Annotated in this window: 59 protein-coding genes (2 of these 59 only partly in view); 27 read left to right on the top strand and 32 right to left on the bottom strand. The window is 71.4% G+C overall.

Going from position 1 to position 55,178, the window contains the following annotated elements; genetic code table 11:
• The 3 genes in view from HC031_RS01600 to cutA (HC031_RS01590) are tightly spaced (at most 40 nt apart) and all read left to right on the top strand, a layout consistent with a single transcriptional unit that may run on beyond the window.
• Nucleotides 1–1,165: the 3' portion of a cytochrome P450 gene (locus tag HC031_RS01600; protein WP_167923302.1), read on the top strand. 164 nt of this gene lie to the left of the window's left edge; 1,165 of the gene's 1,329 nt are visible here — the last part of the coding sequence; its start codon lies off the left edge, out of view; the stop codon is at nt 1,163–1,165.
• A 40-nt stretch (nt 1,166–1,205) separates the two neighbouring features.
• Complete coding sequence (locus HC031_RS01595; protein ID WP_167923301.1) at nt 1,206–1,739, top strand: GNAT family N-acetyltransferase; 534 nt, start codon at nt 1,206–1,208, stop codon at nt 1,737–1,739.
• A gap of 2 nt (nt 1,740–1,741) precedes the next feature.
• Nucleotides 1,742–2,065, top strand: a complete 324-nt coding sequence (gene cutA / locus HC031_RS01590; RefSeq protein WP_167923300.1) for a divalent-cation tolerance protein CutA — start codon at nt 1,742–1,744, stop codon at nt 2,063–2,065.
• 18 nt (nt 2,066–2,083) lie between these two features.
• On the opposite strand, the gene HC031_RS01585 is transcribed toward cutA (HC031_RS01590), so the two are convergent.
• A complete protein-coding gene (locus HC031_RS01585) occupies nt 2,084–2,338 on the bottom strand; it encodes a colicin immunity domain-containing protein (protein WP_167923299.1) in 255 nt (84 codons plus the stop codon).
• 395 nt (nt 2,339–2,733) lie between these two features.
• Between HC031_RS01585 and HC031_RS01580 the strand changes: the two genes are divergently transcribed.
• Nucleotides 2,734–3,330: a hypothetical protein gene (locus tag HC031_RS01580; RefSeq protein WP_167923298.1), complete on the top strand. Its 597-nt coding sequence runs from the start codon at nt 2,734–2,736 to the stop codon at nt 3,328–3,330.
• A gap of 13 nt (nt 3,331–3,343) precedes the next feature.
• Nucleotides 3,344–3,526, top strand: coding sequence for a divalent cation tolerance protein CutA (gene cutA, locus HC031_RS01575; protein ID WP_205862093.1), 183 nt, complete (start codon nt 3,344–3,346; stop codon nt 3,524–3,526).
• Between the two features lie 41 nt (nt 3,527–3,567).
• Here the strand turns inward: cutA (HC031_RS01575) and HC031_RS01570 are convergent, their stop codons facing one another.
• From HC031_RS01570 to HC031_RS01540, 7 genes are all read right to left on the bottom strand, one after another.
• A complete protein-coding gene (locus tag HC031_RS01570) occupies nt 3,568–3,987 on the bottom strand; it encodes a hypothetical protein (protein WP_167923296.1) in 420 nt (139 codons plus the stop codon).
• A gap of 106 nt (nt 3,988–4,093) precedes the next feature.
• Entirely contained in the window at nt 4,094–4,525 is a 432-nt protein-coding gene (locus tag HC031_RS01565) for a hypothetical protein (RefSeq protein WP_167923295.1), read from the bottom strand.
• 116 nt (nt 4,526–4,641) lie between these two features.
• Nucleotides 4,642–4,944, bottom strand: coding sequence for a contact-dependent growth inhibition system immunity protein (locus HC031_RS01560; RefSeq protein WP_167923294.1), 303 nt, complete (start codon nt 4,942–4,944; stop codon nt 4,642–4,644).
• 132 nt (nt 4,945–5,076) lie between these two features.
• Nucleotides 5,077–5,793, bottom strand: a complete 717-nt coding sequence (locus HC031_RS01555) for an ABC transporter permease (protein WP_167923293.1) — start codon at nt 5,791–5,793, stop codon at nt 5,077–5,079.
• Nucleotides 5,790–6,737, bottom strand: coding sequence for an ABC transporter ATP-binding protein (locus tag HC031_RS01550; protein WP_167923292.1), 948 nt, complete (start codon nt 6,735–6,737; stop codon nt 5,790–5,792). Before HC031_RS01550 ends, HC031_RS01555 begins: the two co-directional genes overlap by 4 nt.
• Nucleotides 6,734–7,582: an ABC transporter permease subunit gene (locus tag HC031_RS01545; RefSeq protein WP_167923291.1), complete on the bottom strand. Its 849-nt coding sequence runs from the start codon at nt 7,580–7,582 to the stop codon at nt 6,734–6,736. Before HC031_RS01545 ends, HC031_RS01550 begins: the two co-directional genes overlap by 4 nt.
• Nucleotides 7,575–8,486, bottom strand: coding sequence for an ATP-binding cassette domain-containing protein (locus tag HC031_RS01540; protein WP_167923290.1), 912 nt, complete (start codon nt 8,484–8,486; stop codon nt 7,575–7,577). Before HC031_RS01540 ends, HC031_RS01545 begins: the two co-directional genes overlap by 8 nt.
• A gap of 92 nt (nt 8,487–8,578) precedes the next feature.
• Between HC031_RS01540 and HC031_RS01535 the strand changes: the two genes are divergently transcribed.
• Both HC031_RS01535 and HC031_RS01530 read left to right on the top strand, forming a co-directional pair.
• Nucleotides 8,579–9,670, top strand: a complete 1,092-nt coding sequence (locus tag HC031_RS01535; protein ID WP_167923289.1) for an ATP-dependent DNA ligase — start codon at nt 8,579–8,581, stop codon at nt 9,668–9,670.
• A gap of 137 nt (nt 9,671–9,807) precedes the next feature.
• Nucleotides 9,808–11,310, top strand: coding sequence for an alpha/beta hydrolase (locus HC031_RS01530; RefSeq protein WP_167923539.1), 1,503 nt, complete (start codon nt 9,808–9,810; stop codon nt 11,308–11,310).
• A gap of 66 nt (nt 11,311–11,376) precedes the next feature.
• Here the strand turns inward: HC031_RS01530 and HC031_RS01525 are convergent, their stop codons facing one another.
• Complete coding sequence (locus HC031_RS01525) at nt 11,377–11,544, bottom strand: DUF4236 domain-containing protein (protein ID WP_167923288.1); 168 nt, start codon at nt 11,542–11,544, stop codon at nt 11,377–11,379.
• Between the two features lie 71 nt (nt 11,545–11,615).
• Nucleotides 11,616–12,563 carry a DMT family transporter gene (locus tag HC031_RS01520; protein ID WP_167923287.1) on the bottom strand — a complete coding sequence of 316 codons (948 nt, stop codon included), beginning with the start codon at nt 12,561–12,563 and terminating at the stop codon, nt 11,616–11,618.
• A gap of 90 nt (nt 12,564–12,653) precedes the next feature.
• Here HC031_RS01520 and HC031_RS01515 point away from each other — a divergent pair, with 90 nt between their 5' ends.
• Nucleotides 12,654–12,986 carry an ArsR/SmtB family transcription factor gene (locus tag HC031_RS01515; RefSeq protein ID WP_167923286.1) on the top strand — a complete coding sequence of 111 codons (333 nt, stop codon included), beginning with the start codon at nt 12,654–12,656 and terminating at the stop codon, nt 12,984–12,986.
• A 67-nt stretch (nt 12,987–13,053) separates the two neighbouring features.
• Here the strand turns inward: HC031_RS01515 and ligD are convergent, their stop codons facing one another.
• Entirely contained in the window at nt 13,054–14,058 is a 1,005-nt protein-coding gene (ligD, locus tag HC031_RS01510; protein WP_167923285.1) for a non-homologous end-joining DNA ligase, read from the bottom strand.
• Between the two features lie 49 nt (nt 14,059–14,107).
• On the opposite strand from ligD, the gene msrB reads away from it, so the two are divergent.
• Nucleotides 14,108–14,527 carry a peptide-methionine (R)-S-oxide reductase MsrB gene (msrB, locus tag HC031_RS01505; RefSeq protein ID WP_167923284.1) on the top strand — a complete coding sequence of 140 codons (420 nt, stop codon included), beginning with the start codon at nt 14,108–14,110 and terminating at the stop codon, nt 14,525–14,527.
• Entirely contained in the window at nt 14,524–14,970 is a 447-nt protein-coding gene (locus HC031_RS01500) for a GNAT family N-acetyltransferase (RefSeq protein WP_167923283.1), read from the top strand. The genes msrB and HC031_RS01500 overlap by 4 nt, the downstream gene beginning before the upstream one ends.
• Nucleotides 14,971–14,982: 12 nt before the next feature.
• On the opposite strand, the gene hemQ is transcribed toward HC031_RS01500, so the two are convergent.
• On the bottom strand, nt 14,983–15,693 hold the full coding sequence (hemQ, locus tag HC031_RS01495) for a hydrogen peroxide-dependent heme synthase (RefSeq protein WP_167923282.1): 711 nt from the start codon (nt 15,691–15,693) through the stop codon (nt 14,983–14,985).
• Nucleotides 15,690–17,057, bottom strand: a complete 1,368-nt coding sequence (hemG, locus tag HC031_RS01490; RefSeq protein WP_167923281.1) for a protoporphyrinogen oxidase — start codon at nt 17,055–17,057, stop codon at nt 15,690–15,692. Before hemG ends, hemQ begins: the two co-directional genes overlap by 4 nt.
• 62 nt (nt 17,058–17,119) lie before the next feature.
• On the opposite strand from hemG, the gene HC031_RS01485 reads away from it, so the two are divergent.
• Both HC031_RS01485 and HC031_RS01480 read left to right on the top strand, forming a co-directional pair.
• Nucleotides 17,120–17,884, top strand: coding sequence for an SDR family NAD(P)-dependent oxidoreductase (locus HC031_RS01485; RefSeq protein WP_167923280.1), 765 nt, complete (start codon nt 17,120–17,122; stop codon nt 17,882–17,884).
• A 44-nt stretch (nt 17,885–17,928) separates the two neighbouring features.
• Complete coding sequence (locus HC031_RS01480) at nt 17,929–18,816, top strand: EamA family transporter (RefSeq protein ID WP_205862092.1); 888 nt, start codon at nt 17,929–17,931, stop codon at nt 18,814–18,816.
• A gap of 6 nt (nt 18,817–18,822) precedes the next feature.
• On the opposite strand, the gene hemE is transcribed toward HC031_RS01480, so the two are convergent.
• Nucleotides 18,823–19,869: a uroporphyrinogen decarboxylase gene (gene hemE / locus HC031_RS01475; RefSeq protein ID WP_167923279.1), complete on the bottom strand. Its 1,047-nt coding sequence runs from the start codon at nt 19,867–19,869 to the stop codon at nt 18,823–18,825.
• A gap of 241 nt (nt 19,870–20,110) precedes the next feature.
• Here hemE and HC031_RS01470 point away from each other — a divergent pair, with 241 nt between their 5' ends.
• The 6 genes from HC031_RS01470 to HC031_RS01445 all read left to right on the top strand — a co-directional run bounded on the left by HC031_RS01470 (nt 20,111) and on the right by HC031_RS01445 (nt 28,149).
• Nucleotides 20,111–20,692 carry a DUF3000 domain-containing protein gene (locus tag HC031_RS01470; protein ID WP_167923278.1) on the top strand — a complete coding sequence of 194 codons (582 nt, stop codon included), beginning with the start codon at nt 20,111–20,113 and terminating at the stop codon, nt 20,690–20,692.
• A complete protein-coding gene (locus HC031_RS01465) occupies nt 20,689–22,041 on the top strand; it encodes an HRDC domain-containing protein (protein WP_167923537.1) in 1,353 nt (450 codons plus the stop codon). The genes HC031_RS01470 and HC031_RS01465 overlap by 4 nt, the downstream gene beginning before the upstream one ends.
• Before the next feature lie 113 nt (nt 22,042–22,154).
• Nucleotides 22,155–23,348 (top strand): acetyl-CoA C-acyltransferase, encoded by a 1,194-nt coding sequence (locus HC031_RS01460; RefSeq protein WP_167923277.1) that lies wholly within the window; start codon nt 22,155–22,157, stop codon nt 23,346–23,348.
• Nucleotides 23,345–25,417 carry a 3-hydroxyacyl-CoA dehydrogenase NAD-binding domain-containing protein gene (locus HC031_RS01455; protein WP_167923276.1) on the top strand — a complete coding sequence of 691 codons (2,073 nt, stop codon included), beginning with the start codon at nt 23,345–23,347 and terminating at the stop codon, nt 25,415–25,417. The genes HC031_RS01460 and HC031_RS01455 overlap by 4 nt, the downstream gene beginning before the upstream one ends.
• A 202-nt stretch (nt 25,418–25,619) precedes the next feature.
• A complete protein-coding gene (locus HC031_RS01450; RefSeq protein ID WP_167923275.1) occupies nt 25,620–26,453 on the top strand; it encodes a DUF2637 domain-containing protein in 834 nt (277 codons plus the stop codon).
• 97 nt (nt 26,454–26,550) lie between these two features.
• The gene (locus tag HC031_RS01445) at nt 26,551–28,149 is read left to right on the top strand and encodes a tetratricopeptide repeat-containing diguanylate cyclase (protein WP_167923274.1); all 1,599 of its coding nucleotides are present in this window, start codon (nt 26,551–26,553) and stop codon (nt 28,147–28,149) included.
• 4 nt (nt 28,150–28,153) lie between these two features.
• On the opposite strand, the gene HC031_RS01440 is transcribed toward HC031_RS01445, so the two are convergent.
• The 7 genes from HC031_RS01440 to HC031_RS01410 form a co-directional block, all read right to left on the bottom strand.
• A complete protein-coding gene (locus HC031_RS01440) occupies nt 28,154–29,362 on the bottom strand; it encodes a sensor histidine kinase (RefSeq protein WP_167923273.1) in 1,209 nt (402 codons plus the stop codon).
• Nucleotides 29,359–30,039, bottom strand: a complete 681-nt coding sequence (locus HC031_RS01435; protein WP_167923272.1) for a response regulator — start codon at nt 30,037–30,039, stop codon at nt 29,359–29,361. Before HC031_RS01435 ends, HC031_RS01440 begins: the two co-directional genes overlap by 4 nt.
• Nucleotides 30,040–30,124: 85 nt before the next feature.
• The gene (locus HC031_RS01430; protein WP_167923271.1) at nt 30,125–31,591 is read right to left on the bottom strand and encodes an outer membrane protein assembly factor BamB family protein; all 1,467 of its coding nucleotides are present in this window, start codon (nt 31,589–31,591) and stop codon (nt 30,125–30,127) included.
• A 52-nt stretch (nt 31,592–31,643) separates the two neighbouring features.
• Nucleotides 31,644–33,584 (bottom strand): 1-deoxy-D-xylulose-5-phosphate synthase, encoded by a 1,941-nt coding sequence (gene dxs, locus HC031_RS01425; RefSeq protein WP_167923270.1) that lies wholly within the window; start codon nt 33,582–33,584, stop codon nt 31,644–31,646.
• An 87-nt stretch (nt 33,585–33,671) separates the two neighbouring features.
• Complete coding sequence (locus HC031_RS01420; protein WP_167923269.1) at nt 33,672–34,568, bottom strand: carbohydrate ABC transporter permease; 897 nt, start codon at nt 34,566–34,568, stop codon at nt 33,672–33,674.
• A complete protein-coding gene (locus HC031_RS01415; protein WP_240942031.1) occupies nt 34,565–35,362 on the bottom strand; it encodes a carbohydrate ABC transporter permease in 798 nt (265 codons plus the stop codon). The genes HC031_RS01420 and HC031_RS01415 overlap by 4 nt, the downstream gene beginning before the upstream one ends.
• 262 nt (nt 35,363–35,624) lie before the next feature.
• Nucleotides 35,625–36,890: an ABC transporter substrate-binding protein gene (locus HC031_RS01410; RefSeq protein ID WP_167923268.1), complete on the bottom strand. Its 1,266-nt coding sequence runs from the start codon at nt 36,888–36,890 to the stop codon at nt 35,625–35,627.
• Nucleotides 36,891–37,249: 359 nt separating this feature from the next.
• On the opposite strand from HC031_RS01410, the gene HC031_RS01405 reads away from it, so the two are divergent.
• Complete coding sequence (locus HC031_RS01405; protein ID WP_167923267.1) at nt 37,250–38,464, top strand: ROK family transcriptional regulator; 1,215 nt, start codon at nt 37,250–37,252, stop codon at nt 38,462–38,464.
• Here the strand turns inward: HC031_RS01405 and HC031_RS01400 are convergent, their stop codons facing one another.
• Nucleotides 38,465–39,667 (bottom strand): class I SAM-dependent RNA methyltransferase, encoded by a 1,203-nt coding sequence (locus HC031_RS01400; RefSeq protein ID WP_167923266.1) that lies wholly within the window; start codon nt 39,665–39,667, stop codon nt 38,465–38,467.
• A 2-nt stretch (nt 39,668–39,669) separates the two neighbouring features.
• Nucleotides 39,670–41,736 (bottom strand): amino acid permease, encoded by a 2,067-nt coding sequence (locus tag HC031_RS01395; protein ID WP_167923265.1) that lies wholly within the window; start codon nt 41,734–41,736, stop codon nt 39,670–39,672.
• Nucleotides 41,737–41,886: 150 nt separating this feature from the next.
• On the opposite strand from HC031_RS01395, the gene HC031_RS01390 reads away from it, so the two are divergent.
• Together HC031_RS01390 and HC031_RS01385 are read left to right on the top strand one after the other, a co-directional pair.
• Nucleotides 41,887–42,552, top strand: coding sequence for an NAD-binding protein (locus HC031_RS01390; protein WP_167923264.1), 666 nt, complete (start codon nt 41,887–41,889; stop codon nt 42,550–42,552).
• The gene (locus HC031_RS01385; protein ID WP_167923263.1) at nt 42,552–43,244 is read left to right on the top strand and encodes a potassium channel family protein; all 693 of its coding nucleotides are present in this window, start codon (nt 42,552–42,554) and stop codon (nt 43,242–43,244) included. Before HC031_RS01390 ends, HC031_RS01385 begins: the two co-directional genes overlap by 1 nt.
• A gap of 8 nt (nt 43,245–43,252) precedes the next feature.
• On the opposite strand, the gene HC031_RS01380 is transcribed toward HC031_RS01385, so the two are convergent.
• The 4 genes from HC031_RS01380 to dut form a co-directional block, all read right to left on the bottom strand.
• The gene (locus HC031_RS01380; RefSeq protein ID WP_167923262.1) at nt 43,253–43,927 is read right to left on the bottom strand and encodes a DUF3159 domain-containing protein; all 675 of its coding nucleotides are present in this window, start codon (nt 43,925–43,927) and stop codon (nt 43,253–43,255) included.
• Entirely contained in the window at nt 43,924–44,307 is a 384-nt protein-coding gene (locus HC031_RS01375; RefSeq protein WP_167923261.1) for an OB-fold nucleic acid binding domain-containing protein, read from the bottom strand. The genes HC031_RS01380 and HC031_RS01375 overlap by 4 nt, the downstream gene beginning before the upstream one ends.
• A 62-nt stretch (nt 44,308–44,369) precedes the next feature.
• Nucleotides 44,370–45,119 carry a DUF3710 domain-containing protein gene (locus tag HC031_RS01370; RefSeq protein ID WP_167923260.1) on the bottom strand — a complete coding sequence of 250 codons (750 nt, stop codon included), beginning with the start codon at nt 45,117–45,119 and terminating at the stop codon, nt 44,370–44,372.
• Nucleotides 45,116–45,673: a dUTP diphosphatase gene (gene dut / locus HC031_RS01365; RefSeq protein ID WP_167923259.1), complete on the bottom strand. Its 558-nt coding sequence runs from the start codon at nt 45,671–45,673 to the stop codon at nt 45,116–45,118. The genes HC031_RS01370 and dut overlap by 4 nt, the downstream gene beginning before the upstream one ends.
• A gap of 51 nt (nt 45,674–45,724) precedes the next feature.
• Here dut and HC031_RS01360 point away from each other — a divergent pair, with 51 nt between their 5' ends.
• Complete coding sequence (locus tag HC031_RS01360; RefSeq protein ID WP_167923258.1) at nt 45,725–46,243, top strand: DUF3093 family protein; 519 nt, start codon at nt 45,725–45,727, stop codon at nt 46,241–46,243.
• A gap of 14 nt (nt 46,244–46,257) precedes the next feature.
• Here the strand turns inward: HC031_RS01360 and HC031_RS01355 are convergent, their stop codons facing one another.
• Both HC031_RS01355 and HC031_RS01350 read right to left on the bottom strand, forming a co-directional pair.
• Nucleotides 46,258–47,205: a hypothetical protein gene (locus HC031_RS01355; protein ID WP_240941976.1), complete on the bottom strand. Its 948-nt coding sequence runs from the start codon at nt 47,203–47,205 to the stop codon at nt 46,258–46,260.
• A gap of 124 nt (nt 47,206–47,329) precedes the next feature.
• Complete coding sequence (locus HC031_RS01350) at nt 47,330–47,626, bottom strand: DUF4193 domain-containing protein (RefSeq protein ID WP_167923257.1); 297 nt, start codon at nt 47,624–47,626, stop codon at nt 47,330–47,332.
• Between the two features lie 403 nt (nt 47,627–48,029).
• On the opposite strand from HC031_RS01350, the gene HC031_RS01345 reads away from it, so the two are divergent.
• On the top strand, nt 48,030–48,566 hold the full coding sequence (locus HC031_RS01345) for a LytR C-terminal domain-containing protein (protein ID WP_167923256.1): 537 nt from the start codon (nt 48,030–48,032) through the stop codon (nt 48,564–48,566).
• Nucleotide 48,567: 1 nt separating this feature from the next.
• On the opposite strand, the gene HC031_RS01340 is transcribed toward HC031_RS01345, so the two are convergent.
• Nucleotides 48,568–49,386, bottom strand: a complete 819-nt coding sequence (locus HC031_RS01340; protein ID WP_167923255.1) for an inositol monophosphatase family protein — start codon at nt 49,384–49,386, stop codon at nt 48,568–48,570.
• Between the two features lie 266 nt (nt 49,387–49,652).
• Between HC031_RS01340 and HC031_RS01335 the strand changes: the two genes are divergently transcribed.
• Nucleotides 49,653–51,275 carry an RNA polymerase sigma factor gene (locus HC031_RS01335; RefSeq protein WP_167923254.1) on the top strand — a complete coding sequence of 541 codons (1,623 nt, stop codon included), beginning with the start codon at nt 49,653–49,655 and terminating at the stop codon, nt 51,273–51,275.
• A 274-nt stretch (nt 51,276–51,549) separates the two neighbouring features.
• Nucleotides 51,550–51,780 (top strand): DUF7455 domain-containing protein, encoded by a 231-nt coding sequence (locus tag HC031_RS01330; RefSeq protein ID WP_167923253.1) that lies wholly within the window; start codon nt 51,550–51,552, stop codon nt 51,778–51,780.
• A gap of 128 nt (nt 51,781–51,908) precedes the next feature.
• Here the strand turns inward: HC031_RS01330 and HC031_RS01325 are convergent, their stop codons facing one another.
• Nucleotides 51,909–53,633 (bottom strand): DEAD/DEAH box helicase, encoded by a 1,725-nt coding sequence (locus HC031_RS01325; protein WP_167923252.1) that lies wholly within the window; start codon nt 53,631–53,633, stop codon nt 51,909–51,911.
• Between the two features lie 222 nt (nt 53,634–53,855).
• Nucleotides 53,856–54,098, bottom strand: a complete 243-nt coding sequence (locus tag HC031_RS33750) for a DUF3039 domain-containing protein (protein WP_167923251.1) — start codon at nt 54,096–54,098, stop codon at nt 53,856–53,858.
• 126 nt (nt 54,099–54,224) lie between these two features.
• Between HC031_RS33750 and HC031_RS01315 the strand changes: the two genes are divergently transcribed.
• Complete coding sequence (locus HC031_RS01315; protein WP_167923250.1) at nt 54,225–55,142, top strand: pseudouridine-5'-phosphate glycosidase; 918 nt, start codon at nt 54,225–54,227, stop codon at nt 55,140–55,142.
• Nucleotides 55,136–55,178, top strand: partial view of a carbohydrate kinase family protein gene (locus HC031_RS01310; RefSeq protein ID WP_167923534.1) — the start only. Its footprint extends 866 nt past the window's final position; the window shows 43 of its 909 coding nt (coding positions 1–43); it begins with the start codon at nt 55,136–55,138; its stop codon lies beyond the right edge, outside the window. The genes HC031_RS01315 and HC031_RS01310 overlap by 7 nt, the downstream gene beginning before the upstream one ends.

Here is a 55,178-nt window from a genome sequence, read left to right as displayed (position 1 = left end):
TTGGAAATGGCTCGGGCCTCCCGCGGTCGCGGTGTACCACCCCGACGGCGTGCGTCAGGTGCTGACCAACCCGCAGGTGTTCAACCGGCGCACGGCCGGCTTCGAAACCCTCACCGAGATGTTCGGCGAAGGCCTGCTCACCAGCGACGGCGACCTGTGGAAACGTCAGCGCCGGACGTTGCAGCCGCTGTTCACCCCGCAGCGGGTGGCCGGATACACCGACCTGATGACCGCCGAGGCGCAGCGGCTGGCCCGGTCCACCGAAGCGGACACCGTCGTGGACCTGCACGAGCTGATGCAGGTGTACGCGCTGCGCGTCGTCGGGCGGGCGCTGTTCAGCGACGAGGTCGACGACGTCGCGACCGAACTGCAGCGCCTCGTGCCGCTGGCGAGCGACCTCAGCATCGCGCGCAGCATGCAGATCGTACGGCTGCCGCTGGCCGCCCCGACCGTGCGCAACCTCCGGTTCACGCGGGCCAGCGCCGCGCTGTACGCGATCATGGACCGAATCCTCGCCCGCCTCGCCGACCGCGTCGACACCGACAACGACGACCTGCTCAGCCGGCTCCGTACCGCCCGCGATCCCGAGACCGGTCAGCCGCTGTCCCCGCAGGAGATCCGCGACCAGGCGCTGGTCTTCCTGCTCGCCGGCCACGAAACCACGGCGGGCGCGCTGACGTTCACGCTCCACCTGCTCGGCCACCACCCGGACATCCAGGACCGGGTCGCGGCCGGCGGGCCGGACCTCGTCCGGGCGGCGCTGCTGGAGGGCATGCGGCTCTACCCGCCCGCACACAGCACCGAACGGCGGGCGGCGGTCGACACCGAGATCCTCGGCCGGCCCATCCCGGCCGGCAGCCCGGTGCTCGTCTCGCCGTGGGTCACGCACCGGCGCCCCGACTTCTGGCCCGATCCGGAGCGCTTCGATCCGGACCGGTTCCTCGGTGAACGCGACCGCCAGCGGCCTCGGTACACGTACTTCCCGTTCGGCGGCGGGCCCCGCAGCTGCATCGGCGAGCACTTCGCGCTGCTGGAGGCCACCGTCCTGCTGAGTACGGTGCTGGCCCGCTACCGCGTCGAGTCGCTCGACCCGCAGCCACGGGTGACGCCGCTCATCACGCTGCGGCCGGCCGCGCCGGTACGGGCGGTGCTGCACGCCCGGTAAATCCGTATAGCCGGGTGAGCGGCGTCGTTAGGCTCCGGGCATGCCGCAACTGACCGCACCCACCGCTGCCGTCCGCCGGTCCTACCTGGCCGGGCTCGCCGAGTTCCGGGCGGAGGGCCGGCTCGGCCCCGACGACCACTCGATGCTCGGCTGGGCCGCCCGCGACGTGCCCGAGGATCCGGCGGGCTTCGAGCGGTACACGGCGATGATCCGGGCGCTCGCCCTGCCCGACGGACCGCGCCCGGAGGGCTGGGTGCCGTGCAGCGAGCTGTGGTACGTCGACGACGACGAGTGGCTCGGCCACCTCAACCTCCGGCACCGGCTCACACCGGGCCTCCTGGAGGTCGGCGGGCACATCGGGTACGACGTGCGGCCGTCCGCGCGCCGACGCGGCCACGCGACCGCGATGCTGCGCGAAGGCCTGGCCGTCGCGCGTAGCCTCGGCATCGAGTCCGCGCTGCTCACCTGCGACCACGACAACGCCGCCTCGCGTCGCGTCATTGAAAAGGCCGGTGGGGTGCTCGAGGATCAGCGCGGCGACAAGCTCCGGTTCTGGGTACCGACGGAGGGCTGACGATGACCGGATACTGCCAGGTGTCGACGACGACCGACTCCCCCGACGCGGCTGCCGAACTCGCGCGGACGGCGGTCGAGGCGCGGGTGGCGGCGTGCGGCCAGGTCGTCGGGCCGATCACCAGCGTGTACCGGTGGGAGGGGCGGGTCGACAACGCCGAGGAGTGGCTGGTGCTGTTCAAGACCACAGCCGAGCGGGCGGACGCGCTGATCGAGCACATCCAGGCGCTTCACTCGTACCACGTACCGGAGATCATCAGTACGCCGATCACGGCCGGGAATCCGGCGTACCTGGATTGGATCAGCGAGGAGACACGGCCAAGGTAGGCACGCTGCTTGCGGCCGCTACCGTTCGTCAAGGGCGTTCAACTCGGCCAGGACGGCACGTACCTCCGCGACCAGGTCTTCGTCAGTCAGGTCTTCTGGTCCACGCAGTGTTGGATCGATCACGTAGTCATCGAGCAGGTAGAAGACGCGGGTGAGGATCCGGTCGAACTGCTCTCGAACACGCTCTTCCGCATCCAACGCACGTCGGCGTCCGGCGAGCCAAGATCTGGCGAACTCGGGTGCTGAGACGTTCCCCGACACGAGATCACGCATCGCCTGAAGTTGCGACGCAGTGCCGGTGTCCGACTGGACCTGAGACGGGCAGGCCCACGCCCGACGGCTGCGCCGCGGGCCTTCTATAGCGCGATCGTGCGTCACCGTAAGAAGCCCTTGTCCACGATATCGGCGAGAACTACGGCCGGCGCCTCTCCCACGCGCCCCGCGGCGACGGTTGGTACCGACCGCTCGGCGCATTGCCCAGTTACTCGTACCCACCCGGACGCGGTCACGGACCTCACCACACCAGCACGCCGCACCATGTATACCCCAGCGGCACTGACGTTGTATATCGACCGTGAGCAATTAATTGATACCCATCGATCTTCGTGTTGATGATGCGCGAAGAAGCTCGGTGTTTCTTACTAGGCCCCTGACGAAAGTCGAGAGTCTTGACGGACGAGATCGAGGTTGGCAGTGCGCCGTTGCGGCCATACATAAAGGCCGGAGTGCTGGTTGCTACGTCCGCCGGCATCGTCGCCGCACTTCTACTGTTCTCCCATCACGCGTCACATCGCGATCAGGCTCCGGCACGGCCCACCGCGTCGGACAAGTCGTCATCGGTGGACTTGAACACCGACCGGATCGACTATGTCACCGACGCCGACCGCGCTGAGATAACTGTCGCATTTCGCCTGCGCAATGTCGCAGCAAACACGATAGAAATCAGCCAGCCGTCGTTGACCGGCCCGGGACTCGCACCCGACTCCTACGTCGCGCTGCCATCGATGAGTAACGCAGGCGACCTGAATGCGCTACCCACCGCAGCGCCGTCGTTTACGCCGACTCGACTGCCACCGGGTGGCTCGTTGGTCCTAGTCGTGCGCTACCGGGTCGCCGATTGCCACCAGGCACTCACGAGCCCGACTGAAGTCCACGTGACGGCGCGAACCGGGACTCACACCGCGCAAGTTGCGGTGACTCCCAGTCCCATCTCGGGCCAGGCGTGGAACACCGCACTCGCCCGGATGACCTGCACCCACACGTAACTGGAGGTTAATGGTGCACCTACGCAGGTCCGTGCTCGCCCTGCTGGCGCGGGCGACGGCCGAGCGGGTGGACGCGCTGATCGAGCACATCCAGGCGCTTCACTCGTACCACGTACCGGAAATCATCAGTACGCCGATCACGGCCGGGAGCCCCGCGTACCTGGACTGGATCAGCGAGGAGACCCGACCGCGGTAGCCAAGCGGAGGCCAAACCTCGCACGCGAGGCCGGGTCCGCCCTACTCCAGCGTCCCCATGGAAATCACCGCGTCGTCCTGGCCGGCATACGACCAGAACGCCGGCTCGTCGTCGTACTCCAGATCCGCCTCGGCCCACATCGGTCTGGCGGAGACAATGAACCAGTCGTGACTGCGGGACAGCAGGTAGAGATCCCACCGGGGATCGGCCTCCAGCCCGTGCAGTTCACTGAGGCTAGCCCGCTCGTCCTGGGAGGCCTTCCGTAGCGAGAGGCCGCGCAGCACGAACGGCATGCAGAAGTACTGCACGGATTGGAACCACACCTCCAGGCGATGCTCGAAACCCGCGCTCTTGGCAGCGTTCGACTGGAGAAACAGCTGGGTGTGCGTCCTGCTCACATGGGTCACCTGGAAGAGCCTGTCCGGCGCCTCGAGGGACGCGGCGGTGTATCTGCGAATCACGTCGTCCCTCACATCCCCCGGCACCGCTGGACATCAACCTTCCTCGCTGGTAGGACTCGCAGCCAACGCGCTAGGTTGACTGGTCGACTCCGCATGAGGCACGACTTCAGGGCAGCCGTGGGTAAACCCGTTCCCAAGTATCGAGTTCAAGCTCCGCCCGGTCTACGAGGTGTTCTTTGACCCGGAGTACGGGTGTGAGCAGGTTCTTGGCATCCCGAAGCCGGCGAATCTCGGTTACGTCGAGGCCCGCCCATTGGTCGACAATCGCGTCTGCGGCGGCGGCCGACATCGGCACCGCATCGCGGAAGGTGTCCGCAAAGCGGGCCCAGCTGCGCAGCCCGATAATGTCGTCCGGCGGCACGAGGCGCAGCACGACGGTCGTGAGGTTCAACCGCCGTTCGGCGCTCCGGATACGGTCGCTGGTGCCCGCCCGCTCGGCATGAGCGAGCGCACATTCGTACGCGTCATCGACCAGCCGCCACTCGTCGGGGCTCAGCTGCGCGGCGTGGTCGCTGATCTGACTGGTCAGCTGTTCCACGACAGCCAACCAGTCCGGTCCGGTGAGCACCACCCCATCGGACAACACCCAGCGAGCCGTCGTCGGCAGATCAATGATCGGGTCTGCCGGTGAAGCAGCCCCGGACGGTCTCAGGGTCAATCTCGGGACGCCGTGTACTCGTCGACGACCTGCACCATCCGGTGAGCCCACTCCAGATAGCCGACACCGTGTAGCGGCGGGACGTACGACGAATGCCCGTCAGTTGACCACACTTGCTTGAACGTCTCTTCCGGATCGGGGCCGCGCAGCAGGTCGACCAGCTCCTGCCGCAGGTCGGCCACCGTCCTCGGCGATTCCTGCGCGCAGAAGCTCCGAAGCACACCTTCAGGTGAGTGGGCCATCAAGCTGAAGTCCTGGTGATAGTAGCTGCGCGCCAAATTTACGATGGTATCGTACATGCTCTTTAAAATGGGTAAGACGTTTCAATGTGCTAGTTGAACGCCGCGCTGGAGAACGAGACGCTGCTCGAGCTAAGGGCGATGATCCAGCCATCTGGCCCTGTACCGCGCGGACATGTACGAACAAACCGCTCAGCTTGTCTCGCCGGCCACGCTGAACGACCGCAGCCGGTCGATGGCCAGCAGCGTGCCGCCGACGGTGAACACGATGGCCATGACCACCGACACGGATACGGAGACCTGCCCCGCGAACAGGTCGGTGTCGCCCACCCGCGCGGCCAGCGCCGTCACGTACTGCTGGATGGACAGTACCCGGGTCCCGCCCAGCAACTTGCCCAGCAGCCCCTCCCACAGCAGCACGTACAGCAGGCCGAGCAGGACCGGTCGCCGGGTGAGGAGACTGAGCGCGAGGAAGAGACCGGAGTACGCGAACGCGCCGACCACACATCCGACCGCGAGCCCGATGCCGAGCCGCGCCGAGCCGGCGACCAGCCCACCTACGAACATCGGCACTCCGACGGTCACCGCCGTGGCGACGACCGCGACCGCCAGCTTGCTCACGATGATCTCGCGGCGCGGCAGCGGCTTGGCCAGTACATGTACGAGCGTCCCGTCGTCGATCTCGGAGCCGAGCACCCCGGTGCCGACGATGAGCGAGATCACCGGCAGGACGGCCGCGAACCCGAGATTGACGATGACGAACTTGGCCACGGCGGCCGGCGGGGCGCCGAGGGCGCGGGCCAGCACCGCGAGCCCGACCAGCAGCAGCGGCAACGGCAGCAGGAGCAGGAACCGGCGCCGCCCGAAGAGGCCCCGTGCGGTGATCCGCGCGATCGTAGCGTTGATCATGACTCCACCAGGTAGGAGAAGACGCTTTCCAGGGACTCGTCGGCGGGCAGCACCCGCCGCAGCCGGATGCCCGCCCCGCGGGCGATCTTGGGCAGGGCCCGGGTGAACGTGCCGTAGTCGCCGGCGCGCACCGTCAACCCGCCCGCGTCCAGCTCCACGCCGGTCACCGACGGCTGGCCCATCAACGCGACGGCGAGCGCCCGGTCGTCGCTGGACGACACCGTGAACACGTGCGGCCGGTTGGTCATCAACCGCCGGATGTGCCGATAGTCGCCGGAGGCGGCGAGCCGGCCGGCCACGATGACCTGCACGGTCCCGGAGACCTGCTCGACCTCCTCCAGGATGTGCGAGCTGAACAGCACGGTGCGGCCCGCCTCACCCATCCCGTGCAGCAGCTCCATCATGTGCATCCGCTGGCGCGGGTCCATGCCGTTGAACGGCTCGTCGAGCAGCAGCACCTGCGGATCGTGTACCAGCGCCGCGGCGACCCTGGTCCGCTGGCGCATCCCCTTGGAGTACGTGGAGATCCGGCGATCCTGCGCGTCGGCCAGCTCGACCAGGTCGATCGCCCGCCGCGCCGCCGCCTCCGGCTGTGGCAGCCGGTGCAGCTTGGCGCTCGCGAGGACGAACTCCCACCCGGTGAGGAAGCCGTGCACCGCCTCCCGCTCGCTGACCAGGCCGAGCTGCCGGTAGACCGAAGGGTTGCGCCAGGTCGGAGCGCCGCCGACGAGTACTTCGCCACGCGACGGCGCCAGAAAGCCGGCCATCATGTGCAGCAGGGTCGTCTTGCCCGCCCCATTCGGGCCGAGCAGGCCGGTCACGCCGGCTGTCAGGGCCATGGTGACGTCGTTGACCGCCACCACGTTGCCGTACCAGCGGGAGACGCCGCGCAGGTCGACCGCGGGGGCGACGGCCGTCGCGCTGTCGGCGGTCACGGTACTCATCGGGCCACCCTCCGGTAACGGGCCAGCAGGAGCAGGAGGCAGGCAGCGAGCAGGACGACCATCGCCAGGCCGTACACCGGCCCGTACGGGCGCACCTCGGGGCCCGCGACCCCGAACAGCCAGGTGCCGACGCCCTGGACCACCGTCGTGGGGCTGGCGAGGAACGCGAGCTTCTGCGCGGTCGGGCCACCGATCACGGCGATCACGCCGACGATGGGGGTGGTCACGATGAAGACGGCGACCACCACCGCGGCGGCGACCGCGCGCCGCCCCGCCAGTGACGCGACCAGCAGTGACAACGACCCGTACACGGCCGCGTAGAAGGCCGCCTGTGCCAGGCCGGGCAGGAAGTGGACGATCTCCTTGCCGACAGCCCCCGCGCCGTGCACGGAGAACACGCCGCCGACGAGCATGAGCACCAGCGGGCCCGCCAGCATCAGCCATACCGCGGTCACCAGCGCCCCGAGCTTCGCGAGCGCGTAGTCGCTACGGCGCAGCGGCCGGGAGAAGTACAGCGGCAGCACGCCGCCGCGCAGGTCGCGCGAGACCAGTTCGGGCGCGGCGGCCGCGCAGAACAGGGTGGTCAGCAGCGCGATCATCGAGGGAAAGTCCGCGTAGCTGACCAGCGGCCGCCCGGCCTGGGCGCGGATCGCGGTGAGGACGGTGGCGACGACCACGGCGAGGCCGGCCGTCGCCCAGGGGAAGATCTTCGCCTTCGCGCTGCGGCCCAGGCCGAACGCGGTGCGCAGGCCGTGCAGGTACAGCGACCGGGAGGCGTACCCGCGCCCGAGCCGGGGGCCGGTGTAGCGCTGGTACCCGATGTCGTGGATGACCCCGCTAGGCATGGACGTCCTCCGTCCGGAACAGTTCGGCGACGCGGTGGCGGCGCTGGTCGAGCCGGTGCAGCGGCAGGTCCAGGTCGGCGATCGCGTCGAGCACCAGGTCATACACCGCGTCCTCACCCAGCGGGATGAGCAGGCACCGCCCCTCCGGATCGGCTCGGACGCCGAGCGCGGCCAGCCGGGCCGCAAGCCTGTTCGTACCCTCGGCGACCTCGACGGTGAGCACATCGGTCGCCGTGGTCATCGCGGCGATCCGGTCGGAGCGCAGGAGACGCCCGCCGTCGATCGCGACCAGGGAGTCGCAGATGCGCTCGACCTCGCCGAGCAGGTGGGAGCAGACCACGACCGAGATGCCGAACTCGGTCCCGATGCGCTGGACCAGCGCGAGCATCGCGTCCCGGCCGGCCGGGTCGAGGCCGTTGGTCGGCTCGTCGAGCAGCAGCAGGTCGGGATCGTGTACGAGCGCCTGCGCCAGCTTGACCCGCTGCTTCATGCCGGTCGAGTAGCCGCCGATCTGCCGGTACCGCTCCTCGTAGAGGCCGACGTGGCGCAGCGCCTCCGAGGCCCGTTCCCTGGCGGTCGCCCGGGGCAGCCCGCTCATGCGGCCCATGTGCGTGACGAACTCGGCCGCGACCAGGTCGGGCGGCAGGCAGTCGTGCTCGGGCATGTAGCCCACCCGCGCGCGGACCTGTTCGCCGTCGGTCGTCGGGTCCAGGCCCAGGACGCGTACCCCGCCGGCGGTGGGCGGCAGCAGCCCCAGGAGGATCTTGATGAGGGTGGACTTGCCGGCGCCGTTCGCGCCGACCAGGCCGACGATGCCCGGCTCCACGCTCACCGTCAGGTCGGACAGGGCCACGACGCCGTTCGGGTACCGCTTCGTGAGTCGCTCGGTGGTGATCAGGGTCACGCGCCCACGGTACGGAGCCGGCGCCAGTCCAGATATCCGGAGACACCCTGAGACATCCCCGAATTGTCGGTGCCAGGTGCGAGACTTCGTCTATGAAGCTGCCGGTACTGCCGCCGATCGAACCGATGCTGGCCACGAGCGTGCCCGAGATCCCGACCGGCGAGGCGATGACATACGAGCCGAAGTGGGACGGGTTCCGCCTGATCGTGTTCCGCGACGGCGACGAGATCGAGCTGGCCAGCCGGGGCGGCAAGACCATGACCCGGTACTTTCCGGAGGTCATCGAGCAGGTGCGGGCCCAGTTCCCGCCGCGCTGCGTCGTCGACGGCGAGCTGGTCGTGATCCGCCACGATCCCGATTCGATCCCCAAGCTCGACTTCGAGCTGCTCGCGCAGCGCATCCACCCGGCTGCGTCGCGGGTCAAGCTGCTCGCGGAGACCACGCCGGCGTCGTTCATCGCGTTCGACCTGCTGGCGGTGGATGACGTGTCGTTGATGGACACCGGGTACGCGGCCCGCCGGGCCCGGTTGGAGGAACTGCTGGCGGACGTGAAGCCGCCGGTGCACGTCACGGCGGTGACGCACGACCTCGCCACCGCCCGGGAGTGGTTCGACGTGCTCGAGGGCGCCGGGCTGGACGGGCTGGTGGCCAAGCCGGCCGACATCCCGTACGCGCCGGGCAAGCGGCTCATGTACAAGATCAAGCACGCCCGTACCGCCGACGTCGTGGTCGCCGGGTTCCGGTGGCACAAGGATGGTCCGATCGTCGGGTCGCTGCTGCTGGGCCTGTACGACACCAACGGGGTGCTGCACCACGTCGGGGTGAGCGCCTCGTTCAGCAAGGCCCGCCGCGCCGAGCTGGTCGAGGAGCTGGCGCCGTACCGGATGCCCGCCGCCGAGCACCCGTGGGCCGCCTGGACCTCGGCGGAGGCGCACGCCAACGGCACGCAGCGGATGCCGGGCGCGCCGAGCCGCTGGACCGGCAAGAAGGACCTGGGCTGGGAGCCGCTGCGCCCCGAGCTGGTGATCGAGGTCGGCTACGACGCGATGGAGGGCGACCGGTTCCGCCACACCGCCCAGTTCAAGCGGTGGCGGCCGGACCGCGAGCCCCGCTCGTGCACGTACGAGCAGCTGGAGCGGCCGGTCCGCGTCGACGTCACCGAGGTGCTCGCCGGCCGCGTGTGAGGCCGGGGCGAGAGCGCGGCGAGCGCGTGCGAGCGCGCGGACGGCGCGGGCGACGTACGCTCGAACACCCGACACCCGTCGCCGAAAGAGGGGTCCCCGCGGTGGTCCGACGCTCCGCCCTGGCCGTGCTCGTCGCCATGGTGCTCGTGCTCGCCGGCTGTATCGGCCCGAACACCCGCTGGAGCTCCCCGACGTCGGGCGCCGGCGCCTCGTCCACGCCCAAGGCAGCCGCCGCCACCACCGTCAGCTGGCGGTCCTGCCCTGAGGTCGCGAAGGCCGCGCTGGGCCGGACCCCGCCCAACGTCACGTACGACTGCGGCACGGTGAAGGTGCCGCAGGACTGGAAGAACCCGACCAACGGCAAGCAGTACGGCATCGCGCTGCTGCGGGCCCGCGCCACCCACCAGACCGGCCGGATCGGCTCCCTGCTCGTCGACCCGGGCGGCCCCGGCGGCTCGGGCGTGGACCTCGCGGCGTACCTGTCCGTGGGCCTGCCCACGGCGGTCACGGACCGTTTCGACATCGTCGGCTTCGACCCGCGTGGCGTCGGCCGGTCCGAGCCGGTGAAGTGCTTCTCCGACGGCGAGCTCGACGCGTCGTTCGGTGCCGAGCCGGATCCGGTGTCGCAGGCCGACTTCGACAAGGCCGTCGCGCTGGCCCGCACGATGGCGCAGAGTTGCGGCACCAAGTACGGCGACAGCCTGCGGCTGTTCTCGACCGAGCAGGCGGCGCACGACATGGACGCCATCCGCTCGGGTCTCGGCGAGCAGAAGCTGACCTACCTCGGGTACTCGTACGGCACCCTGCTCGGGGCCACGTACGCGCAGCTGTACCCGGCCCACGTCCGCGCGCTCGTGCTCGACGGCGCGGTCGACCCGACGCTCAACTCGGTGGCGGCGGCCGAATCGCAGGCGAAGGGCTTCGAGCGGGCTTTCGACAACTTCGCCGCCTGGTGCGCCAACAACGCCGGTAAGTGCCCGATCGCGCCGGACGCGCGGGCCGCCGTGACGTCGGCGATGGACGCGGCGCGCCACAGCCCCGTACGCGGGCCGGACGGCCGGTCCGCCACGGCCGGCTGGATCCAGACCGCGGTCATCTCCTCGCTCTACAGCCAGGAGCAGTGGAGCCAGCTCGCGACCGCGATCGACAACCTGCGCAAGGGCAACGCGTCCGGGGTGTTCCGGCTGGCCGACTCGTACGCCGAGCGGGACTCGCACGGCCACTACTCCAACCTGTTCGACGCGAACATGGTGGTCAACTGCACCGACGACCCCAACACGCCGTCGGTCGACAAGCTGCGGGCGCTGCAGGCCGACTGGCGCAAGAAGTACCCGATGTTCGGCGCGTCCACGGCGCTCAACCTGGTCTGCGCGCAGTGGCCGGGCAAGCGCGACGCGTACCCGGCCGGGGCCGCCAAGGGGGCGCCTCCGGTGGTGGTGGTCGGCACGACCGGCGACCCGGCGACCCCGTACGAGCAGACCGCCAAGCTCGCCGACATGCTGGGCGTGGGTACGGTGCTCACCTGGCAGGGCGAGGGCCACACGGCCTACCCGCAGACCCGCTGCATCACCGACGCGGTCAACAAGTACCTGATCGATCTGACCGTCCCGACGAAGGGCACGACCTGCCCCGCCCAGTAACTCGGCGATCTTGGACACTTGGCGGGCCTATGGCACCGCCAAGTGTCCAAGATCGCGGGGTAGCGGCTAGCTGGAGCGCCACGAGAACGGGCCGGGCAGGTCGAAACGCCGCTTGCGGGTACGCGAGTTCCACGACCACCGGCCGAGGTGGACGCTCCAGGACGACAGGCCCTTACGTCCGAGGTTGAACCGCAGCGGGCCGAGCTTGACGGTCTTGCGGTACAGCAACGGCATGGGAAGCTCCTCTCGCATCCGGTACGCCCCTCATGTACCCGGTACGGCGGCTCTCCATTCACGGTGCCGAATCAAGCGGCCTCGGCGTGGACACCGGACATCTGCTCCTCCCGCGCGAGGACGGTCACGGCCGCCGTCGACCGGCGGGTCAGCGCGCCGCGCGCGTACAGGTTCGCCGTTACCAGCGCCCCGATCGTGATCAGCGCACCGGCCACCTCCGCCACGCCCGGCCGGTAGCCGTGCAGCATGGCCACGACGAACGCGGTCACCGGCACCAGGTTCATGAACAGCGCCGCGTTGCCGGCGCCGAGCCGCCGGACCGCCGTGTTCCAGGCGAGGGCGCCGATGACCGTACCGGCCACGGCGATGTAGGCGAGCTCCCAGCCGGCCGACCGCACCGCGGACGGCGTGGGCAGGTGCTGCCAGCCGAAGGCGTCGGCGACGGCGGTGACGACCACGACGACGACCGTGCCGGCGAGCGCGCTCAACGTACTGAAGCGCAGCGGCGACCACGTCCCGAACCGGCCGGCGCCGTGGGTGTAGACCGCCCAGCCGGTCACCGCGGCGAGCATGAGCAGGTCGCCGACGTTGACGGCGGCCAAGGTGTCGAACCGCCCTCGGGTGATCACCAGGGCGACACCCACGAGCGCGACCGCGACCAGCGCGAGGGTGACCGGCCGCGGCCGCTCGCCGTCGCGGGCCCACCGCACGAGCACGGTCAGCAGCGGGGTCAGCGCCATCATCAGCGCGGCGTGCTGGGGCTGGGTGTAGGTCAGCCCGACGCTCAACAGCAGGTTGAAGGCGGCGAACCCGACGGCACCAAGGACGGCCACCTCGACGGTCCGGCCGCCGAAGCGCAGCCCGGCCCGCCCCTCCCGCCAGGCCAGGATCGCGATCAGCAACAGCGTCGCCAGGACGTACCGGATCGCGGTCAGGTTGAACGGGTCCACGAGGTGGACCGCCTCACCCATGACCGAGAACATCACACCCCAGAGGACGACGGCGAGCAGTGCGGGCATGCCCGGACCTCCTTAGTTCGGTATCATTGGAACGAAGAGTACGGGGCTTGTTCCAAAAAAGTCGAACCAAGAGCAGGTGTGGCTGATCACATGGGCGAAGTGACGGAGCCGGCGCTGGCCGACGTGCCGGTGACGGCGGTACTGCAGGCGCTCGCGGATCCGACCCGGCTGCGGATGGTGCGGACGATCGCCGACGGAGGCGAACGGCTCTGCGGCATGCTGGAGGAGCAGTTGCCGAAGGCGACGCGGTCGCACCACCTGAAGGTGCTGCGGGAGGCCGGCGTCACGCACACCCGCGTGGTCGGCACCGGGCGCTATGTGTCGCTGCGCCGCGAGGAGCTGGACCGGCACTTCCCGGGCCTGCTGCCCGCCGTACTGACGGCCGCCGAGCCGGCCGCCGCCGAAAAACGGGCCGCCGTATGACAGGGGCCGGCCGCCGCCGAAAAACGCGCCATCGTATGACAGGAGCCGGCCCAGGTGGGACGGGCGCTCAGCCCTTCAGATCCCGGTCCTTGCTCGGCTGTACCCGCTTCGGCTCCCCCGGCATCTTCGGGTAGTCGGGCGGGTACGGCAGGTCGGTCCCGCCCTGCCGCTCGTACCACTCCAGCAGCGGGGTGATGTCGTACGCGACGTCGTCGATGCCCGCGAACGGGTCGACGCCGGCCGCCAACCGCGCCGGCACGGTCGAGAGGTCGAAGTCGTCGGGCTCGACATCGATCAGCTCGTCCCAGGTCACCGGGGTGGACACGGTCGCGCGGGGGTTGGCCCGCAGGGAGTACGCGCAGGCGATGGTCCGGTCACGCGCCGCCTGGTTGTAGTCGACGAACACCTTGGCGCCGCGCTCCTCCTTCCACCAGGCCGTGGTCACCAGGTCGGGCCGGCGGCGCTCGATCTCGCGGGCGAGCGCGATCGCGGCGTGCCGTACGTCGACGAAGCTCCACTCGGGCCTGATCCGCACGTACACGTGCACGCCCCGGCCGCCGGAGGTCTTGGGGTACCCGGTCCAGCCCAGCTCGTCGAGGATCTCGCGGACGGTACCCGCCACCTTCACCGCGTCGGCGAAGTCCGTGCCGGGCTGCGGGTCGAGGTCGATGCGCAGCTCGTCGGGGCGGTCCACGTCGGCGCGGCGCACCGGCCACGGGTGGAACACGACGGTGTTCATCTGCGCGGCCCAGACGACGTGGGCCAGGTCGGTCGGGCAGAGCTCGTCGGCGCTGCGGCCGCTCGGGAAGGTGATCTTCACGGTCTCCAGCCACGGCGGCACGCCCCGGGTCGGCACTCGCTTCTGGAAGAACGACTCGCCGCCGACGCCGTCGGGGAAGCGCTGCAGCGTCGTCGGCCGGTCGCGCAGCGACCGCAGGATCGCGTCGCCCGCCGCGAGGTAGTACTCCACGACGTCCCGCTTGGTGAACCCGCGCTCCGGGAAGCACACCCGGTCGGGGCTGCTGACCCGGACCGTCCGGCCGGCCACCTCCACGTGCAGCTCATCCGCCATGAGCGCACACCATACGCGCATCGCGGGTCCGTGGTGTTTGATCGGAGGCATGGAGCACGGAACCGAGCAGTCAGAAGCACACAAGACCGACGAGGAGTGGCGGGCGATCCTGTCGCCGGCCGAGTACCAGGTCCTGCGCGAGGCCGGGACGGAAGCGCCGTGGACCGGCGAGTACGTCTCGACCAAGACCAAGGGTGTGTACCGCTGCCGCGCGTGCGGCGCCGAGCTGTTCTCCAGCGACACCAAGTTTGAAAGCCACTGTGGCTGGCCCAGCTACTGGAGCCCGCTCGCTGAGGACCGGGTGCGCCTGCTCGAGGACAACTCGCTGGGCATGCGGCGGGTCGAGGTGCGCTGCGCCCGCTGCGACTCGCACCTGGGCCACGTCTTCGAGGGCGAGGGCTACCCGACCCCCACCGACCTGCGGTACTGCATCAACTCGATCAGCCTGACGTTGGAGCCGGCCGAGTGATCCTGCGCACGGCCCGGTTCGCCGATCTCGACGCCGCCACGCTGTACGCCCTGCTGAGGCTGCGGGTGGACGTGTTCGTGGTGGAGCAGAAGTGCCCGTACCCGGAGCTGGACGGCCGGGATCTCGAGCCCGGCACCGTGCACCTGTGGCTGGAAGGCGAGGGAGCCCCGAGCGCGTACCTGCGGGTCATGGACGACCCGGACGCGGCGCGGATCGGACGGGTCTGCACGGCCGTGGCCCATCGGGGCGCCGGCCTGTCCGGCCGGCTGCTGGCGGCGGCGCTCAACCTGATCGGCGGCCGGCCGTCGGTCCTGGACGCCCAGTCGTACCTGGTCGACTTCTACACCCGGTTCGGCTTCGAGATCGACGGGGCGGAGTTCGTCGAGGACGGGATCCCGCACGTGCCGATGCGCCGGCCCGGCGGGCCGGCGCATCGGGCGTAGCAGAGCCGGTGGCTACGGCATCGCCGCGACGATGTCGCCGATCGGCCGCCGCCGCCCGGTGTAGAACGGAATCTCGACGCGTACGTGCCGGCGGGCGCCGGCGGCGCGCAGCTCACGCATGAGGTCGACGATGCGGTGCAGCTCGTCGGCCTCGAACGCGAGCATCCACTCGTAGTCGCCGAGGGCGAACGCCGCCACGGTGTTGGCCCGCACGTCCGGGTAGTCGCGCGCCATCCGGCCGTGCTCGGCCAGCAGCGCGCGGCGCTCCTCGTCGGGTAGCAGGTACCACTCGTAGGAGCGCACGAACGGGTAGACGCTGACGTAGTCGCGGACCCGCTCGTCGGCGAGGAACGCCGGCAGGTGGCTCTTGTTGAACTCGGCCGGGCGGTGCAGCGCCATCTGCGACCACACCGGCTCCAGGTGCCGGCCCAGCGCGGTACGCCGCAGCAGCCCGTACGCCTCCTGGAGGGCCTCGGGGGTCGACGAGTGCCACCACACCATGAGGTCGGCGTCGGCGCGCAGCCCGGACACGTCGTAGGTGCCGCGGACCACCACGTCCTTGTCGGCCAGCTGGCCGAACAGCGCGTCGACCTCGGCGGCGAGCTCGTCGCGCGCGGCGGGGCCGAGCGGGTCGGCGACCCGGAACACCGACCACATCGTGTACCGGATCGTGGCGTTGAGCTGCCGAATGCGGGCGGCGTTGGTCTGGGACTCGTCGGTCATGGCTTCAATCCTTCCAGGATCCGGTCGGCGGCCGTCCAGCCGGACTGGACACAGGCCGGGATGCCGACCCCGTCGTAGGCGGCGCCCGCGAGCGCGACCGTCGCCGGCAGTCCGGACCGGGCGGCGGCGACCCGGTCGAGGTGGCCGGGGGCGTACTGCGGCAGTGCGCCGCCCCACCGCTGCACCAGCGTATCCACCGGCTCCGGCAGCTCCCGACCCAGCAGCTTGCCCAGCTCGGCGTGGGCGAGCGTGGCCAGCTCCGCGTCGTCGCGCTGCAGGACGCGCTCGTCGCCGTAGCGGCCCAGGGAGGTCCGCACCACCGTGACGCCGGGGCGGCGCTGGTGCGCCCATTTCCGGTCGAAGAACGTGGCGGCCTTCACCGCGTACCCTTCGCTCGCCGGCACCAGCAGACCGGATAATTCAGGCAAATCAACGGAAGGCAGCGCGAGCGTGACGAGCGCGACGCTCGCGTAGTCGAGGACGCCGACGTTGTCGGCCGCCTTCGGTGCGATCTCCGCCAGCAGTCGGGCGGCCGGCTTCGCCGGGGTCGCGAGGATCACCGCGTCGGCGCTGATGGTCTGCGGGTCCCGCGTCGCGCCGATGGTGACGCGCCAGCCGGCGGCATCGGCCGCGACGGCCCGGACCGGCAGCCCGAGCCGGAGGTCCACGGCCGCGAGCCGCTCGGTCACGGCCGACACCAGGCGGCCCACTCCCCCGACGAGCGTGCCGAAGATGGGACCGCTGCTTGCCGGCCGGGCGGCGAGGGCCGCACGTACCGCGCCGGTGAGGGTGTGCTCGCGGCGCGCGGTCGCCGCGAGCGCCGGCATCGTGGTGGCCAGCGAGAGGTCGTCGGCGCGCCCGGCGTACACCCCGCCGAGCATCGGGTCGACCAGCCGGTCGACGACCTCGTCGCCGACGCGCCGGCGGACCAGCGCGCCGACGGAGACGTCCTCTCCCGCGCCGAGCAGCGGCCGGCCACCGTCGTGGTCGCGCCCGGCATCCGCCGCGGCGACCCCGTCGAGGGCGGCCAGGTCTCCGGGTACGCCCTGAAGCGTGCCGGTCGGCATCGGCCGCAGCCGCCCGCCGACCGCGAGGGCCGCCCGGCCGATCGCCGGGTGGACCAGGTCGTCGGCCAGGCCGACGGCGTGCACCAGTTCGATCGCGGCGCTCGGCCGGCCGCGCGGATCGCGGAGCGCGAACGCCTCCGCGCCCAGGTCGACCGGACCACCGGCGATCTCGCCGGTACGCAGCTTGCCACCCAGGTGGCCGGCCTGTTCGACGAGCACCACCTCGGCGCCTCGATCCACCAGCCGGTACGCGGCGGCCAGCCCGCTGATACCGCCACCGACGACGACGACACGCATAGGCCTATCGAAGACCCAGGGGTGCGGGCCCCGACCGGCGGGGTGGCCGTAAGGTGACCGCGATGACTGACGACACACCCCGGGTGGCCGCGATCACCGGTGCCGCGCAGGGCATCGGCCGGCGCACCGCCCAACTGCTCGCCGCCGAAGGCTTCGCCCTCGCCCTGCTCGACCGGAACCCGATCGCCGGCTTCGACGCGCTCTGCTGCACCGGCGACGTCTCCGACGAGAGCTCCGTGTCCGCCTTCGCCCGCGCGGTGCAGGCCCGGTACGGCCGGATCGACGTCCTGGTCAACAACGCCGGCATCTCCTGCATCGGGCCGACCGAGGAGACCCCGGCGCCGCTGTGGCGGCAGGTCCTGGAGGTCAACCTCACCGGCCCGTTCCTGCTGTCGCAGGTCTTCGGTCGCCAGATGCTCGCCCAGGGCAGCGGCTCGATCGTCAACATCGCCTCGGTCGCGGGGCTGCGCGGCATCGCCGACCGGGCCGCCTACAACGCCAGCAAGCACGGGCTGATCGGGCTCACCCGTACGCTCGCGGCCGAGTGGGGCGGGCGCGGCGTGCGCGTCAACGCCGTCTGCCCGGGCTGGGTGAAGACCGAGATGGACGAGGCCGACCAGGCGGCGGGCGGCTACGCCGACACCGACATCACCGAGCACACGCCGGCCGGCCGGTTCGCGAGCCCGGAGGACATCGCGCAGGCGGTGGCGTTCCTGGCCGACCCGGCGCGCAGCGCGTACGTCAACGGCGTGGCCCTGTCGGTCGACGGCGGCTGGGCGGCCGACGGTTCGTGGCCGGCGCTGCGGCTGGGCGCCCGGGGTCGCTGACGGCGGTGTCTACGTCTCCATCCAGCTCCCGCGCCGGTGCCGCCATGGCGCTGGCGTCCATGCTCTGTGTCCAGCTCGGCCTGGCCGCCTCGGTCGGGCTGTTCGACCGGGTCGGGCCGCAGGGGGCGGCCTGGCTGCGGCTGGCCTGGGCCGGCGTGATCCTGCTCGTCGCGGTCCGGCCCCGGCCGTCCCGCTTCACCCGGTCCGGCCTGCTGGCCAGCGTCGCGCTCGGGGTCGTGACGTCGGGGGTCACGCTGTTCTTCATGGCCGCGGTCGCCCGGCTGCCGCTCGGCACCGCGAGCGCGCTGGAGTTCCTCGGCCCGCTCGGCGTGGCGACCGCCCGCGGGCACGGCGGGAAGAAGTTGTGGCCGGCGCTGGCCGCGGTGGGGGTGCTGCTGCTCACCGAGCCGTGGCGCGGCACGGCGGACCTGGCGGGGTGCGGGTACGCGCTGGCCGCCGCGGTGTGCTGGGCGGCGTACATCCTGCTCACGCAGCGGGTCGGCGACGAGGTGTCGGGCCTGCGCGGCCTCGCGATCTCGATGCCGGTGGCCGGCCTGGTCGCGACCGCGGTGGCCGCACCGACGGTCGCGCCGCGCCTGACGTGGGGGCTGGTGGTCACCGGTCTGGGCCTTGCCATCCTGCTGCCGGTCGTCCCGTTCAGCCTGGAGCTGCTGGCGCTGCGCCGGCTGACGACGTCGGCCTTCGGCACCCTGATGAGCCTCGAGCCCGCGATCGCACTCGTCATCGGCGTGGTCGCGCTGCATCAGGTGCCGGACGTGGCACCGGTGGTCGGGCTCGCCTTCGTCGTCGCCGCCGGCATCGGCGCGGAGCGGACCGGCGCCCGCACCTCGGCAGCTGACCGACCCGCCGATCGGCCGTCCGGTCACGAGCCGGCCGGCCCGGCCGCCGACCGCGAACCGGTGGACTGTTAGCGGCGGCTACCGCCGCGACAGCTCGTGGACCAGCTCGACGACGCGGGTCAGCGCGTCCGGGTCGGTCTCCGGCAGGACGCCGTGCCCGAGGTTGAACACGTGGCCCGGGGCCGCCCGGCCCTCGTCGAGCACCCGGCGCACCTCGGACTCGACCACCTCGGCCGGCGCGAAGAGGGTGCACGGGTCCAGGTTGCCCTGCACCGCCTTGTCGGCGCCGATCCGCGCGGTGGCGGCGTCGAGCGGGGTACGCCAGTCCACCCCCACCACATCGGCCCCGGCCTCGCCCATGGCGGGTAGCAGCTCGGCCGTGCCCACCCCGAAATGGATCTTCGGGACCTCGGTGATCCCTTCGAGCACGGCCTTCGAGTGCGGCAGGACGTACCGGCGGTAGTCGCGTTCGGACAGCGCGCCGGCCCACGAGTCGAACAGCTGGACGGCGTTGGCGCCCGCGTCGATCTGTACCCGCAGGAACGTCCGGGTGATCTCGGCGAGCCGTCCGCAGAGCGCGTGCCAGAGGTCGGGGGCGCCGTACATGAGCGCCTTGGTCTTGGCGTGGGTACGTGACGGGCCGCCCTCGACGAGATAGCTGGCGAGGGTGAACGGCGCGCCCGCGAACCCGATAAGCGGGGTGGCGCCCAGCTCGGACCGCAGCAGCCGGACGGCCTCGGCGACGTAGGCGACCTGTTCGGGCGCGAGCGACGGGACGGTCTCGACGTCGGCGAGGGTCGCCACCGGCTTCGCGACCACCGGCCCGGTGCCCGCGACGATGTCCAGGTCGACGCCTGCGGCGGCCAGCGGCACGACGATGTCGCTGAACAGGATGGCCGCGTCGACGCCGTGCCGGCGTACGGGCTGGAGCGTGATCTCGCAGACGAGATCCGGCCGCCGGCAGGATTCGAGCATGCCGATGCCCGCCCGCACCTGGCGGTACTCGGGCAGCGAACGGCCGGCCTGGCGCATGAACCACACCGGTGTGTACGGCACGGGTTCGCGCCGGCAGGCGCGCAGGAACGGCGAGTCGGTGACGGCGGCGGAGTGCGGAGTCTGGCTCATCGCCCGCCATCGTGCCACGTGCGACAGGGGCGGCCATCGCAAAGGGTCCGCAGATAGGTCACCGAGAGGTCGCCGGCGCGGCCGCAACGGGCGATCCGGCAGATCATCGCGCAAGGTGCACGGATGGGACACGGCCCGTGACGGGCAAACCCGAAATACCCGATCTCGTAGCCACAAGCGCCGCGCGACTTCCCGGCGCGCCGAGCCGATTTGGCGCCCGTACAGGCCTACGCTTCGAACCATGGCGCCCACGACCGTCCCCCCGGAGGCGTTCACCCGCGCCGTTGCAAGCCTGTGCGCCGGACAGCACCGACCCGAGATCATCCTCGAGGAGGTGCCCGCGCCGCGCCGCCTCGCCCCCTTCGGGTACGCGATGAGCGGCACCGTGCTGCGCGGCGGCGACGAGGTGGCCACCGGGCGGCTCATCCTGCTGCACGACCCCGCCGGACACGAGGCGTGGGAGGGCACGATGCGGCTGGTGACGTACGTGACCGCCGAGCTGGAGCCGGAGCTCGCCGCCGACCCGCTGCTGCCGGCCGTCGGCTGGAGCTGGCTGGTGGACGGGCTGGAGGCCCACGGCGCCACCTACACGGCGATCGGCGGCACGGTGACGCAGACCCTGTCGACCCGGTTCGGCACCCTGTCCGGTCCGCCGAGCACCGCCGACGTCGAGATCCGTGCGTCCTGGACCCCGCTCGACGAGGATCTGGCCATCCACCTGGAAGGCTGGTGCGCGCTGCTGGCCCTGACCGCCGGCCTTCCGCCGCCGGGCGTCACCGCACTTCCGGAGTCCCGGTCGGCCACGCCGGCCGGCCTGCCCTGACGCCTCCCGCAGCCGGCGGGGACCCGACGCGCCGACCCGGCTGCACAGGCGCGCCATCCCCTGGCCGTACGGTAGGCGACGTGACCGACGAAGCCCCCCCACGCCGTCGGGACGCGGATGGGACCTCGGCGAAGCCCGATTCCGTCCTCCTCACCGCGCCCCGCGACGGCACACCGCGCCCCGTGACCACGCCAGCCGAGCTGGCGGAGGTGGTCCGGCGATTCGCCGCCGGCACCGGTCCGGTGGCGGTGGACGCCGAACGCGCCTCGGGCTACCGGTACGGCCACCGCGCCTACCTGGTCCAGCTGCGGCGGGAGGGCGCCGGCACGGTCCTCATCGACCCGGTCCCCCTGTCGGACCTGAGCGCGCTCAACGAGTCGATCGTCGACGCCGAGTGGGTCCTGCACGCGGCCAGCCAGGACCTGCCCTGCCTGGCCGAGCTGGGCCTGCGCCCGCTGCGGCTGTTCGACACCGAGCTGGCCGCCCGGCTCGCCGGCTTCGAGCGCGTCGGCCTGGCGGCGCTGACCGAGTCGCTGCTCGGGTACGCCCTGGAGAAGCACCATTCGGCCGCCGACTGGTCGACCCGCCCGCTGCCCGAGTCGTGGCTGTCGTACGCCGCGCTCGACGTCGAGCTGCTGGTCGACCTGCGCGACAAGCTGGTGGCCGAGCTTGCGCAGCAGGGCAAGACGGAGTGGGCCGCCGAGGAGTTCGCGGCGCTCGTCGCCAGCGCCGGCCAGCCACCGCGCACCCGCCCCGACCCGTGGCGGCGCACCTCGGGCATCCACCGGGTCCGCGGCGCGCGGGCGCTGGCACGGGTGCGCGCCCTCTGGTACGCGCGGGACGCGATCGCGGCCCGCCGGGACAGCACCCCCGGCCGGGTACTGCCCGACTCCGCGATCGTCGCCGCCGCCACGGCCGACCCGAAGGACGAGCGGTCACTCACGGCGCTGCCCGGTTTCGGCGGCCGTTCGGTCCGCCGCCTGGCCGGCACCTGGCTCGACGCCCTCAGCGAGGCGCGCGCGCTCTCCGATGATCAGTTGCCGGTACCGGTGCCCGCGGAGGGTCCGCCCCCGCCGCACCGCTGGGCCGAGCGGGACCCGGACGCGGCGGCCCGCCTCGTCCGCTGCCGCGAGGTGGTCACCGGCCTCGCCACCACGTACCGGCTGCCGCCGGAGAACCTGATCGCGCCCGACTCGGTACGCAGGCTGGCCTGGTCGCCACCGGACCCGCTCACCGAGGACGCGGTCGGGGAGGTACTGGCCGGCTTCGGCGCGCGGCACTGGCAGATCGGCCTGGTCACGCCGGGACTGACCGAGGCGCTTCGGTTACCCGTCGCGCCGATTGAGTGACCGTCGGGCGGTACTGGGTAGCGGTGTGGGTCGGACCACAACGGCCCAGCTCTATCGCTCATCCTACTGGCGAGTAACATTCGCGGAAAAGACCGTCCGCAAGGAGGCTCTCCGTGCCCCGTACCGTCCGCGACGTCGTCTTCGTCGACGGTGTACGCACCCCTTTCGGCAAGGCCGGAGGGATGTACGCGAACACCCGCGCCGACGACCTCGTCATCCGCTGCATCCGTGAGCTGCTGCGGCGCAACCCGCAACTGCCGCCCGAGCGCGTCGAGGAGGTCGCGATCGCCGCGACCACCCAGATCGGCGACCAGGGCCTGACGCTCGGCCGTACCGCGTCCCTGCTGGCCGGTCTGCCCAAGACCACGCCCGGCTACTCCATCGACCGCATGTGCGCCGGCGCGATGACCGCGGTCACCACCGTCTCGTCGGCCATCGCCATGGGCGCCGTCGACATCGCGATCGCCGGTGGCGTCGAGCACATGGGCCGCCACCCGATGGGCGAGGGTGTCGACCCCAACCCGCGCATCATCGCCGAGAAGCTCGTCGACCCGTCCGCGCTCGTCATGGGCGCCACCGCGGAGAACCTGCACGACCGACTGCCGGGCGTCACCAAGGAGCGGGCGGACGCGTTCGCCCTGGCCTCGCAGCAGAAGACCGCCAAGGCGTACGCCAACGGCAAGCTCCAGCCCGACCTGGTACCGGTGGCCGTGCGCGACCCGGAGGCCGGCTGGGGCCTCGCCACCGCCGACGAGGCGCCGCGCGAGACCAGCATGGAGAAGCTCGCCACGCTCAAGACCCCGTTCCGCCCGCACGGCCGGGTCACCGCGGGTAACGCGGCCGGCCTCAACGACGGCGCCACCGCCGCGATCCTCGCCGACGAGCAGACCGCTCGCGAGCTGGGCCTGCCGATCGGCATGCGGCTGGTCAGCTACGGCTTCGTCGGCGTCGAGCCGGAGGTCATGGGGTACGGCCCCGTCCCGTCGACCGAGAAGGCCCTCAAGATCGCCGGGCTGACCATCGACGACATCGGCCTGTTCGAGCTCAACGAGGCGTTCGCCGTCCAGGTGCTGGCGTTCCTCGACCACTTCGGCATCGCCGACGACGACCCGCGGGTCAACCCGTGGGGCGGCGCGATCGCCATCGGCCACCCCCTCGCGTCGTCGGGCATCCGCCTCATGACGCAGCTGTCGCGGCAGTTCGCCGAGCGCCCCGACGTGCGGTACGGCCTCACCGCCATGTGCATCGGCATCGGCATGGGCGGCACCGTGATCTGGGAGAACCCCGCCTGGGAGGGAAACAAGTGACGCAGCCAGTCATCAACGAGGTCGTCACCAAGGCGCTCGTACGCTTCATCAGCGTCCCCGGGCTGGACGGCGAGGCGGCGCTCATCACGCTCGACAACGGGTTCGACCACACCAAGCCCAACACGTTCGGCCCCGGCGGCCTGGCCAGCCTCGACGAGGCGATCACCACCGCGCTCGAGTGCAACCCGCGGTTCATCGCGGTGACCGGCAAGCCGTACATCTTCTGCGTCGGCGCCGACATCACCGTCATCCCGCAGGCCCGCTCCCGCTCCGACGCCCTGGAGACCGGCCGGTTCGGCCACCGGGTCTTCAAGCGGCTCAAGGACTCGGCCGTCCCGACGTTCGCGTTCGTCAACGGCGCGGCCATGGGTGGCGGCCTGGAGCTGGCGCTGCACTGCCACTACCGGACGCTGTCGACCGGCGCGGCGGCGCTCGCCCTGCCAGAGGTCTCGCTCGGCCTCGTACCCGGCTGGGGCGGCACCCAGCTGCTGCCCAACCTGATCGGCATCGCCGGCGCGGCGCAGGTCATCATCCAGAACCCGCTGATGATGAACAAGATGCTCAAGCCGAAGCAGGCGCGCGAGCTGGGCATCGCCGACGAGCTGTTCGAGGCCGCCGATTTCCTGGAGCGCTCGCTGGAGTGGGCCGCCGGCGTGGTGCGCGGCGACATCGCCGTGCAGCGTCCCGAGGTCGACCGGGACATGTGGGACGGCGTGCTCTTCTTCGCCAAGAAGACGCTCGACGAGCGGCTGCACGGCGCGCACCGCGCCGCGTACAAGGCCCTCGAGCTGCTTGCCCTGGCGAAGGACGCGCCGTTCGAGCAGGGCACCGCCGCCGAGGACGAGGCCCTGGCCGACCTGGTGTTCAGTGAGGAGCTGCGCAGCGGCCTGTACTCGTTCGACCTGGTGCAGCGGCGCGCCAAGCGGCCGGCCGGCGCGCCGGACAAGAGCCTGGCCCGCGACGTCACCAAGGTGGGCGTCGTCGGCGCCGGCCTGATGGCCAGCCAGCTCGCGCTGCTGTTCGCCCGCCGCCTGGAGGTGCCGGTCGTCCTGACCGACCTCGACCAGGCCCGGGTCGACAAGGGCGTGGCGTACGTCCACAACGAGATCGACAAGCAGGTCTCCAAGGGCCGGATGGACGCTGGCAAGGCCGCCAAGTACAAGGGCCTGGTCAGCGGCTCGGTCGACAAGAGCGTCTTCGCCGACGCCGACTTCGTCATCGAGGCCGTCTTCGAGGACATGGGCGTCAAGAAGCAGGTCTGGGCGGAGCTCGAGAAGATCGTCAAGCCCGAGGCGGTCTTGGCGACCAACACCTCGTCGCTGTCGGTGACCGAGATGGCCGCCGACCTCGAGCACCCCGAGCGGGTCGTCGGCTTCCACTTCTTCAACCCGGTCGCGATGATGCCGCTGCTGGAGATCGTCAAGGCGGAGAAGACCGACGACGCGACCCTCGCCACCGCGTTCGCGGTGGGCAAGAAGCTCAAGAAGTCCTGCGTACTGGTGAAGGACGCGCCGGCGTTCGTGGTCAACCGGCTGCTCACCCGGTTCCTGGGCGAGATCTTCGCCGCCGTCGACGCCGGTACCCCGCTGGACGTCGCAGACGAAGCGCTCGACCCGCTGGGGCTGCCGATGCGCCCGCTCGCGCTGCTCCAACTCGTCGGGCCGGCCGTGGCGCACCACGTGGCCGGGACCATGCACGCCGCGTTCCCCGACCGGTACGGCGTCAGCGCCAACCTCGCCCGCATCGTCGCGGCCGGCAAGCCGGGCTTCCTGACCGCCGACGGTGAGGTCGACCCGGAGGTCGCCGCGCTGCTCCAGGTCGGCGATTCTCCGCTCACCGCCGAGGAGGTGCGTACCCGGGCACTGGAGGCGCTCGCCCAGGAGATCCGCCTGATGCTCGACGAGGGCGTCGTGGCCGAGCCGCAGGACATCGACCTGTGCATGATCCTCGGCGCGGGCTGGCCGTTCCACCTGGGCGGGGTCACGCCGTACCTGGACCGGACGGGCACCTCGGACAAGGTCACCGGCAAGCGGTTCCTGCCGAAGGGCGTGGCGAGCCTGCCAGCCTGACCGGCCCGGTCCTCATGATCCTGAAGGATTTTCCGTGTTCCAGCGCGGAAAACCCTTCAGGATCACGGTGAGGAGCGAGGGGCGGCTCCACCCACATGATCTTGTGGGCAGAGCCGCCCCTCGCTCCCATATCTGGGGCATGTCACAGCCGACACGCCGGGAAAAGCCTGGCGTCCGGCCCGTCATTCACCAGAATCGACGGATGCCCCTCCCACAGCTCCGCCGTGTCCGCTGGGCGATCCGCGCCGCGCTTGCGCTGGGCGTCGCCGCCTCGGTCGCCGCCAACATCCTGCACGCCCGGCCCAACCCGATCAGCCAGGTGATCGCCGCGTGGCCGCCACTGGCACTGCTGATCACCGTCGAGCTGATCTCCCGGGTACCGGTGCACCGCCGGGCCCTGGCCGCGGTGCGCCTACTGGCGACGGCCACCATCGCCGGCATCGCGGCATGGGTGTCGTACTGGCACATGGTGGGGGTCGCGTCCCGCTACGGCGAGACCGGCGCGTCGCCGTACCTGCTGCCACTGTCGGTGGATGGGCTCGTCATCGTCGCCAGCGTCAGCCTCGTGGAGTTGGCCGGCCGGATCCGGGCGGTCGAGACGGCGACCGCCCGGCAGCCCCTTCCGGATGGCGTCACCGTCATCAGCGCCCCCGACCCGGCGCCGGTGACCGAGGCGTCAGTGACCGAGGCGCCGGTGACCGAGGCGCCGGTGACCGAGGCGCCGGTGACCGAAGCGCCGGTGGCTGACGCCGAGCCAAAGCGGGCGCCGCGGTCGCCCGCCCGCCGGACCGGCCAGTCGCGGGTCACGAAGGCCACCCCGGCGAAGTCGGCGCCCCGCAAGCGGGCCTCGGCCAAGACCGCCCCGACCGTGGCACCAGGAACCGCCGGCAGAGAACTGTCCTCAGCGGAACTCGTCAAGCTTGCCGAGCTGGTCAAGGCCGACCGGCCGGAGCTGACCCAGGCCGCGATCGCCAACGAGCTGGGCGTCACCCGCTACCGCCTGCAGCAGGCAAAGCGCGAAGCCGTGGGGGTCTGACCCGCCTCCCCCGATCACGGGAAAGGCCTCAGTCCCCACCCTCCGGTACCGATAGGTCATTGACCCGCAGTCATCCGGGCGGAAGGAGCGTGGTCGCATGGGTAGCGCCAGCGACGACCCCCGCCTGCCCGTGGTACCGCTGACCCTGGGCGCTTACCAGACGATCGTCCTGCGGATGCACGAGTTGTACATCAAGGGCCGTAACCCGGAGGCGCTGCGGGCCGCGGACGTGATCGAACTGATCGGCCGGCTCAGCGGCGACGAACCGGCCCAGCAGTTCGCGACCCAGACCCGGATGTACGCGTACACCGCGCTGGGCCGCTTCCAGGAGGCGCTCGCCGCCGGTGAGTCCCTGCTGCGCCTGCACCGGGCCGCCGGGGCAGGCGTCGACGAGGCCAAGACGCTGTCCGACGTCGCCGAGATCCTGATCCGCATGGGGCGCCTCGACGAGGGGCTCCAGCAGGTGGCGCGGGCGACGGCGCTACTTGACCAGGCCCCGCGTAACCACCGCCGGTACGCGACGGCGAACTCCTCGCTGGCCGACGCGGCGCGCGCGGCCGAGCTGTACGAACTCGCTGACACCTCGGTGCGGCTCCTGGCGGAAGGCCACCCGTACGGCAGCCCGCACCGGGAGGCGGGCGAGCTGCAGCGGGCCGAGATCCTGCTGGAGTGGGCGCTGCGGTTGGAGCACCTCGGCCGTACCGAGGAGGCGACGGCCCGCTACCTCGACAGCGTCGAGCTGATCCGGCCCTGGGTCGAGCTGTACCGCAGGTCCGGACCGACGGCCGACGCGCCGCTGGCCACCGCGGTGCTCGCGGTCGCGGTCGCGAAGCTCGGCCAGGTCGACGAGGCAGCCGCGCTGGCCGAGCCGATGATTCTCCCGACCCGCGCGCAGGGCCAGCACCGTGAGGCCATGCTGGCGCACTTCGCGAACGGTGTCGTGCTGCGCGCTCGTGGCGATTACCGCGGTGCCCGGTGGGAGCTCGTCGCGGCCGAGGAGCTCTGGGCTCACTCCGGGCAGGTGACCCAGCGGATGATCATCCAGTACGAGCTGGCGCTGCTCACCGTTGCCGAGCACCCTGAGGCGCGGCCGATGCTGACCGCGCTGCGTACGCAGGCCCAACATCTGTGGAACCTGAGGCTCGAACGCATCGCCATGCTGCGCCAGGCCCGCCGCCGCGTGGAGCTGGAGGCCGAACGCACCCGCGCCGACGCGGCCGCCATGCAGGACCCGCTCACCGGCCTGGGCAACCGCCGCCGCTTCGACCAGCAGATGGGGCTCATCGACCGGCCCGACCAGCCCACCGGGCCGCTCGTGCTGCTCCTGGTCGACCTGGACGAGTTCAAACACATCAACGACACCTACTCACACGGCGTCGGCGACCTGGTCCTCGCCGAGATCGCGCGGGTGCTGCGCGAGCACTGCCGCCGCGTCGACGTGCCCGTACGCTTCGGCGGCGACGAGTTCGCCGTGTTCGTCCACGCCGACCTCGACACCGCCGCCCGCATCGGCGAACGCATCCGCCAGGGCATCGCCGCCTACCCCTGGCACCAGGTGGCCCTCGGCCTGCACGTGACCATCAGCATCGGCGCCGCCGAACTCCGCCCCGGCATGACCGCCCGACAGCTGTTCGACGCCGCCGACAGGAAGCTGTACACGGCCAAGCACCGCGGCCGGGATCAGTTGGCCGCGTAGGCGGTCACTGGGGCGGCGACGGTACGACCGCCGACCCGGTCAGCAGCGGCGTGGTGGAGGCTCCCGGCAGCCGTACCGTCACCTCCAGGCCCCCGCCGTCGAGGGCGATCGCGGCCACGGTCCCGCCGTGCGCGTCGCACACCGCCCGCACGATGGACAGCCCGAGCCCCGAGCCGCGGGCGCCGGTGCGCTCCCGGCCACCGCGCCGGAACGGCTCGAACAGCCCCGGCACGTCCGCCGCCTCTACCTCGAAGCCGGTGTTGCCGACCACGAGCCACGCCTGCGTCTCGTCGGCCCAGGTGCGTACCCAGATCCGCCCGCCCAGGTGGTTGTAGCGCACGGCGTTCTCGACGAGGTTGCCGGCGAGCCGTTCAAGCAGCCCGGGGTCGCCGACCACCGGGGCCGCGGCGAGCTCCGTCGTCACGTCCAGGCTGAGCCGGGCGGCCTCCTGCTTCACCGAGGACAGCGCGGCCGAGGCGCTGGCCGACAGGTCGGCCGGCACCTTGCGGGCCAACCGCCGCCCGGCCTGCGCCTCCGTCCGGGCCAGCAGCAGCAGCGAGTCCACGAGCGCGTTGGCCCGGATGGAGGCGTCCCTGACGACGGTGGCCATCCGGCGCAGGTCGGCCACGTCGGCGTCGCGGTCGGCGAGGGTCACGTCGATCTCGGTACGCATGACGGCGAGCGGTGTCCGCAGCTCGTGCGACGCGTTGGCGACGAACCGCTTCTGGCTTTCGAAAGCGGCGGCGATCCGGTCGAGCATCGCGTCGAACGTGGCGGCGAGGTCGGCCACCTCGTCGTCGGCGCCGTCGTAGTTGATGCGCTGGTCGAGCGTCTCCCCGGACAGCCGCTGCGCGGCGGCGGTGACGGCGTGCAGGGGTCGCAGCGCGCGGCCGGCCACCAGGTACGCCCCGATGACGCCGGCCGCGCCGATCGCGAGCAGCGCGCCGAGCCCCTTGAGCAGGAGATCCCGCTCGGCCGCGTGCATCAGCTCGTCCTGCCAGGCGCGCGCGTCGACGGTCTGCCCGTCGGCGAGCTGGACCTGGGTGCCGGCGCGGAGCTGGTCGGAGGGGTGCAGCGCGGAGCTGACCACGGTCCACGACAGCAGGACCAGCACGGCTCCCGCCCCGATCAGCAGGATGCCGTTGAGGAGTGTGAGCCGAAGCCGCAGCGTCGGCCGGGGGCGGCGCGACGTGCGGGCGTCGTAGACGGTCATGCCGACGCCCCGGTCTCCTCGACCCGGACCCGGTACCCGGCTCCGACGACGGTCTCGATCAGCGCCGGGTCGCCCAGCTTCTTGCGCAGCGTGTTCATCGTCACCCGTACCGTCGTCGTGAACGGGTCGGCGTTGGCGTCCCATACCCGCTCCAGCAGCTCCTCACTGGACACCACTCCCCCGTCGGCCTTGAGCAGCTCTTCGAGCACCCCGAACTCCTTGCGGGTCAGGTCGAGCGGCCGCCCGGCCCGGGTGACCACGTGCCTGGCCTGGTCGAGCACCAGGTCGGCCACGGCGAGCACGGGTGGCGTGGCCGGGGTGGCGCGCCGGCCGAGCGCACGGACCCGGGCCACCAGTTCGGTGAAGTCGAACGGCTTGGGCAGGTAGTCGTCGGCGCCGAGCTGGAGCCCTTCGACCCGGTCGGCGACGCTGCCGCTCGCCGTCAGCATCAGTACCCGGGTCAGGGCCCCGGACGACACCAGCGCCGCGCAGATCTCGTCGCCGTGCATGCCGGGCAGGTCGCGGTCGAGCACCACGACGTCGTACCGGGTGATGAACGCCATCTCGTGGCCGTCGGTCCCGTCGTAGGCCACGTCGACCGCCATGCCTTCGCGGCGCAGGCCGCGCGCGATCGCGTCGGCGAGGTTGCTCTCGTCTTCGATCACGAGTACCCGCACCGGGTGGTCTCCTTCCATGCTGCCCGGCCGCACGGCCAGGGCGTGAAACGTGCGCACGTCACGCTAGCGCCGTCGTTCGAGCCGGTCAGCGCGAGTACCGCCAGGCCCGGATGGCGCCCTCGCCGGTGCGGCAGGCGACGTAGGCGTCGCTCGCCATGCAGTCGGCCTGGTTGAGCGGCAGCACGGCGAGGCGTTCGGTGGCGAGGCTCCGCGCGTCGAGGACGGCGAGGATCTCGCCGCCCCGCGTGTACGACAGGATCGGCATCTGCGCGCCGTCGACCACGCTGACCGGCCGCCAGTCGTCGCGGCGCAGCAAGGGCCGTCCGGTGGCCTCGTCGAGGACCCCGATCCCGGTGCCCCGGCTGCGGTCGACGAAGCCGGAGTTGGCCACGAGGACGGACGAGTAGAGGCGCCCGGCCGACGCGCGCCACAGCAGGCCACCCGGTGACTGCCAGCGGACCTGGCCGGTGCGGGGATCCACCGCGAAGGAGGTCTCGACGTCCGATCCGCACAGCGCTGTCCCGCACCGCCAGGCGCCGTATGCGGTCAGGTCCGGCACGCTCCAGCGGGGACGGGGCGGCTCGCCGCTGTACCCGGCCAGCGCGGCGCGTCCGCCCCAATCGGTCATGGTCAGGGTCAGGTCACCGGCGTCCAGTACGGCTTCGTACGGGGTGGCGGCGCCGGCCGTCATCGGGGGTGGGGGCGTGGCCAGCGGCAGGTCGAGGCGCCGGGTGCTCGTGCTCGCGAAGTCGAACAGCTGCCCGCCGCTCGCGTCCTCCCGTACGAACACGCCGGTCAGCCAGCGCTGTCCGGGGTCGGAGGACTGCACCGGCGACATCCGGCGGCCCGGCGCGACCGGCCCGTAGCCGGCGGCCAGCGCGCCGGTCGCCACGGCCAGGACGGTGATGACCGTACGGTCGGTCGTGTCGTCGGGGCCCCCTGGGTTGTCGGCGCCGGTCGGCGGTGCGAACGTCCGCATCGCGACCCGGTCGCCGCGGGGCGCGACCCAGAGCGGGTAACCGGTGTGCCGCCAGCGCACGGCGCCGGTCCGCGCGTCGATCGCGGCGGTCCAGCTCGGGTCCTGGTCGTCCCGGTTCGCCGGCACCGGCCCGGATGGCTGCGAGGTCAGCAGCAGGTTCGAGCCCGCGACGAGGAGGTTGAGCTGGCCCCCCGACGCGTGGTCGACGCTCCAGCGCCGCCGCCCGGTGCGCAGCGAGTACGCCGTGAGCCGGCCGCCGTCGCCGCCGCCCGCGCTGATGGTGTAGACGCTGTCGCCGGCCACGGCGAGGAGGTCCCCCGTCGCCGCCACGGTGACCGGCGGCGGGATCGGCGCCGGCACCGAGACCGCCTGCCGCGCGCCGCCGGCGGCGCTTCCGGCCAGCGCCGACACGGCGGTCACGAGGGCGGTCACGATGACGGCCCGCCGCCTCGACGGGTTCCACAGTGGCGGTCGTGGGAGGTCGGGCCCGGGCAGCGGCGCGTCCGGCGCGGCGGACGGCGGAAGCACGCCGAGATCGATCGACACCGGTTCGTGCTGCTCGGCGGCGCTCACGAGGCCACCGTACGCGGTTGCGGCAACACCGCAGCCGATCAGGAAGGTGGGCTCAGTGCACCCGGCGGCCGTTGGGTACCGGGCGCGGGCGGGGAAGCTCCGGCTCCTCCAGTACGCTCACCCACTCGGTGACCTGGCGCGCGACATCCTGCGCCGTGAGCCCGAGAGCGGCCAGGATCTCGCCGCGGCTGCCGTGCGGGTGCCAGCCCGCCGGTACGCCGACGTCGCGCAGCGGCACCCAGACATCCGCGTCGCGCAGCGCCTTGGCCACCGCGTCCCCGACGCCGCCGGTGCGCACGCCGTCCTCCAGGGTCACCACGAGCCGGTGCTCGCGGGCCAGCTCGACCAGCTCGTCGGGCACCGGGCGGACCCAGCGCGGGTCGACCACGGTCACCCCGTACCCGTGCTCGGCCAGCCGCCCGGCGACGTCCACGCCGAGGTGAGCAAATGATCCGACCGCAACCAGCAGGACATCCCGCCGCTCAGCGGCGCACAGCACGTCCACGGGGCCGATCCGGTCGATGGCGGGCAGGTCGGCGGCGACCGTACCGGTCGGGAAGCGCACGATCGTCGGGCCGTCGCTGACCGCGACCGCCTCGCGCAGCTCCTCGCGGAGCGTCGCGGCGTCGCGCGGGGCGGCGATCCGCAGCCCCGGCACCACCCCGAACACCGACATGTCCCACATGCCGTAGTGGCTGGGCCCGTCCGGGCCGGTGATGCCGGCCCGGTCGAGCACGATCGTCACCGGCAGCCGGTGCATCGCCACATCGAGCAGGACCTGGTCGAAGGCCCGGTTGAGGAACGTCGCGTACACCGCGACAACCGGGTGCAGCCCGCCGATCGCCAGCCCCGCGGCCGAGGTGATGGCGTGCTGCTCGGCGATGCCGACGTCGTAGGCGCGCTCCGGGTACTTGCGCATGAGCTTGGCGATGCCGGTCGGGTCGGCCATGGCCGCGGTGATGCCGACCACGTCGGGCCGCTCGTCGGCGATGGCCACCAGTTCGTCGGCGAAGACGCCGGTCCACTTCACCGACGCGGGGGCGAGCAGCTTGCCGGTCTCCGGGTCGAAGGCGCCCGGACCGTGCAGGCAGTCGGCCTCGTCGTTCTCGGCCGGCCGGTAGCCGTACCCCTTTCGGGTGACGGCGTGGACGATGACCGGCCCACCGAAGGCCTTGGCCCGGCGCAGCGCCGACTCCACCGCCGGCAGGTCGTGTCCGTCGACCGGGCCGACGTACTTGATGCCGAGGTCTTCGAACATCGCCTGCGGTGCGACCGCGTCCTTGAGGCCCTTCTTCAGCCCGTGCAGCACCTCGTAGAGCGGGCCGCCGACGACCGGGGTGTGCCCGAGCGCGTCCTTGACCAGGTCGAGCACCTTCTCGTAGCCGGGGCTCAGGCGCAGGGTCGACAGGTGGTCGGCGAGGCCGCCGATCGTCGGCGCGTACGAGCGGCCGTTGTCGTTTACGACGATGACCAACGGGTTCTTCGCGGTGGCGATGTTGTTGAGCGCTTCCCAGCACATGCCGCCGGTCAGCGCGCCGTCGCCGACCACGGCCACGACGTGCCGCTTCTCGCCGCGCAGCGCGAACGCCTTGGCCAGCCCGTCGGCGTAGGACAGCGCCGTGGACGCGTGGGAGTTCTCGATGATGTCGTGTTCGCTCTCGGCCTGGTTCGGGTAGCCCGACAGGCCGCCGCGCTGGCGCAGCGCGTCGAAGCCGTCCTGCCGGCCGGTCACGATCTTGTGTACGTACGCCTGGTGACCGGTGTCGAACAGGATCCGGTCCTTGGGCGAGTCGAACACGCGGTGCAGCGCGAGGGTGAGCTCGACGACGCCGAGGTTGGGGCCGAGGTGGCCACCCGTACGCGACACCTTCGCCACGAGAAAGTCGCGGATCTCGGCGGCGAGGAGGGTGAGCTGCTCCTGCGTCAGTCCTCGGAGGTCCTGTGGATCACGGATCGTGCCGATGAGACTGGCCGGGCCCTCGGAAGCGCTCATGACCGGCCAGTCTAGCGGGGGCTCACACACGGTTGCCGGGGGCGATCATTTCTCCACACTTCCCTCACACCCGCGCCGACCGCCGGCTCAGCTCTTCACCGAGCCGGCCATCAGGCCACCGATGAACCAGCGCCCGAGCACGATGTACACGAGCAGCGTCGGCAGGGACGCGATCAGGGCGCCCGCCATTGACGCTGCGTAATCGGGTGACTGCGCGCCGGCCAGGGCGTTGAGCGCGATGGTGATCGGCCCGTTGCTGGTGTTCGACAGGAAGATCGCGAACAGGTAGTCGTTCCAGGCCGAGGTGAACTGCCAGATGATCGTCACCACGAAGCCGGGAACGGCGATCGGCAGAATGACCCACGCGAAGGTACGCAGCAACCCCGCGCCGTCGACCCGACTGGCCTCGATGATCTCGACCGGGACCGTGGTCGCGAAGTAGTTCCGGAAGATCAACGTACAGATCGGGATGCCGTAGACGCAGTGCACGAAGATCAGCGTCGGGATGCCCGGCGGCAGGCCAATGGTCTGCACGATCTGCCGCAGCGGGATCATCACCGCCTGGTAGGGGATGAACATCCCGAACAGGATCAGCGTGAAGACAAGGTCGGCGCCCGGGAAGCGCCAGCGGGACAGCACGAACCCGTTCGCGCAGCCGAGGAACGACGAGATGAGCGCGACCGGGATGGCCAGTTCGAAGGTACGCGTGAACGACGGCGCGAGCGCGGTCCACGCCTTGTCCCACGACGCGAAGGTCCAGTGCGTCGGCAGCGTCCACTGCCCGGTGACGCCGATCTCGCGGCCGGACTTGAAGCTGGTCACGACCAGTACGTAGGCCGGCATCAGGACGATGACCAGGAACAGCAGGAGCAGGACGTACGTGACGACCCGACCGGCCGGCGAGCGGCGGTTGACGCTGTGACGCGGGCCGGTGACCCGACCGGGCACGGTGGCCGGAGGCGTGGCGATGCTGGTTGACGTCATGAGCGGCGCTCCACCCGGTTGTTGTAGATGAGGTAGGGCACGATCACGATCGCCACGAGGAGCAGGAGAACGATCGAGATCGCCGCGGCCTTGGCGTAGTCGCTCGTCAGCAGCGTCTGCCAGACGTACACCGCGGGAACCTCGGTGATCCATTGGGCGCCCGAGACGGACATGATCAGGTCGAACATCTTCATCGACATGTGCCCGAGAATGATCAGGACGGAGAGCGCGGTCGGCGTCAGCTGCGGGAAGAGCACGTGCCGGTACAGCCGGTAGGTGGTCGCGCCGTCCATCTGGGCCGCTTCGCGCAGTTCGGCCGGGATGCCGCGGAAGCCGGCCAGGAACAGCGCCATCACGTACCCGGCGAGCTGCCAGATCGCCGGCACCGCCATGGCGGCCATGCCCCAGTGCGGGTCGGTCCACCAGGGGTTCTCCAGGAAGCCCAGGTGCAGGTCGGCGAAGATGCGGTTGAGGCCGCCCGCCTGGTCGCCGGTGCCGGAGTTCATCAGCCACCGCCAGACCACGCCGGAGGCCACGAACGAAACCGCCATCGGGAACAGGTAGATCGCCCGGAACACGCCCTCGCCCGGAATACCCCGCTCGAGTAGCAGCGCCCACAGGACGCCCATCACGAGCGCGCCGACCATGAACACCACAGTGAAGATCAGCAGGTTCTTCAGCGAGTGGACGAACCGGTCGTTGATGTCGTCGGTGAACAGGGCGGTGAAGTTCTTCAGGCCGACGAAGCCCTGCGACGGCAGCGCGTTGTGCTGGTCACTGACCGAGAGCTTCATCGTCCAGCCGATCAGCCCGTAGACGAAGACGGCGAGCAGGACCAACGACGGAGACAGCAGGAGCAGTCCGGGGCCCCAATGCCGGGCTTTGCCGTGGGCCGACCCTCCTCGCCTGCGCCGCGGGGCCCGCTCGGGCGCCACGGTTGCCGAACTGGTCGTCACCGGGAAACCTCCGTGCTGTCTGGTGCCATCAGGGCGGCGGGGTCGGGTCGGGACCCGGCCCCGCCGCTTCGGCGTCGAGGGTGGACCCTCGTCGCGGGAACTACTTCTTGGCGTACTGCTGCGCGGCCGCCGCGAGCGCCTTCTGCAGCGCCTCGACGTCACCGTCGCTGGAGAACTTGCCCTGCGCCGAGGCGACCGCACCCTGCCAGCCCTGCGAGCAGGCCGAGCCGTGCGGGCACGACGGCACCGGGGTGTCGACCTTCCAGTCGGCCATCGCGGCCTGCTGGTAGGCCGGGTAGTCGGCCGAGTTGGCGTCGGTACGGGCCGGGATCGAGCCCTTCTTGGTGTTGAAGGCCTTCTGGCCGGCGGCGCTGCCGAGCGTCTTCAGCCAGCACTTGGTGCCCTCGGCGTTCTTCGCGCCCTTGGGCAGCACGAACGAGTCGGCCAGCCACTGGTAGGCCTTGTCGTTGCCGGGGAAGACCGAGTAGCCGTAGTCCTTGAAGCCCTTGGTGTCGAGGTCGGCAGCCTCCCAGTCACCCATCAGCTGGTAGGCGGCCTTGCCGTCCATGACCAGCTTCTCGGCATCGGTCCAGTCGAAGGTGTCCCGGTCCTTGTTGCTGTAGCCGAGCAGCTTCTTGTAGTCGTTGATGGCCTGGGTCACGTCCGAGCCGGTCCAGCTGGTCTTGCCGTTCCACAGCCCGGTGAACTTGTCCGCGCCGAGGTCGCTGATGAGGACGGCCTCGAAGAGCATCTCCTGGGTCCAGTCCTTGCCGACGGCCAGCGGCGTCTGCACGCCCTTGGCCTTCAACGTGTCCAGCTGGGTGAAGAACTCCGGCAGCGTCGTCGCCGGTGCCGTGATGCCGGCATTGGCCAGCACCGTCTTGTTGCTCCACAGCACGTTCGCGCGGTGGATGTTGGACGGCACCGAGTAGATCTTGCCGTTGACGGTGAGGTTGTCGATCAGGCCCTTCGGGAAGGCGCTGTCGAGCCCCCACTGCTTGTACTCGGAGCTGAGGTCCTCGATCTGGCCGGCGTTGATGTAGTCGGTCAGCTCGGCGCCCGCGTGCGCCTGGAACGTGTCTGGCGGCTGGCCCTGCTGCAGCCGCGAGGCCAGCACCTGCTTGGCGTTCGAACCCGCACCGCCGGCGACCGCGCCGTTGACGAAGTTGTACTGCGAGCAGTCGGTCTTGAACTGGGCCACGAGCCCGTCGAGACCGGCCTTCTCGCCGCCGTCGGCCCACCAGGTGAAGACCTCGACGTCCTTACTGGACTTGCCACCGCTGCCGCTGCCGCTGCCGCACGCACTCGCCGCGAGCGCGACTGCGATCCCGGCGGCGGCGACGGCTGCTCGTTTCGAGAAGCGCATCAATCCTCCATGTGTCGCCATGTATTCACTTCCGTTGTCGTCGGGCGAACCTCACCCGACGGGCATGCCCCGCCGACCTTGGTGTCGTGGGAGACGCCTATCTGTGGCCGGGTGCGACGCGGCGAGACGCCGGACGTCCAGATCGTCGGTCCACGGCCACCCCCTCAGCACAAGACCGGATCTGTCTAGACCGGCAGACTTCTATCTCTGTCGGCGTTCTGTCAATAACTGCACATGATCTCGTGATCAGGCCGCAACATTCCCGAGCGTCACGGCGTGCCAGGAACCCCAAAAAGGACAAACGAGCGCCGATATTGGCAAGACTTGACACAACTCCAGAGATCAATCACGATTCCGCGATGACCGGGGAACGCGCGGATGCGACCGTCCTGTGGGACAACGTCCTCGCCGGCAACGCGCGGCGGGTGGGCGAGGTTCTGCGCGCGTACGGCCCGCGGACCCGCTCCGAGCTGGTCACGCTCACCGGGCTATCCCGTCCGACGGTCGCGGCGGGCCTCACCGACCTGACCGATGCCGGCCTCGTCACCGAACAGCCCGCGCCGTCGGCCCGCCCGGCGGGCGGGCGACCCGCCGCCGTGGTGCGCCTGACCCGCGCGGCCGGCCTCGCACTCGGCGTCGACCTGGGACGCCGGCACATCCGGGTCGCCGTCGCCGACCTCGGTCACGCGATCCTCGCCGAGCGGGCCGCCCGGCTCGACCTCGACGCCGACGACCATCCGGCCGAGGTGCTGGACCTCGTCACCGACCTGGTCGACCGGACGCTGGAGGCCAGCTGCGCCAGCCGGTGCGACGTCGTGGGCGTCGGGTTGGGCATCCCGGCGCCGGTCACCCGGCAGGGCGGCATCGGCTCCGCCGCCCTGTTCCCGGCCTGGGCCGACCTGTCCCCCGGCGAGGAGCTCGCGGCCCGGCTCGGGCTTCCCGTACGGGTCGACAACGACGCCAACCTCGGTGCGCTCGCCGAGTACGCGTGGGGCGCCGGCCAAGGTTGTCCGGATCTCGTCTACGTCAAGATCGCCACCGGTATCGGCGCCGGAATCGTGCTCGACGGCCGGCTGTACCGGGGCACCGCCGGCACCGCCGGCGAGCTCGGCCACGTCACCCTCGACGCCCGCGGCCCGGTCTGCCGCTGCGGCAACCGCGGCTGCCTCGAGCTGCTCGCCGGCGGGCGCGCGCTGCTGGAGAACGCCCGGCTGACCAGGCCCGAGGTGGCCGACCTCGAAGAGCTCGTACGGCTGGCCACCGACGGCGACACCGGCTGCCGGCGGCTGCTCATCGACGCCGCAACCCAGCTCGGGTACGCCCTCGGCGGCCTGGTCAACCTGCTCAACCCGGCCCGCATCGTGCTGGGCGGTGACCTCGGCGCCGCCGCTGGGCTCATGCGCGAACCGCTGCGGCGCGGCCTCGGCGACACGGCGATGGCGGCGCCGGTCCGAGCCGTGCAGGTCGTACCCGCCCAGTTCGACCTGCGCGCCTCGGCGCTCGGCGGGGTCGCGCTCGCGCTCGGCGTCGACGGGGCGCCGCTGGGCGTCGACACGGTCGCCCCGATCGCCTGATCAGGCAGGCTGCAACAACCCCACGCACTCCACGTGCTGGGTCATCGGGAAGGCGTCGAACGCCCGCAGTACGGACAGCCGCCAACCCCGCTCCCGGAACGTCGCCACGTCGCGCGCGAACGCCGCCGGGTCGCAGGAGACGTAGGCGACCGCGCGCGGGTGCCGGGCCGTGACCGCGGTGACCACGTCGCGGCCGGCGCCCGCCCGCGGCGGGTCGAGCACGACCAGGTCGACCGCGCGCCAGCGCGGGTTGCCCAGCACGGTGCCGACGTCCCCGGCCACCACCCGCACCTGCGTCAGGTCGGCGAGGTTGCGGCGGGCCGCGGTCACCGCGCCCGGGGCCGACTCCACGATCGTCACCCGCCCCTGCTCGCCGACCGCGGGCGCGATGGCCGCCGCGAACAGCCCGGCGCCGCCGTACAGGTCCCAGACCCGCTCGCCCGGCCGGGGCGCGAGAAGCTCCACGACGGTGTCCGCGAGCGCGTCGGGCGCGGCCGGGTGGACCTGCCAGAAACCGGCCGCGTCGATGCGCCACTCGCGGCCCACCGCCCGCTCCCGGACCTGCCGCGGGCCGGAGACGATGCGCGGCGCGCGCCCGCCCCGGGGCCTGGTGAAGATCGTGACATCGCCACCGGAGGACGCCACGACCTCGACGCCGCCCACCCGCGGCCAGGTGCGGTCGGTGACCGGGGCGTCCTGGATCGCCGGATGTGCGATCAGGCAGCGGTCGATCGGGATGATGTCGTGCGAGCGGTGCCGGCGGAAGCCGGGCCGGCCCTGCGCGTCCACGGCGTACTGCACCCGCGTCCGCCAGCCGAGCGGGCCGCCGGGCAGGGGCTCCACCCCTACACCCAGCTCGTCGACCTCGTCGGCGCGCAGGCCGCCGATGCGCACCAGCAGTTCCCGCACGACGGCGGTCTTGAGCTCGAGCTGCGCCGCCGGGGTGGCGTGCTGGAAGTCGCAGCCGCCGCAGCGGCCCGGCTTGGCGTACTCGCAGGGCTCTTCCACCCGATCGGGTGACGGCTCGAGCACCTCGACCGCGTCGGCGCGCAGGTACCCGCGGCGGCGCTCGGTGACGGCGGCCCGGACCCGCTCGCCGGGCAGGGCGTGGCGGACGAACACGACCTGGCCGCCTTCGAGCCGGGCGACGCAGTGCCCGCCGTGCGCGACGGGCCCGACCGTCAGCTCCAGCAGCTCATCCATGATCAGCCGGTCGGTGCGTACTCGTCGTCCGCCGCCGGGCTCGGTCCGTCGCTGACGCGCGTACGCGGGCCGCGCTGCGGGGCCCGCCACTGGCTGCGGACCTGACGCTCGATGTTCTTGCCCTCAGTGGAGCTGAGCTGCCACGGCACGCTGGTGACCATGACCCCGGGCATGAACAGCAGCCGGGTTTTGATCCGCAGCGCGCTCTGGTTGTGCAGCAGGTGCTCCCACCACCGGCCCACGACGTACTCGGGGATGAAGACGGTGATCACGTCGCGGGGCGACTCGCGGCGCATCGACTTCACGAAGTCGATGATCGGGCTGGTGATCTCGCGGTACGGGGAGTCGACCACGGTCAGCGGCACGGAGATCTCCCGCCGCTCCCACTCCTCCTGGATCGCCCGGGTGTCGGCGTCGTCGACGTTGACGGTCACCGCGGTCAGCGAGTCCGGCCGCGTCGCCGTGGCGTACGCCAGCGCCCGCAGGGTGGGCAGGTGCACCTTGCTGACCAGGACGACCGCGTGGTTGCGCGAGGGCAGGACCGGCTTGTCCTCGGTCGGCTCCAGCTCGCGGGAAACCTGGTCGTAGTGCCGGCGGATGGCCACCATCAGCAGGTAGAGCAGGCCCATGGCGACGATCGAGATCCAGGCGCCCTTGGTGAACTTGGTGACCAGCACGAGGATCAGGACGAACCCGGTAAGGCACAGGCCGAAGAGGTTGATCGCCCGCGACCGGATCATCCGTCGCCGGACCGCCGGGTCGCGCTCGACGCGCAGCAGCCGGTTCCAGTGCCGCACCATGCCGGTCTGCGACAGCGTGAACGACACGAACACGCCGACGATGTAGAGCTGGATCAGGCGCGTCGTCTCCGCCTGGAACGCGACGATCAGCACCACCGCGAAGGCCGCCAGGAACATGATGCCGTTGCTGAACGCCAGGCGGTCACCGCGGGTGTGCAGCTGGCGGGGCAGGTAGCGGTCCTGGGCCAGGATGGAGCCGAGCACCGGGAAGCCGTTGAACGCGGTGTTCGCCGCGAGCACCAGGATCAGCGCCGTGGTGGCGATCACGAACCAGAAGCCGGGCGCGAAGTGGTCGAACACCGCACCGGCGAGCTGTGCGGTCACCGTCTGCTGCACGTAGTGCGCCGGTGCGGAGATGATCTGCAGATCGGCGGCCGTGCAGCCCGGCTTGATCTTGTCGCACTCGACGAACTGGATCCCGGTGATGCGCGCCAGCGCGATGATGCCCACCAGCATGCCGATCGCGACCGAGCCGAGCATCAGCAGCGTCGTCGCGGCGTTACGGCTCTTCGGCGGCTTGAACGCGGGCACGCCGTTGGAGATGGCCTCCACGCCGGTGAGCGCCGCGCAGCCGGACGAGAACGACCGCACGAGCAGGAACACCATGGCGAAGCCGGCGATCGAGTGCTCGGCCTTGATGTGGATGCCGGCGCTCTCGGCCCGTACCGCGTCGCCGAGCACGAAGTACCGGAACAGCCCCCACACGACCATGCCGATGATCCCGATCATGAACGCGTACGTGGGGATCGCGAACGCGGTGCCCGCCTCGCGGACACCGCGTAGGTTGAGCGCGGTCAGCACCAGCACGACCACGACGGCGACCACCGGCGCGTGCTGGGACACCCAGGGCACCGCCGACCCCAGGTTCTGCACCCCGGACGACACCGACACCGCGACGGTGAGCACGTAGTCCACCATCAGCGCGCTCGCCACCGCGAGCCCGTACTTCCCACCCAGGTTGACCGTGGCGACCTCGTAGTCGCCGCCGCCCGACGGATAGGCGTGCACGTTCTGCCGGTAGCTGGCGACGACGGTGAGCATCACGACGACGACGCCGAGCGCGATCCACGGCGAGAACACGAACGCCGACGCGCCCGCCACCGACAGCGTCAGCAGAACCTCGTCGGGCGCGTACGCCACCGACGACAGCGCGTCGGAGGCGAACACGGGGAGCGCGATCCGCTTGGGTAGCAGCGTGTGCTGCAGGCGGTCCGACCGGAACGGTCGGCCGACGAGCAGCCGCTTCAGTAGTGAGGTGGGACTGGCCACGGCAGCAAGAGTAGTGCGGCGCGCACATCTCAAACGGCCGGTGGGTGATGTACCCCCCTCCGGGTACGTGTACCGTCCCGCATCGCACGGTGGACCGGCCGTGCGATGCTCACGTCAGAACCTTGCGTCAGTAGGTCCGGGAGGGCCAGCGTGCACATCGTGATCATGGGCTGCGGCCGCGTCGGCTCGACGCTGGCCCTGAGCCTGGAACGCCGGGGGCACTCGGTGGCGGTGGTCGACCGCAACGGCGACTCCTTCCGCCGTCTCGGGCCCGACTTCACCGGCCTGACCGTCACCGGCGAGGGCTTCGACCGCAACGTGCTGACCGCCGCGGGAATCGAGCGCGCCGACGGCTTCGCCGCCGTCTCCTCCGGCGACAATTCCAACATCATCTCGGCCCGGGTCGCCCGGGAGACCTTCGGCGTGCAGCGCGTCGTCGCGCGCATCTACGACCCGCAGCGCGCCGAGGTGTACGAGCGGCTGGGTATCCCGACCGTGGCGACGGTGCGCTGGACCGCCGACCGGATGCTGCGCCACCTCGTTCAGGACGGCGCCGCCGAGCTGTGGCGCGATCCGACCAGCGCGATCGCGATCGTGGAGGTGCCGGTGCACGCCGGCTGGATCGGTCGACCGCTGCACGCGCTGGAGGAGGCCACCGGGGCGCGGGTCGCCTACCTGATGCGCTTCGGCATCGGCACCCTGCCCACCGCGTCGACCGTGATACAGGACGGCGACCAGGTGTTCATGCTCGTCACCGACGAGATGATGGGCGCTGTGGCGAAGATCACCAATGCGGCGCCGGAAGGGGCACACTGATGAAGGTCGCGATCGCGGGAGCCGGCAACGTGGGGCGCTCCATCGCCCAGGAGCTCGTCGACAACGGCCACCAGGTGATGCTGATCGAACGGGAGCAGGCGCGGCTGACGCCGTCGAAGGTGCCCGCGGCCGAGTGGGTGCTCGCCGACGCCTGTGAGGTCTCCAGCCTTCAGCAGGCCGACCTCGCCAACTGCGACGTGGTGGTGGCGGCCACCGGCGACGACAAGGTCAACCTGGTCGTCTCGCTGCTGGCCAAGACCGAGTTCGCGGTGCCCCGCGTGGTGGCCCGGGTCAACCGCGCCGAGAACGAGTGGCTGTTCAACGAGCAGTGGGGCGTCGACGTCTCCGTGAGCAAGCCGCGCATGATGGCCGCCCTCGTCGAGGAGGCGGTGACGGTCGGCGATCTGGTCCGACTCATGACCTTCCGCCAGGGCGCCGCCAACCTCGTCGAGATCACCCTGCCGCCGTCGGCGCCGTACGTCGGTCACCCGGTACGCGACGTGCCGCTGCCCCGCGACTCGGCGCTGGTGGCGATCCTGCGCGGCAAGCGGGTGCTCGTACCCAGCCAGGATGACCCGCTGGAGGCCGGCGACGAACTCGTCTTCGTCTGCGTCCCGGAGGTCGAAGGCGAGGTCCGCGGGGTGATCCTCGGGTCGAGCGGCGTCGAGACAGCCCGCGCCGCCGAGGTCTGAGCCGCGGGTCAGCCGGCGATCGGCTCGGGCAGGGAACGTGTCACGCGGCGGACCGCGTACACCGTGACGACCAGCAGCAGCGCGTAGGGCGGGTAGCCGAGCGCCAGCCGGGCGACGCCGAGGGCGTTGTCCTGGTTGGCGAGGTACAGCCCGCCCAGCACCGCGACCTTGATGACGTAGACCACAGCCCACAGGATCGTCAGCCAGCCGAACAGGCGCAGCAGCCGCGGCTCGGTACGCCACCGCCCGGTGCCGCCGGCGAACGTGATCGACCACAGCCAGCCGACCAGGGGCCGCCGCACGCCGACCGAGACGAGCAGGGCCACGGCGTACCCGAGGGTGTAGAGGATCGTCGGGAGGTGGAAGTCCTTGGCGTGCCCGGTCTTCGCCGCGATGACGGCGCCCAGGGCGATGCCGAACAGCCCGTTGAGAGCGTGCCGGATCGGCTCCCGACGCGACAGCCGCCACCCGGCGATCCCGACGCCGATGACGACCGAGAGGATCACCGCCGGCCGGAGCGCCCACACGATGTTGGCGATCACGAAGACCGCGACCGGGATGCTCGACTCGACCAGTCCACGGACCCCGCCCAACTGGTCGGCGATCTGCTCGGAGAAGGACGGGAGTGCGATCTCCGCCTCGTCGTCGCCGGTGCCGGTCGGGGCGTGACTGGGCTGGGTCATGGGCGCGGGGCTTCCAGTTCGTAGTACGGATTGAAGATGACCTTGCGCTCGTCGCGGAACGCTATCCGCCCGCGCGCGGTGACCAACCGGCCCGGCTCGATGCCGGCGATGTGCCGCCGCCCCAGCCAGACCAGCCGGATCAGGTCGCTGCCGTCGTACAGGTCCGCCTCCAGCGTAGGCAGGTTGGTGCGTGGGGTATAGACGACGGTACGCAGCCTGCCGGTCACGGTGACCAGCTGTCCCCGGCGGCAGTCACACGCCGGCGTGCTGCCGCACTCCGCCGCGTCGCGCTGAAGCTCCTCGGCGTCCAGCTCCTCCGGGGTCGCCAAGAAGCGGCGCACGAAGCGCCGTACCGGTGAGGGCCGTTCCTCGATGGCCATGGCCTTGCTGTCACCCTCCTCGGTGCGCGTCCTCCGCGCCCCCGTCATCATCACCCGGCGGGTCAATCCTCGCGCCCGGAATTCGGCTCCGCGTCGCCCTGCTCGGCCGCCGACGTCGCCTCCTCGGCGACCGCGGCAGCCCCGTCGGCACCCGACGTCTGCTGGGTGACCTCGGTCGGCAGCCGCAGCGGCAGCGGTTCGCGGACCGGCATCGCGTCCCGGCCCCGGTCGACGACCAGCCCGGTGAGGCACGTCGCCAGCGGGCCGGCCTGGTCCGGATCGGCCGCCGCCGCGCCCTGGTAGACGCCGCGGACCATCCAGCGCGGCCCGTCGATCCCGACGAACCGGAGATCGACGGCGCCGTCCGGCGTGCGGACCTGGGCGCGCAGCTCGCGCCCGTACTCCCCGTCGGCCTCCTCGGCCGCGAAGCCGTCGCTGGCCAGCTGCTGGCTGATCTCGGCGCGAACCTCGTCCCAGATCCCCTCGGTGCGCGGGGCGGCGAACACGCCCAGCTGCAGCGCGCTCTCGCCGGACACCAGCACGACCTGCTCGATCTGACCCTCGGGGTTGGCCTGCAGCCGCACCTCGACGCCGGGCACGGCCGGGATCCACATGCTGCCGAGGTCGAGCCGCTCGACCCCGTCGGGGGCGTCGGCCACGTCGTACGGGCCGCTGGTGGCCATCGTCGGCAGCTCCTCGTCGTCCGAGCCGAACTCGTCGTGGGTGGCCCGGGTGTCGGTGCGCTGGGTGCGGGGCGTGTCATCCACCCGGTGGTGGCGCCCCTTGCTCCCGCGACTCCGCGAGAAGATCACTCAACCTCTCCGTTCGTTCCCGACCAGTCGCCGACCAGCCCTGCGTGTCCGCCGGTCGACCCATGTCCCTCGGCGCCCCGCCTGGATGGCGGAAGCTGGTCGACGACGTGGAAGTGTGCCCGCTCCACCTGCTGGACGACAAGTTGGGCGATCCGGTCGCCCCGGCGGATCTTCGCCGTCGACTCAGGGTCGTGGTTGACCAGGTTCACCAGGATCTCGCCGCGGTACCCGGCGTCCACCGTGCCGGGCGCGTTCAGGACGGTCACGCCGAGGCGGGCGGCGAGCCCCGACCGCGGGTGGACCAGGCCCACGTACCCGGGCGGCAGCGCGATCGCGATCCCGGTACGCACCAGGGCGCGCTCGCCGGGACGCAGGTCGACGTCTTCCGCCGCCACCAGATCCGCGCCGGCGTCACCCGGATGGGCGTACGCCGGAACCGGGAGATCCGGATCGAGCCGTTGCAGCTCCACCGGGACCGAGACATCGGCTTGCGACTGCGGTCCTCGCAAGCTGCGGTCCTCGCGCTGCGCGGTGTGAGCGGTCTTGTCCTCCATGCGCTACATCCTGCCGTGTCGGTACCGCGGACCGCGTCGTACTCTCGCACCGTGGCACAGCGAACGGCTGCCCAGGTGAGCAACGAGGCGCCCGCACGATACGCGGAGCGGCTCCGCGTGCCGTGGTGGGTATGGCCGCCCGCCCTGGCGTTCGCCGCGCTGATGGCCGCCGAGGTGTACCTCGGCGCGGGCCGCTGGATCTGGGTGCCCTACGTGATTCTGCTGCCGGCGACCGCCGCCGGCCTGTGGGCGCTGGGCCGACTGCGGGTGGCGGTCGAGGACGGCGAACTGCGCGTGGACGACGCCAGGCTGCCGCTGCGGTACGTGGGCGGCGTGACGGTACTGGGGGTCGACGAGAAGCGCCTGCTGCTGGGGACCGCGGCACATCCGTACGCCTTCGTCGTGCAGCGGCCGTGGGTCAAGGGCGCCGTGCAGGTGCACCTCGACGATCCGAACGACCCGACCCCGTACTGGGTGGTCAGCTCGCGGCGGCCGGCGACCCTGGCGGCGGCTCTGCTCGCGGCGCGCAGCGCCGGGAACGGCCCGGCAGCCGGCGGCGAACGACCCTAGGAAGCCGCCGACCGTCAGCGCTCCCACTCCCCCGCCTCGAACCCGGTCGCTCGACGTCCCCGCAGGTCAGCGCGTACCTCTGAGCCCAGCGACCCGGTGGCGCGCCGGTTGAGGACAGCCGCGACCGTCGCGCCGGTCAGCAGTGGACCCAGCGTGGTCAGGTTGCGTCCGAGCCGGCGCACCAACCGCTCCCGCAGCTCCTTGCGCGCCGCCGTACCCAACGCGGCCGCCATGCCAGGCCCGGGGGTGAACGCGTTGACACCCCGGCGCTTGGCCCAGGCCTGTAACAGCGCGACCGCCCGCTGGGCGCCGCTGCCGGGCACCGGTTGGCGGTACACCTCGTGGAGTTCGGCGATCAGCTTGACCTCGACCGCGACAACCGCGACGGTCTCGGCGGCGAGCAGCACCGGCGCCGTCAACAGCGTCGGGGTCGCCGCCCACTCGACGGCGGCCACGCCACCGGCTGCCGCGCCGATCCCGGCCGTCACCCGCGCCGCGTTGCGCACCAGGCGCTCGGCCAGGGCCTCGTCGTCGAGCCCGTCGTAGTGCTTCCGCAGCGTGTCGAGATCACGGACCGGAATGTGGGGCGCCGCCTCGGTCACGGCTTCGATCACCCACCGCACCGCCGACGCGGGGCGCAGCAGGTCCTTCACACCCCGGTCGCGGATCTCCCGGCCCACGACCCGGCCCAGCAGCTTCGCGCGCGTGCCGCGGTCGAGATCTTCGTCGGTCAGCGCCGCGACCGCGCGGGAGAGGCCCGCGCCGTCGGCGGGCAGCGTGTCGTCGACGTCCAGACGATCGACCGGCCCGAGCCGCACGGTGTCGACGTCGTTGATACGCACACCGTCGAGGCTCGCCACCGGGTCGAAGCCGGTCGCATGGTCGGGGCTGGTTGCCGGGTCGGGGCCGTCGCCGTCGGCCCCGGTTCGACTCCCGTCGGACAGCTTGTCACCTTTCGGCATGGTGTCGCCTCTCTCGCGCCGCGACCGGTCCGGCCACGCCGTCTCCGGCGGCCGGACCGGTCGCCGGATCGGTCGTCGCTGTCGTCACCCCTACCCGGAGCGACCGGAATCTATGCCTACAGCGTCAGGCGCACTCGCGGCAGATCAGCTCTCCGTTGCGCTCCGCCGCCAACTGGCTGCGGTGGTGCACCAGGAAGCAGCGCGAGCAGCGGAACTCGTCCGCCTGCATCGGCAGCACCTTGACGGTCAGCTCCTCGTCGGCAAGGTCAGCTCCGGGCAATTCGAAGCTCTCGGCGACCTCGGCCTCGTCGACATCGACGATGGCCGACTGCGCATCGACGCGCCGCGCCTTGAGCTCTTCCAGACTGTCCTCGCCGAGGTCGACCTCGTCGCGACGCGGAGCGTCGTAGTCGGTGGCCATCGGTCAGTCACACTCCCCAATATCGTGTCGCGCCGTGTGTAACGCCAGACGTCGTGCTTTCGTACCCGCCCTGGAGCACTTATCGTCGCGGCTCCGGCACGGATCGTGCACCCGCGCCGGGAAATGTATCTTGCGAGCGCGGAACCTTACCGCCCTCGTGCGTTGGTTGTACGCCTCCGCGCGGAAACTTGTTCCCAATGTGATTCAGGCGACACCACGGTAAGGACACCGACGTTCCGGGAACGTTCGCCGCGCCGACGTTCACCGCCTGATCGCGCGCGGCGGGCGGGCACACGTTAACCTCGGCGGCAACTGTCGGCTGCACGCCGCGCCGCGAGTCACCCCTCTTCCATACCCGTCCGGCGCCAGCCGGACGCCCGACCGCTCTAGGGGGAGCCGCCAGATGACCATCGCGAGAATCCGGGCGCTCGCTATCGTCGGCGCGCTCTTCGTCGCCGCGCTCGTGCTCGTGACGGTCAGCATCGTCAAGGACAAGCAGACCAAAGCCGCCGGCGCGACCTGTCCGAAGAACGCCGTCCGGGTCGACACCCGCCTGAACGACGCCGAGAACATCCAGCTCAACGTCTACAACGCGTCAGATCAGGCGGGCGCGGCGAAGACCGTCGCGCAGGAGTTCAAGCAGCGCAGGTTCAAGGTGGACCCGGAGAAGGCGAGCAACGACCCGCTGCACAAGCCCGTCCAGGGGGTGGCCGTCCTGCGGTACGGCCCGAAGACGGTCGGCGCCGCCTGGGTGGTGCGCTCCTACTTCCTCAACGAGGCGGACCTGGAGTTCGACCCGAGCCGCCAGGACGAGACGGTCGACGTCGTCCTGGGCCCGTCGTTCCAGAAGCTCGCCACCGAGACCGAGCAGCGACTCGCCCTGGCGTCCGTCGGCCGCGCGAAGCTGCCGAAGGGCACCTGCGACATCCGCGACGCGTGAGTCACGGGCCGCCGGCCGCGTCCAGCTCGACGAGCAGGTCGTGCAGGGGCTGGTACAGCGCGGCGGGGGCGGCGATCACCATGTCGGATCCGGCCGGCGCGCCGGCGAGACCGGTCACCCGCAGCCCCGCCTCCTCCGCCACCAGCGCCCCGGCGGCGTAGTCCCACACGTTGAGCCCCTTTTCGTAGACCGCGTCGAGGACGCCCTCGGCGGCCAGGCAGAGGTCGATCGACGCCGCCCCGATCCGCCGGATGTCGCGGACCCGCGGGAGCAGCCGCGCGAGTACGCCCGCCTGATGCGCCCGGCGGGCCGCGTCGTAGCCGAACCCGGTGCCCACCAGCGCCTGGCTCAGCTCGGTGACCTGTGAGCCGGCCAGCCGGCGCCCGTCGCGGTACGCGCCGCCGCCCCGGATCGCCGTCCACTCGTCGCCGGTCACCGGGTTGCGGACGACACCCGCGACGACCACACCGTCCACCTCGGCGGCCAGTGACACCGCGTACGCCGGGATGCCGTACAGGTAGTTCACGGTGCCGTCGATCGGATCGAGGATCCACCGCACCCGGCCGCCGCCCTCGATCGCGCCGGACTCCTCGCCCACGACGGCGTCGTGCGGCCGGCGCGCCCGCAGCTCTTCGATCACCTGCCGCTCGACGGCGCGGTCGGCGGCGGTCACGACGTCGGTCGCGGTGCTCTTGGTCGACACGCCCGCCACGCCGTCGGCGCGCATCGTGCGGGCCAGCTCGCCGGCCCGCCGGACGGCGGCGCGGGCGAGGTCGAGCAGTTGCGCCGCTTGCGGGAGCGCTTCCGACGCAGAATCCATGGCAACCTCCTCCGACCTGCCTACCATGCCGGCACGACGCGCCGACGATGTGATCCACAACAACGCCGCCCGCTCATTCGCCTGAGACAGGTCGATCGCCTATATCAGCGTTACAATTCACGCTTGCCCGCTGCGTTACGGATCGCCCCGGCCCGCAGCGTACGGGTTCCAAGACATCAAACCCGGCCACACTCGTAATCGGTTTCGTCGTGCGCGAAGCTGGTCGGGGGAGGCCACGCTCGCTCTTTGCCTCGGGAAGGTCGTCCGTGACAGCACCCCGCCAGACCGGCGCCGACGTACGTTCACTCGCCGACACGCTGATCGCACGTGCGACCACCACGGGTGGCCAGCTGACGTCGGCCGATGTCGCCCGCGCCGTCGAATCCGCGGAGGTCACCCCCGCGCAAGCCAAGAAGCTCCTGCGCGCCTTGGCCGAGTCGGGTGTGACCGTGGTGGTCGACGATTCAGGGTCCAGCCGCCGCCGGGTGGCTGCCGCCCGTTCCGCCACTCCGGCGTCGAAGGCCACCACGGCCAAGGCGCCCGCGCCGGCCCGCCCGGCGGCCCCGAAGGCCGACAAGAAGGTCGGCGACGCGCCGGCGGACCCGGCGGCGGACACCGCCGCGGACGCTTCGGCGGCGGCCAAGACCGCCAAGAAGAGCGTCGCCAAGAAGGCCACCGGCGCGGACGCGGGTGCCGGCGCACCCGCCAAGGCGCCCCGCAAGGCCGGTGCCGACGCCGGGAAGGCGACCAAGGCCACGCGGGGCAAGAAGGCCGACGGAACCCCCGGCGACGAGCCCGATGAGGGTGACCTGGAGGTCGAGGCGATGGCCGCCGAGATCGAGGACATCGTCGAGGACGAGCCCGCGGAGCTGGCCCAGGCCGCGGCCGCGGACGCCGCCGACGATTTCGACTGGGACGACGACGAGTCCGAGGCCCTCAAGCAGGCCCGGCGCGACGCGGAGCTGACCGCCTCGGCGGACTCGGTCCGCGCCTACCTCAAGCAGATCGGCAAGGTCCCCCTGCTGAACGCCGAGCAGGAGGTCGACCTGGCGAAGCGGATCGAGGCCGGGCTGTACGCGGCCGAGCGGCTGCGGCTGGCCGAGGAGAACGGCGAGAACCTCGAGACCACGATGCGCCGCGACCTGCTGTGGATCTCCCGGGACGGCGAGCGCGCCAAGAACCACCTGCTGGAGGCCAACCTCCGGCTGGTCGTCTCCCTGGCCAAGCGCTACACCGGTCGCGGCATGGCGTTCCTGGATCTCATCCAGGAGGGCAACCTCGGCCTCATCCGCGCCGTCGAGAAGTTCGACTACACCAAGGGCTACAAGTTCTCCACCTACGCCACGTGGTGGATCCGCCAGGCGATCACCCGGGCCATGGCCGACCAGGCCCGCACCATCCGCATCCCGGTGCACATGGTCGAGGTGATCAACAAGCTGGGCCGCATCCAGCGCGAGCTGCTCCAGGACCTCGGCCGCGAGCCCACCCCGGAGGAGCTGGCCAAGGAGATGGACATCACCCCGGAGAAAGTGCTGGAGATCCAGCAGTACGCCCGGGAGCCGATCTCGCTCGACCAGACGATCGGCGACGAGGGCGACAGCCAGCTCGGGGACTTCATCGAGGACTCCGAAGCGGTCGTGGCCGTCGACGCGGTGTCGTTCTCGCTCCTGCAGGACCAGCTGCAGCAGGTTCTCCAGACGCTGTCCGAGCGTGAGGCGGGCGTCGTACGGCTCCGGTTCGGCCTCACCGACGGCCAGCCGCGCACCCTCGACGAGATCGGCCAGGTGTACGGCGTGACCCGGGAGCGCATCCGGCAGATCGAGTCGAAGACGATGTCGAAGCTGCGGCACCCGTCACGGTCGCAGGTCCTGCGCGACTACCTCGACTGATCTTCGGGTACGAAATCGTACGAACGGCTACTTAGCGGTGTGTCTGCGGCCACACCGACCGCACGTCCGTACCCCAGCACCAAGGGGTATACGGATTTGTGATCGGTTGTGTGGCAGGCTAGGAGCACGACACGACGCTGGTACCCAGGACCGGAACTGTGACCTTTGTCCCGTAGGTCAGCAGGGAAGGCTCAGGGCCCGGGCCATGTTGAACGATGTGTGAAACGGCAACGTATGAGATGCGTTCGTCGGTGACGACTAAAGGAGGATGGCGATGACCCCGACTCTCACGCCGCCGCCGGAGCTGGTGGCGCCCGCCACCGATGAACGGTGCGACCGCTGCAACGCTGCGGGAAAGCTGCGGGTACGAGTGGCCGAAGGCGGCGAGCTCGTGTTCTGCGGACACCACGCGAACAAGTACGCCGAACAGCTGGCGAAGATCGCAGTCTCGGTAGCCGTCGCTCCGGAGTTCACCTGGCGCGGCACCGAGTTGATGGCCAACTGACGGTCTGATATTTCACAGGGCGCCCCCGAGGGGGCGCCCTGCGGCTTTTTCCGGCCGGCCCGCTTGACTGCGTCGCGCGGATCTTGACTGCGTCGCGCAGATCTTGCGGCCTACAGACTCTGGATGGCCTACAGACTCTGGATCGTCGCGATCCGCTCCTCGAGCTGCTCGATCGTCGCCTGGGCGCTCGGCGGGCCGCCGCACCGGCGGCGCAGCTCCGCGTGGATCTTCCCGTGGGGTAGCCCGGTGCGGTGGTGGTGGGCGTTGACCAGCGCGTTGAGCTGGCGGCGCAGCACGATGCGCCGCTCCCCCGCGGTGGTCGGGCCGGCCTGCCGGGGCGTGACCGGCTGCTCGGCGACCGCGGTCGACCGGCGGCGGGCCTCCGCCGCGACCTGCTCGGCCTGCCGCTTCGACAGCAGCGTGGCCACCTGGTCGGGCGTGAGGAGACCGGGAAGGCCCAGGTACTCCTCCTCCTCGGGGGTACCGGCCTGAACCGGCGTGCCGAACGACGCACCGTCGAAGATCACCTGGTCGAGCTCGGCGGTGGCGCTCAGCGCCTCGAACTGCTTCTCCAGCTCACCGCTGGCCTGCTCGTTGCGCTGCGCGCGCTCCAGCAGCTCGTCGTCGAAGCCCTCGCGGCGCTTGGGCTCGCCGAGCACGTGGTCGCGCTGCACCTCCATCTCGCTGGCCAGCCCGAGCAGGTGGGGCACGCTCGGGAGGAACACCGTCGCCGTCTCACCGGGTCGGCGGGCCCGCACGAACCGGCCGATGGCCTGGGCGAAGAACAGCGGCGTGGAGGAGCTGGTGGCGTACACGCCGACCGCGAGGCGCGGGATGTCGACACCTTCGGAGACCATCCGTACGGCGACCAGCCAGCGATCGTCCGACGCGGAGAACTCCGCGATCCGGCCCGAGGCACCGTCGTCGTCGGACAACACCACCGTCGCCTTCTCGCCGGTGATTTCGTGCAGAAGCTTCGCGTACGCCCGGGCGGACTGCTGGTCGCTCGCGATCACGAGACCACCCGCGTCGGGCATGCCACCCGCCCGCTTCACCCGCAGCCGCGCGTCGGCCGCCCGCAGCACCTGTGGCATCCAGTCCCCGCGCGGGTCGAGCGCGGTACGCCAGGCCTGGGCGACCAGATCCTGGGTCATCGGCTCGCCCAGCCGGGCGGCGAGCTCGTCGCCGGCCGAGGTGCGCCACCGGGTCTCCCCCGAGTACGCAAGGAAGATCACCGGGCGCACGACGCCGTCGGCGAGAGCGTCGGAGTACCCGTACACGCTGTCGGCGCGCGACCGGGGCAACCCGTCCGGCCCCCGCTCGTACTGCACGAACGGGATCGGGTTGTCGTCGGAGCGGAACGGGGTACCCGTGAGCATCAACCGGCGTACCGCCGGCTCGAACGCGACCTTGACGCCGTCGCCCCAGGAGCGCGAGTCACCCGCATGGTGGATCTCGTCGAGGATCACGAGCGTCTTTCGGGTCATCGTCCGCCGCCGGTGGACGTCCGGCGCCATGCCGACCTGCGCGTACGTCAGGACGGCCCCGTGGAAGTCGGCCGACGAGTGGATGTCGGAGTTGCGGAACGTCGGGTCGAGTTGGATGCCGACCCGCCCGGCAGCAGCGGCCCACTGGACCTTGAGGTGCTCGGTCGGCGCGACCACCGTGACCGCGTCGACCGTCCCGTCGGCCAGTAACTCGGCGGCGATGCGCAGGGCGAAGGTGGTCTTGCCCGCGCCCGGCGTCGCGACGGCGAGGAAATCCTCGGTGGGCCGGCGCAGGTACGACACCAGGGCTTTGCGCTGCCAGGCTCGAAGACTGGGGCTGGCCTCCGGTACTGGACGCGGCGGCATGCACTCCCCTCCCGTGATGACCTTCGGCCGATCGCCGAGCATGACGCCGATCGCCGAACACGAATCAGCCCCCGCGGCGGGCAGACCACAGGGGCGAGCCGGGCCGCGAAGGCGTAGCTGAAGCTTAACCGCCGGTGGACGGATCGAAGCCGCACCGCGCCCGCGCGCCGGCCTTAAATCAGGCCGGCACGGAACGTGACAAACATCAAAGGCCGGGAGCCGCTACTCGGGCACCTCGTCGTAGATGCGCTTGCACTCGGGGCACACCGGGAACCGCTGCGGGTCGCGCGAGGGCACCCACAGCTTGCCGCACAGCGCGCGTACCGGAACACCCTCCACCATCGCCTGCATGAGCTTGTCCTTCGGCACGTAGTGCGAGAACCGCTCGTGGTCGCCCTCGTCGAGGCGGTAGTCGACCCGTTCTTCGACGATGGTGTCGGTGTTGGACTCGGGACCAGTGGCCACCACACGCTCCCTTTCTGCCAGCGGCACCGTGCGCGGCGCCTGACGGTACGGACATCCCAGTCTGCCAGGCGGCCGGCACGACGGGCGAACGGCAGGCGGGCCGGCAGCGGGCCGTAGGGTGTCGTCGTGGACGACTTCTCGATCAGCCTCCGGCCCGAGGTGGCCGCGGCACTCCAGGCCGGTCAGCCGGTCGTGGCGTTGGAAAGCACGATCGTGTCGCACGGGCTGCCGCGGCCGGACAACCTGAAGGTCGCGCAGGAGATCGAGCAGACCGTACGCGACGCGGGCGCCGTTCCGGCGACGATCGGCATGGTCGGCGGGCGGCTCATCGTGGGGCTCGACGAGGTGCAGCTCACCCGGCTCGCGACCGCCGACGGGGTCGCCAAGCTTTCGGTACGCGACCTGGCCGTGGCCGCCGTGGCGGGCTCGGACGGCGCCACGACCGTCGCCGCCACCGCCGCCGTCGCCGCGGGCGTCGGCATCGGGGTGTTCGCCACCGGCGGGCTCGGTGGCGTGCACCGGGCCGCGGCGGAGAGCTTCGACGAATCGGCCGACCTCACCGCACTGTCGCACACCCCGATCACGGTGATCTGCGCCGGCGTGAAGTCGATCCTGGACATCGGCGCGACGCTGGAGCGCCTGGAAACGCTCGGCGTACCCGTCGTGGGGTACGGCACCCGCCGGTTCCCCGGCTTCTACCTCAGCGACAGCGGACACGATCTGGACTGGTCGGTGCAGACCCCCGACGAGGTGGCGCAGATCATGCGGGCCCGCCGGACCCACGCCGTGTCGCGCGCCGGCCTGATCGTGGCGAACCCGCTGCCGGCCGACGAACAGCTCGACCCCGATCTGCACGACCGGGTACTCGCCGAGGGGCTGGCCGGCCTGGCGGCCGAGGGGATCACCGGCAAGGCGGTCACGCCGTACCTGCTGGCCCACTTCCACTCCGCGACGGGAGGCCGCAGTCTCGCCGTGAACGTACGGATCATCCTGCGCAACGCCCGGCTCGCCGCGGAGGTGGCGGTCGCCTCCGCCCGATCGTGACGACCGTCGCGGTCGTCGTCGGTGACCTGGTCACCG

This window comes from Planosporangium thailandense, assembly GCF_011947195.1.
Taxonomy (GTDB): domain Bacteria; phylum Actinomycetota; class Actinomycetes; order Mycobacteriales; family Micromonosporaceae; genus Planosporangium; species Planosporangium thailandense.
The sequence above is the reverse complement of the archived record's forward strand: the minus strand, read 5'-3'. Positions and strand labels throughout refer to the sequence as shown.

What these genes read in the sequence shown, in the direction of transcription:
- HC031_RS01595 (WP_167923301.1), top strand. Translation starts at nt 1,206, where the DNA reads ATGCCGCAACTGACCGCACCCACCGCTGCCGTCCGCCGGTCCTACCTG.
- cutA (WP_167923300.1), top strand. Translation starts at nt 1,742, where the DNA reads ATGACCGGATACTGCCAGGTGTCGACGACGACCGACTCCCCCGACGCG.
- HC031_RS01585 (WP_167923299.1), bottom strand. Translation starts at nt 2,338, where the DNA reads ATGCGTGATCTCGTGTCGGGGAACGTCTCAGCACCCGAGTTCGCCAGA.
- HC031_RS01560 (WP_167923294.1), bottom strand. Translation starts at nt 4,944, where the DNA reads ATGTACGATACCATCGTAAATTTGGCGCGCAGCTACTATCACCAGGAC.
- HC031_RS01555 (WP_167923293.1), bottom strand. Translation starts at nt 5,793, where the DNA reads ATGATCAACGCTACGATCGCGCGGATCACCGCACGGGGCCTCTTCGGG.
- HC031_RS01550 (WP_167923292.1), bottom strand. Translation starts at nt 6,737, where the DNA reads ATGAGTACCGTGACCGCCGACAGCGCGACGGCCGTCGCCCCCGCGGTC.
- HC031_RS01545 (WP_167923291.1), bottom strand. Translation starts at nt 7,582, where the DNA reads ATGCCTAGCGGGGTCATCCACGACATCGGGTACCAGCGCTACACCGGC.
- HC031_RS01535 (WP_167923289.1), top strand. Translation starts at nt 8,579, where the DNA reads ATGAAGCTGCCGGTACTGCCGCCGATCGAACCGATGCTGGCCACGAGC.
- HC031_RS01530 (WP_167923539.1), top strand. Translation starts at nt 9,808, where the DNA reads ATGGTGCTCGTGCTCGCCGGCTGTATCGGCCCGAACACCCGCTGGAGC.
- HC031_RS01525 (WP_167923288.1), bottom strand. Translation starts at nt 11,544, where the DNA reads ATGCCGTTGCTGTACCGCAAGACCGTCAAGCTCGGCCCGCTGCGGTTC.
- HC031_RS01520 (WP_167923287.1), bottom strand. Translation starts at nt 12,563, where the DNA reads ATGCCCGCACTGCTCGCCGTCGTCCTCTGGGGTGTGATGTTCTCGGTC.
- HC031_RS01515 (WP_167923286.1), top strand. Translation starts at nt 12,654, where the DNA reads ATGGGCGAAGTGACGGAGCCGGCGCTGGCCGACGTGCCGGTGACGGCG.
- ligD (WP_167923285.1), bottom strand. Translation starts at nt 14,058, where the DNA reads ATGGCGGATGAGCTGCACGTGGAGGTGGCCGGCCGGACGGTCCGGGTC.
- msrB (WP_167923284.1), top strand. Translation starts at nt 14,108, where the DNA reads ATGGAGCACGGAACCGAGCAGTCAGAAGCACACAAGACCGACGAGGAG.
- hemQ (WP_167923282.1), bottom strand. Translation starts at nt 15,693, where the DNA reads ATGACCGACGAGTCCCAGACCAACGCCGCCCGCATTCGGCAGCTCAAC.
- hemG (WP_167923281.1), bottom strand. Translation starts at nt 17,057, where the DNA reads ATGCGTGTCGTCGTCGTCGGTGGCGGTATCAGCGGGCTGGCCGCCGCG.
- HC031_RS01485 (WP_167923280.1), top strand. Translation starts at nt 17,120, where the DNA reads ATGACTGACGACACACCCCGGGTGGCCGCGATCACCGGTGCCGCGCAG.
- HC031_RS01480 (WP_205862092.1), top strand. Translation starts at nt 17,929, where the DNA reads ATGGCGCTGGCGTCCATGCTCTGTGTCCAGCTCGGCCTGGCCGCCTCG.
- hemE (WP_167923279.1), bottom strand. Translation starts at nt 19,869, where the DNA reads ATGAGCCAGACTCCGCACTCCGCCGCCGTCACCGACTCGCCGTTCCTG.
- HC031_RS01470 (WP_167923278.1), top strand. Translation starts at nt 20,111, where the DNA reads ATGGCGCCCACGACCGTCCCCCCGGAGGCGTTCACCCGCGCCGTTGCA.
- HC031_RS01450 (WP_167923275.1), top strand. Translation starts at nt 25,620, where the DNA reads ATGCCCCTCCCACAGCTCCGCCGTGTCCGCTGGGCGATCCGCGCCGCG.
- HC031_RS01445 (WP_167923274.1), top strand. Translation starts at nt 26,551, where the DNA reads ATGGGTAGCGCCAGCGACGACCCCCGCCTGCCCGTGGTACCGCTGACC.
- HC031_RS01440 (WP_167923273.1), bottom strand. Translation starts at nt 29,362, where the DNA reads ATGACCGTCTACGACGCCCGCACGTCGCGCCGCCCCCGGCCGACGCTG.
- dxs (WP_167923270.1), bottom strand. Translation starts at nt 33,584, where the DNA reads ATGAGCGCTTCCGAGGGCCCGGCCAGTCTCATCGGCACGATCCGTGAT.
- HC031_RS01420 (WP_167923269.1), bottom strand. Translation starts at nt 34,568, where the DNA reads ATGACGTCAACCAGCATCGCCACGCCTCCGGCCACCGTGCCCGGTCGG.
- HC031_RS01415 (WP_240942031.1), bottom strand. Translation starts at nt 35,362, where the DNA reads ATGAAGCTCTCGGTCAGTGACCAGCACAACGCGCTGCCGTCGCAGGGC.
- HC031_RS01410 (WP_167923268.1), bottom strand. Translation starts at nt 36,890, where the DNA reads ATGCGCTTCTCGAAACGAGCAGCCGTCGCCGCCGCCGGGATCGCAGTC.
- HC031_RS01405 (WP_167923267.1), top strand. Translation starts at nt 37,250, where the DNA reads ATGACCGGGGAACGCGCGGATGCGACCGTCCTGTGGGACAACGTCCTC.
- HC031_RS01400 (WP_167923266.1), bottom strand. Translation starts at nt 39,667, where the DNA reads ATGGATGAGCTGCTGGAGCTGACGGTCGGGCCCGTCGCGCACGGCGGG.
- HC031_RS01385 (WP_167923263.1), top strand. Translation starts at nt 42,552, where the DNA reads ATGAAGGTCGCGATCGCGGGAGCCGGCAACGTGGGGCGCTCCATCGCC.
- HC031_RS01380 (WP_167923262.1), bottom strand. Translation starts at nt 43,927, where the DNA reads ATGACCCAGCCCAGTCACGCCCCGACCGGCACCGGCGACGACGAGGCG.
- HC031_RS01375 (WP_167923261.1), bottom strand. Translation starts at nt 44,307, where the DNA reads ATGGCCATCGAGGAACGGCCCTCACCGGTACGGCGCTTCGTGCGCCGC.
- dut (WP_167923259.1), bottom strand. Translation starts at nt 45,673, where the DNA reads ATGGAGGACAAGACCGCTCACACCGCGCAGCGCGAGGACCGCAGCTTG.
- HC031_RS01355 (WP_240941976.1), bottom strand. Translation starts at nt 47,205, where the DNA reads ATGCCGAAAGGTGACAAGCTGTCCGACGGGAGTCGAACCGGGGCCGAC.
- HC031_RS01350 (WP_167923257.1), bottom strand. Translation starts at nt 47,626, where the DNA reads ATGGCCACCGACTACGACGCTCCGCGTCGCGACGAGGTCGACCTCGGC.
- HC031_RS01345 (WP_167923256.1), top strand. Translation starts at nt 48,030, where the DNA reads ATGACCATCGCGAGAATCCGGGCGCTCGCTATCGTCGGCGCGCTCTTC.
- HC031_RS01340 (WP_167923255.1), bottom strand. Translation starts at nt 49,386, where the DNA reads ATGGATTCTGCGTCGGAAGCGCTCCCGCAAGCGGCGCAACTGCTCGAC.
- HC031_RS01330 (WP_167923253.1), top strand. Translation starts at nt 51,550, where the DNA reads ATGACCCCGACTCTCACGCCGCCGCCGGAGCTGGTGGCGCCCGCCACC.
- HC031_RS01325 (WP_167923252.1), bottom strand. Translation starts at nt 53,633, where the DNA reads ATGCCGCCGCGTCCAGTACCGGAGGCCAGCCCCAGTCTTCGAGCCTGG.